Consider the following 54,842-nt stretch of genomic DNA (forward strand, 5'->3'; position numbering starts at 1 on the left):
CCCACAAGAGGAGAAGGAATTTACGTCCCAATCCAGCGCCATATCCCCGCCGGCATGCCCGCCAGCGGCAAATGCGCCCAGGTCGCGGCGAGCCACAACGCTATCCCGCCAAGCGCCGGCACGACACCGGCGGGCGTGAACTTGACGCGTCCGCTGAGGATCGCGCCGAGCGGCCAGTAGCTGGTATGCGCTTCCCACGCCCGCCAGGTGTCGGGCTGGAGCTTTTCCTTCTTCCTGTCCTGCAGCGCGGCGCCGACCAAAGCGAGGATGATGATCGTCTTGGCTAGGACAATGTTGGCAGGCGTCGGCGCGACCAGGATATGCGCCACGCCCCAGAGCGCGAAGCTCCACATCATCGGGTGCCGCGTCACGCTGAACACGCCGCGCGGCTCGGGCGGAGCGCTCGAAGCGCGCGGTGGGCCAGGCAAAGCCGGATTGCCGAGCAGCGACCCCACGAACATGATGCTCGCGAAGAACATGATGACGGTCGCGGTGATCCACAGCCCGTCGCCCACCGCCCAGAACGGCGCCTCCGCCGGCACCGCGCGGAATGCCAATGCCAGCCAGCCGAACGTCGCCAGCGCGACCAGCGAATAGACGCCCTGGAAGGGCAATTCGCCGATCGCGCGGACGATCGGGGCACGCAGCGGATGCGACAGCAGGAAATGCGACCCGACGAACGCGGCCGCGGCGGCGATTTCCCAGCATAACGGACTCATGACGACCTCTCCCCGACCGTTTCGGGGAGAGATTACATCACTGCACCCCGTGCATCCACTTCTTGAGCGGCCAGGACAGCAGCAACAACAACACGCCGAGCCCGATCGCCACCAGCGCGATCATCGTGAAGGTGTGCGTATAGGTGTCGAGGCTGACCTTGAGATTGGTGACCTGGCCGCCGACCGTATCGACGCTGGCGAATTGCGCGACGACGCCGGCGACATATTGCGCGACCGAGATCGACAGGAACCACACCCCCATCATCAGCCCGACGACCCGCGCGATCGACAATTTGGTGATCATCGAGAGGCCGACCGGCGAGATGCAGAGCTCGGCGATCGAGTGGATCACATAGAGCCCGGCGAGCCACCACAGACCGACCTTGAAGCTGCTGTCGGCGAAGGTCGAACCCCAGACCAGGAACAGGAACCCGGCGCCGACCCCCATCAGCGCGGCGGCGAACTTGATCGGGATCGACGGCTCCCAGCCGCGCCGCGCAAGCCAGCCCCACAACATGCTCATGAATGGCGCCAGCAGCACGATGGCGATCGGGTTGAAATTCTGCGTCTGGGGCGCCGAGAGCGAAAACCATCCGAACACGCTGCGGTCGGTATTGCGATCGGCGAACAGGGTCAGGCTCGATCCCGCCTGTTCGAACAGGGTCCAGAACACGACGTTGAAGATGATCAGTACCATCGCCGCGACCATCATCTCGCCTTCCTTGCGGCTGCCCTTGATGAATGACCAGATCAGGATGCCGGGGACCGAGACGATGAAGGTGCCGAACAGCAATTTGCCCATCAGCGGGAGCGACGCGAGATAGCCGATGAAGCCCGATCCCGCGGCGGGTTCCTCGGCCTGCATCAAATTGACGAACAGGAAATAGACCACCGGCACGGCGACGATCGCAAGCACGTAGATCAGCATCGCGCGGTCGGGCCCGTCGCGCGTCGGCGGATTGCCATAGGCGTCGAGCCGGCCGCCATGATAGCTGATCATGAAGAACGAGATCACCATCGCCACGCCGGCGAGTCCTAGCCCGAGCGGCCAGCCGAAGCTGTCGGCGAAGATCGCGCAGAGGAACTGGCCAAGGATGGAGCCGGTGTTGATCCCCATGTAGAAGATGGTGAAGCCGGCATCGCGGCGACGGTCGCCTTGCTCGTAAAGCTCGCCGACCATGGTCGAGATATTGGGCTTGAAGAAGCCGTTGCCGACCGAGATCAGCGACAGCGCCATCAGCAGGATCATCGTCAACAGCGGATTGCGCTCGGCGCCTTCGGAAAAGCTGTCCTTGGCGAGGTGGCGGACTTCCTTGCCGTCGGCGGCGAGCAGCGACATGCTGCCATCGTCATTGCCGCGCATGGTCAGCTTCTGGCCGCCATCGACCAGATAGCGGGCTTCCTTGGGATCACTGGTCGGCGTGTCGCGGAAATTGTCGACCACCACCTCGTAGCGCTTGCCGTCGATCACCTGATAGGGCTTGGCCGGCTGGCCGCCGAAGGCGAGCGTGAAATAGCCAACCGCCATCATCAGCGCGCCGAACCGCACCGCGCGTTTCGAGCCGAGATATTGGTCGGCAAGCAGGCCGCCGACCAGCGGCGTGAGGTAGACCAAGGCGGTATAGCCGCCATAAAGACCGGTCGAGGCGCGGTCGCCGAGGATGAAATGCTTGGTGAGATAGAGCGTGAGCAACGCCCGCATGCCGTAATAGCCGAACCGCTCCCACATCTCGGTGCCGAACAGCCAGAATAGCGGCTTGGGATGGCCGAACCACGTTCCCTCCGCCGCTGGATTGGTGTGGGTGATGTCCGGCTCGCGCGGATTGTCCGCGGTCGGGGTGTCCACCATGCATTCGCTCCCTGAATTCTTGCTCCCGCCGTCGAAGAACGCGGCGAGTGGATGAACGGAGAGTAGCGGCAAAGCGAGGCGAGTAAATATACCGAGGGCGGACCACCGACGCCGTTGCCGGTGGCCATGCGTGACCCTAGATGGCGGCCATGTTCAACGACCGTTCCACGCCGCTTTCGCTGCTGTCGACCCGCCGCTCGGGCAAGCCGCGCGACCTGATCGCGCCCGGACCCGACGATGCGCAGCTCGAACAGATCCTGGAGATCGCGGCGCGCACCCCGGACCATGGCAAGCTCGCGCCATGGCGCTTCGTGATCGTGCCCGCCGACAAGCGTGCCCGGCTCGCCGAGGTGATCACCGCCGCCTATCGCGCCGAGCGGCCGCAAGCGGCGCGGCTGGAGATCGAAGCGCTCGAGCAATTCGCGACCCAGGCGCCGACACTGGTCGTGGTGCTGTCGTCGCCCAAGGTCGACAGCCATATCCCGCTTTGGGAACAGCAATTGTCGGCGGGCGCGGCGGGGATGAACCTGCTCCACGCCGCGCATGCTCTGGGATTTGCGGGCGGCTGGCTGACCGGCTGGGCGGCCTATTCGGACGCGGTGCGCGATGCGTTCGGCGCGGAACCCGAACGGGTGGCCGGGTTCATCTTCCTCGGCACGCCGGTCAAGCAACTAGAGGAAAGACCACGCCCCGACCTGCAAAAGATTATTTCAAATTGGCAAGGGTAATTGACTGGACTCTTTTCACCATTGCTGTATTAATGCAGCATGGCACTTAGCAATGACGACAGCCCGGTTTACATCCGGCTGAGGGGCACGATCTCGGCGGCGATCCTGCGCGGTGAATTTCGTGCGGGCGACCAATTGCCGTCGGTGCGCGCGCTCGCGGCCGAACACGGCGCCAACCCGCTGACGGTGGCCAAGGCCTATCAGAGTTTCCAGGACGATGGTTATGTCGAGGTCCGGCGCGGGGTCGGCATGTTCGTCCTGCCGGGCGCGGCGGAAAAGCTCCGCATCGCCGAGCGCGACCGCTTCGTGACCCAGCAATGGCCGCGCATCGCCGATTATATCGAGCTGCTCGGGCTCGACGCCGCCGACCTGATCGAGCGCGAACGCGCCTGAATTTAGGGCCGGATTTCCGGCCCTTGCCATCGATCGCCGCGGCGCACATGCTGGTCCTCTCTCGAGGAGATGGTCATGGTCAGATCGACGCTCGCCTTCTTTACCCTGCCGCTCGTCCTGCTCGCCGGCTGCGCGCCGCCGACCGCTACCGTGACCAATAACGTCACGGTGGAAACGACGACGACCGACACCGACATCATCGCCGCGCCCGCCAACACCGCGACCGCGATGCCCGACAATGCCGTCGCGCCGCCCGCCGGGGCGCCGTCGCTGGCCGCTTATGCCGGCAAGTCGCCCTACGACAAGGTCGCGGGCAAGACGTTCACCGAGACCGATGCGGTCAAGGCGGCGATCGCCGCGTCGGGCGCGAGCGCCGAGGCGCGCAAATGGCTGGCCAATACAAACGGACCAGCGAGCCCGATCGTGCTGCAGAACGGCAAGCTGGTGATGAACGAATGCCAGGAGCACAATTGCGGCGACCATAATTGGACGATCGCGATCGCCCCCGACGGCACCGGACCCGAAATCTGCTATTACGACATGAAGCTGGGGCCCAAGCCGCAATGGTTCGTCGACGGCAAGGCGGTCGACCGTGCTGCGGCCGGGGACGAGGGGTGTATCCAGTCGGAGCATTGAGCGGCGTCGTTCGGGACGAAAGCTGATCGCGCTCCCGCGATAACAAGGCACCTCGGCCTGCGCGCACCGCCATTGCCATGCTAAGTCGTGAATGATGAGCGGGGATAACTGCTAAGCGCCCAATTCCAGCCGTTCTCGCCGATGTTGACCGACCCGATAGCTGTCGTTCGTTCAAGTGCCACGCAAGCTGCAGGAGTTGGGTGCGAAGCCGCCACACGCGGAAAGCGGATTCGACACCCGCAATCGGTCTCGATCAGCAGAGATGCCGGTATGCAACCCAGCATCTCTGCGGGCCTTTCGAACGGCTTACCGCAGCCGGTGTCCCTCGGGGTCCCACACCTCAACCGGGCCCAGGTTCAGCGCCTTCACCTTGGCCTCGATCTTCGACAAGTCGCCAACGACGACCCAGGTCAGCGTGTCAGGATGCAGCAGCTGGGCGATGTCGGTGACGGCGGCGGGGCGCAGGTTGGTATATTTGGCCGGCAGCGTCGTGATCCAATCATAGGGCCGGCCGAACCGGTTCACATATTGGAGATAACCGACCATCGCCTGATTGGTTTCGAACTGACCGGGCAGCGCTAATACCTGGCCTTTGCCGATCAGGTCGATCTCAGCCTGCGTCGCGGGCCTATCCTTCCGGATCGCGCGGAGTTCCTTGTCGATCTCGCTCAGCGCTTCGGCGGTCTTGTCGGTCTGGATGCTGGTCGTGACACCGAACGCTTCCGGCCCGCGGGCTTCGTCGATGTAACTGCTCGCGCCATAGGTCCAGCCCTTGTCCTCGCGCAGGTTCATGTTGAGGCGCGCGGTGAAATTGCCGCCGATCACGTCGTTCATCGCCTCGATGTCGAACTCCCGAGGGTCGCCGCCTTGCGCGATGATCTGGCCGACGCGGATGACCGACTGGATCGCGCCGGGCTTGTCGATCAGGACGATGCGCGGAGCCTTGGTCTCCGCGATCGTGCCGAGCGTCTTGGTGCCCTTCGGCGCGGCAGGCGCCGTCCAGGTGCCGAACGATTTTTCAAGCGCGGCCTTCAGCGTCGCCAGATCGGTGCCGCCCGATGCGTAAATCGTCGCATTGTCCGGTCGGATCCAGTGCGAATAATAGTCGAGCACATCGGCACGAGTGATCGACTTCAGCGCGTCGGCGCGGCCGCCGAGCGGCACCGCATAGGCATGATCAGGCCCGTAAAGCAGGTTGGCGAAGGCGCGGCCGGCAATGTCGTTGGGATCGGCTAGCGACTGCGAGAGTGCGGAGAGCCGCATCGACCGCTGCCGCTCGAGATCGGCCGCACGGAAGCCGGGATTGCGAATCTCGTCCGCCCAAAGGGCGACGCTGTCGACCAGCGCTCGTGGCATTGCGGACAGCGCGAAGCTGGTCGTGTCGACGTCGCCGGTCGCGTAGATGCGTGCGCCGAGCATTGCCTGGCGATCGGCGAATTGCTGGGCGGTCAGCGTCCCGGTGCCTTCGTCCATCGCGCCGAGGGTAAAGCCGTTGATGCCCCGCTTCGCGCCCTGCTCGGACGCGCGGCCGGCGTCGAACACCATGGCTAGTTCAACGGTCGGTGCCTGCGGCCGTTCGGCGAGCACGACGCGAATGCCGTTCGAAAGCCGGGTCTCGCGCACCTCCGGCAGCTTGAGCGCGGGGGAGGGGCCGAGCGGCGGCAGCTTGGTGCGATCGGCGGTATCAGCGACCGCCTTGTTGGCGCCGAACGGCAGGACGGTCAGCGTGTAGGATGGACGCTTCAGCCAGTCACTGGCGGTAGCCTTCACGGCGGCTGCGCTCAGGGCCTGCGTCTTGCGCTGATCGACGGCATAGTTGGCGGGGTTGCCGGTGAACACCTCACCGTCGGCCAGGGCCATGGCCCGCACATAGATCGACTCCATCGCGCGGGCATTGTCGGCATAGGCGCTGGCCTTGACCCGCTCCAGTTCGGCCGGCGTCGGTCCGGTGGCGAGGAAGTCGGCCAGTACCTGGCGCGCGGCCGCCTCGGCGACGGCGCGGTCGACGCCGGGCTTCAGCCGAAGGTCGATCGAGAAGATGCCGGCGACGGCATAGGCCGCATAGCTGGCCGATGCCGAGGTCGCGAGCTGCTTTTCCTGGACGAGAATGCGGTAGAGCCGCGAGCTCTTGCCGCGGCCGAGCATCTGGCCAGCCAGTTCCAGTGCCGGCGCCTCCGGCGTGCCGCGGCCCGGCACTGCCCAGTTGAACGCGATCGCCGTCTGCGGGACGTCGTCAGTCATCACTTCGGACTGGTCGCGGGCGAGCGCGGGGACCCAGGCGGTGGTGCGGCTGATCGGCTGGCCGGTGGGCACGCTGCCGAAATATTTCAGCATCAGCGTCTTGGCCTGATCGACCGTCACGTCTCCCGACAGCGAGACGACCGCGTTGGTGGCGCCGTAATATTGCGCGAACCAGCCCTTCACGTCGTCCAGCGACGCGGCGTTGAGGTCCTCCATCGAGCCGATCGTCGGATGGTGATAGGGGTGGCCGATGGGGAACAGCGCCGCGGCCTCGTGCTGATCCATCAGGGCATAAGGCGTGTTCTCGCGCGTGCGCTTCTCGTTCTGGACGACCTTGCGCTGCTCATCGAGCTTGGCCTGGCTGATCGCCCCGGACAAATATCCCATGCGATCGGATTCCAGCCACAGCGCGCGCTCCAGACCACCGGTCGGCACGATCTCGTAATAATAGGTCTGATCGAGCGACGTCGCGCCGTTCACGCCGGACACGCCGATCTCCTGCAGCGGCGGCATATATTCCTTGTCGTAATGCTGCGACCCGTTGAACATCAGGTGTTCGAACAGATGGGCGAAGCCCGACTTGCCCTGAGGTTCGTTCATGGACCCGACGTGATACCAGACCGCGACCGCGACCTTGGGGGTCGTGTGATCCTCATGCACCACGACGCGCAGGCCGTTGGGCAGCGCGAATTCCGCATAGGGGACTACTTCCTGCGCGCGGGCGGGAACCATTGCCGTGGACGAGGCCAGCGCCGCGGCAAGGGCAATCAACGTGAAGGCTTTCATCGAAGGATTCCTGAAGCATGGTGCCCGGCCATGCGCGCGCACGGCCGGGTGTGGTTGGGGAAGGTTCAGAAGCTGAGGGAGGTGCCGATCTTGAACTTGCGGCCGCCCAGATACGTGGCGCGGGTATAGTATCCGGCCTGAAGCTGTTGGACGTCGGGCGTGCCCACGCCCTTCAGGAGGTCCGATGCCTCAACATAGATGCGGTAGCGCCGGCGCTTGTCGAGATAATATTCCCCACGGAAGTCGAGGGTGTGGACGCCCTTGTCGTAGACGCTCAGCCCACGCGGAATGAAGTTATCGAGCACCGACGACTGAAAGCTGTAAGCGAGTGTCGCGTCGATTCCATATTTGTTATAGGTCAGCGAAACCGTTCCGGAATGCTTGGGCTGCTGGTTGAACGGCAGGTTCGAGAATTGGTAGATGTTGTTCTGCCCGGTCGGGGCATAGGCCCAGCTATATTGCTGCCACCGGCTCGACTTGGTGTAGGTATAGTTGGCGAAGATGCCGAATCCGCTCAGTGCGCCGGGCAGGAAATCGAACCGGCGTTCGATCTGCCCCTCGATCCCCCAGATCTCGGCGATGTGATCGCTGTTGATCGGCGAGCCGCCGTTGATGAAGTAGTTCTCCGGATGGGCGGGATCGAAATAGGGCGCGCCCTGGAAATATGGGCTGTCGGGCAGCGTGATGTTGGCGAGGTTGGCCGGACCGTTGGTCTGGTTAGCCTGGAGCAGGTTCTTGATCCGCTTGTAGAACAAGCCGAGCTTGATGATGCCGATCTTGTCATAATATTCGGCGTTCAGGTCGAAATTGTTCGTGATAGCAGGCTTCAGGTTCGGATTGCCCGAGCTGATCTGCAGCACCGGCTTGACTCCGTCCGGCCCCGGAATCGGGATGTTGATGAAGGTGATCCGGGTCTGGGTCGACAGCTGTCCAATCTGCGGCCGGGCGACCGACATGAAATAGCCGCCACGAAAGATCAGTTTGTCGCTCTGCCGATAGTTGAACAGGACGCGCGGCAGGAAATCGGCGGCCGTCGTCCGTTCGGTCACCAGCTTGCTGAACTTGTTCTGGAACGCCAGGTCGACACCGAAACCGCCACCATCCTCCGGCAGGATCGGGCCGATATAGGTGGGGAAGATCAGGTTGGTCGCGCTGAGATCGGTGCGATTGTAGCGGACACCGCCGATGATCTCGAGCTTGCCGAACTGAAACCGGGTCTGGATGTAGGCGGCGTAATTGTCTTCCTCGGTCGATTGCTTGTCCTGGCCAGCAGCGGGCGCGATTGGCATCAGCGTCAGGTTCGGGTCACGCGCGATGAACTGGTCGATAGTGTCGAGGAAATTGACCAGTGTGCCTTCGCTCATCGCAGTGAAGTTCGCGCCGTTGACGCCGATCCGGCCGAGGTCGGTCGGCGTGAAGGCGAGCCCCAGGTCGGCCACCGATGCGCCGCCGCCAAATTGCGTTCGGACGAGGTTGCTCTTGAAGGTCGTCCGCTCGTACCGTCCGCCGATCTCGATATATTTGAGCGGCCCGAGGTCGATGCTCCACCGCGCGCTCAGATTGGCGGTATAGCGATCGTTACTGCCGGTAGTGGTGTCGATCTGGCCGGTGCCGTCGTCGATCGTATAGAGCGACGGATTGTTGATCAGCGCCCATCCCGTGCTGCTGAGAAGCGGGATCGGGATGCCCGAGCCGCTGCGCTGCCCGAAGGGGGTGACGATGTAACCAAGCTTGGGATCGGTCGCGGCCGGCAAGAAATCGCTCGCTTGCGCGTCGGTGTCCGGCATGCGCAGGTCGAGCACCGTGCTGCGCCCATGATCCTCGCTGCCATGCGCATAACCGAGCAGGTAGGTCAGCCCGATCTTGCCGAAGGTCGATTTGCCATTGAAGCTGTAGGTGTCGGTGACGATCCGCGCATCAGGATCGTAAGAATATTGCTGCTCGCGCTGGAGGCCAGCATTGCCGGGCGTCAGATCGAGGTGCAGAGCGGAGATCGCTTGGCCGCCCGGTATATCGGAATATTCGCTGAGGCCGCCAAAGATGTCGGTCAGCGAATAGCTCGTGCGCGTGACTTGCGAATGCTGGTAGTCGAATTTCAAGTTGGTGCCCGCGCTAACCTGCCATTCGGCCGACAGCGTCGCCGCGAGTGTAGACTGCTTCACATGGTTGAAGCTCGTCTGCAACTGCGTGACATAGGCACCCGTGTCGCCCGGCACGAACGGAAAGGTGCTGCGCGGGTCCAGGGCGTCGTTAGTCTCCAGCGTCGGCTGGCCATCCGGGGCATCGGGCAGGAAAGCGCCGAACTTCGTGACCGTGCCATAGCCGATGTTGCGCACCGAGTTGCGGCGGTACTGGACCGACGCGCTCAGGCCGAAATTGTCTTTGCTGCCGAACCGGCCCGCCACCGTGCCCGATACGAGGAAGTCGCGGCTGAAGTCACTGCCGCTGCCGCCACCCTCGACCTGCAGGTTGGCATAGCGATGCGGGCGGTTGAGCGGCGAGAGCGTCTCGATCTCTACGAGGCCGCCGGTACCGGCGCTGTCCTGGCTGGGGAGAAGGCTCTTGCTGATCGTGATCTTGCTGACCGAGTCTGCGAGCAGGTTGCTGAGATCGGCGGAACGGCCTGTGCCGTTGCCGACGGGCAACTGAAGCCCGTTCAGCTTCACATTGTTCATGTCGGGGTCGAGACCGCGGACGATCACGTTGGTACCGTCGCCGGTCACGCTATCGCGCTGGAACGAAACACCCGGCGCGCGGCGGAGCGCATCCGAAAAGGTGGTGCCAGTGAAGTTGCCGAGGTCGTCGGCCGAAATCACGTCGGAGTTGTTCTCGGCCGCGCGCTGCAGGTTCAGCGCGTTCGCGCGAGCGCTGCGGGTGCCATAGATCACGATGGTGGCGTCGTCCTCTTTGCCTTCGGCAAGGGACAGGTTGAGGTTGACCGATTTGCCGGAACCGACGCGGACGCGCTCATAGAGCGTCTCGAAGCCCAGGAACGAGATTTCCAGCGTGTATTCGCCGGCTGGCAATTCAGCGAAACGGAAATTGCCGTTATTGTCGGCGGTGGTGCTCTGATTGGTCTCCACGATCCGCACCAGCGCACCGGCAAGAGCGCGGCTGCCATCGGCTCGCGCCAGATGCCCGCTGATGCCGGAATTGCCGCGGGCGGCTCGTCCCGGACCGCCCGGAGCGGACACGACGTACGAGCCGCCTTTCGTGACGCTCAGGGTCAAGCCGCTGCCGCGGAGCAGCGCCTCATAGGCGTCGCGTGGCGAGAAGGAGCCGTGCAGCGCCGGCGACGTCTTGCCGCGCACCGCCTGCATATCGAACACGATGTTGGTACCGGTCAACGACGCGACCCGGCTCAACGCGGCATCGAGCGACTGCGCCGGAACGTCGAGCGAAAAACGTGCCTGCGCATAAGCGGCCGGCACGTATCCAGCCACGCTGCAACTCGCGGCAAGCGCCGCCAAGATCAATTTCGATCGCATTGATTCCCCCGAAGGCGCGTGCCCATCGGCGCCTCATTGGGATAGACGATTCCGCATCGCGAAACCGACATGGCCTCGAAATAAAAATGTAATTGGGAAGTGATCAGCGCACTAAATGCAACGTATCGCCCGACTTTTCGACGCGAAGATTGTGCAGCGCAGCAACGGCCTGAGCGAATTCCTGCGGGTCGTTGGTGGCGAACACGCCGGACACGCGAAGCGCCCCTACCTCCGGGTCGTCGATCACCAGCGGCGGTCCGCCGTACCGATTCAAGTCGGCGGCTGCCGCGGCAAGCGGCATGTCGGAGAACATTGCCTGGCCACGCCGCCACGCCGTCGCGACATCGGCGGGCTGCTCATCCAGCTTGGCCGGGGCGTCGCCGGTCGAGGTCAGGCGATCTCCGGGAAGCATCACGGTCGGCGAGGCAGGGCGGCCGGAAACGGCGCGCGTGTCCGTGACCTGGATCTTCCCCTGGATCAGCGTGACGACCACGTCGTCGCCGGTCCGTCGCACGATGAAGCTGGTGCCGACCGCACGCACCAGCTTGGTCCCCGCGTGGACGATAAACGGCCGTGCGGTGTTGTGCGCCACCTCGAACATCGCTTCGCCATAATCCAGATCAACGCGTCGTTCGTCGGGCTGATAGCGAACCCGCACGCTGCTGTCGGTATTGAGGGCAATGCGGCTGCCGTCGGTCAGGGTGGTGACCTTCTGCTCACCAACGGCGGTGGTGTAGGTCGGCGCACGCGAGAGCCACACAGTCACGCCGACCACAAAAACGAGCAGCAGCGACGCGGCAAGGGCGAGCTGGCGCCCACCGAACGCGGGAGGACGGGCGATGCGTGGGCGTGCTGCAACCTTCGGCCGGTCGTCGGCGGTCAGCATCGCGCCCGGAATGATCGACCAGATATCGGTGGCGCGTTCGAATGCTTCCTCGTGCGACGGGTCGCTGCGCAGCCAATCCTGAAACGCCGCGTCAGTCTGCGCGACGCGAGCGTCGCCCTGCAATCTGGCGACCCAGGCGGCGGCTTCGGCGGCAGCACGAGTGGATGCTTCCGTGTTCACCACCCATCCATCCACTGAACCAGTTGCAGTGTCGCGCGCGCTATCTGCTTTTCGACCGCGGCGACGGTCATTCCCTCGTCGGCGGCGATTTCCGCATAGGTCGCGCCTTCTAGCCGTCGGCGAAGCAGGATTCGACGCGTCCGTTCGGGCAGCGCGTCGATACCGACCTTGGCGTGGCGCAACCGTGCACGCTGCTCGATCACATGCGCGGGATCCGGCCGCGTGTCTGCGATCGTCCCCGGATCCTCGACATGAGCGAACGGCGAACGCCCCTCGCGACGATTGCGATCGATCGACAGGTTGACGGCAGTTGTCACCAACAATGCCTCGCGCGATCGTGCCCCGTGCTGGCGTTCGAAATGCTCGATCTTCAGAAATGCTTCCTGCACAAGCTCTTCAGCGTCCTGCTCGGGGACACCCCGCCGGATCAGCACACGCCGCGCTTTCGATAGCATCGCGGTGAGCGCCGACATCGTACCCTCAGCCTCTTAGACGACCGAAGGGCCAAAGCCCGACAAAGCGGGCTGAAAAACACTGCAGCGGCGATTCATGACATCTTTGTGCGTCAAAACTTTCCCGGCTTGCAAGGCTGGATGGCTGGCCAGTGCTCGTTTTGGAAGTCACGCGCTCAAATGACGCTCTTGCGTATTCTCGACAGTTCAACGTTGTCTAGGTCATCGGCTCATTCAAGCGATGCCGATGATGCTGATCGTCGTGCCATCGCGTTTGCCGCCCATCTATCTTCCAGCGGCGACTGCTACATCAATCGCGACGCGAGCCATATGGGCACGATCCATGATCCGACTAGCATGCGCTTGGATATATACAGCGCCGCCTCATCGGCCGGCAGCAGCTTGACTACGTGATAGAGGCTACGCGTACAGCGCTCGGCTCAATCGATCATATCCGCCACTGCCGGGCAGCAATCGGGCCCGCCCCGGAACATGAATGGTCGACCGGTTCGACAGGAGGCGAGTGATTTCCGAATGTCGCAGGGTGGGCGTTTCTAGCTGGAGCGGCCCGCTTGAGAATGTCCGTTCCTCATGCTTGGCACCTAAAGCCGTTGGCCAGCGAGTGGCCCAACTCAAGCCGTTCCGACAGCCGATCATCAACGCCTGTTTCTGCCGGTCGTCCGTAAGCGGCCGCGTCGCAATCCATGACTATCGGAACGGCCGCCACCGACCGCCATACGCCCTCAGAATAGCCCCAGCCGCGCGACCTCTTCGTCGCTCAGGTCGATCCCGAACAACATGCTCAGCCGCAGGCGATAGACGCGCGGGTCGTCGATCACGCCGCTCGTATCCTCGCCCGCCGAGTGACGCCGGTAATCGCGGTCGGTCAGCGCGGCGAAGCCGTGGGGGAGGACGATGCTGACCACGACGAGGTCGGTGAAGCGCGTGTTTGGCGCGGTCGCGGTCCAGTGGTTGGACATGACGAGGTCGATCTGCGGCACCTCGTCGAGCGTAAAGCTGAATTGCTCGACCCAGCCCTCGCCGCTCTCGCGCCCATCGGTGGTCGCGGGATTGCCGTCGCGCGACAGCACCCAGCCGCGCGCATCGTGGATCAGGCGGAACAGCGCGCCGTCGGGGGCCGTCGCTTCCGCTCCTTCGATCAGCGGCATGATCGGCGAATAACTGCCGCCGAACCCGGCATCGGCGAGCCAATGCTGCCCGTCGATCGTCACCAGCAACACCATGTGCGTGCGCCCAGGCGTCACGGTAGCGCCGAACCAGACGCGGGCGAGCAGCGGCCGGACGGTGAAGCCCAATGCCGTCAGCGCGTCGCAGAACAGCCGGTTCTGTTCGAAACAATAGCCGCCGCGCCGCCGCGTCACGAGCTTGGCGAACACCGACTCGCTGTCGATCGCGATGCCGCGGCCGAGCCGGATGTCGAGATTCTCGAACGGGATCGCCAGCCGATGCGCGCGCTGGAGCGTGGCCAGCCCGTCGAGGTCGCAGGCCGGGCGCTCGGCGAGGCGGATGCGCTCGAAATAGGCGTCGAGGTCGAAGCTCATGCCGCGAACAGCTCGGCGGGCAATTGGTAGAGCCCGGCCGCCGGCGCGGTTGCGGCGGCGTGCAGCCCCAAGGCCTCGGGCACGATCTGCTCGACATAGAAAGCGCAGACCGCGCGCTTCATGCGCAGGAAGTCGTCATCGCCATCGGCCGCCGCGCGCCCCTGCCGCTCCATCAGCCAGCCGCACACCGCGACCGACAGCATCGTGAGGAACGGATAGCTTGCGGCGAGGCGATCGTCGGCATCGGCCGTCGCCAGCCGCCGGCCGACCTCGTCACAGGCATCGATCAGCATGCGCAGCGCCGACTCCTCTGCCTCGGCGCGCATGTCGGCGATCAGCGTCGCGAAGGCGGCGCCGTTCGACAGGCCGAGCTTGCGCCCGACCAGGTCGGCGGCCTGGATGCCGTTGGTGCCTTCGTAGATCGGCGTGATGCGGGCATCGCGGAAGAACTGCGCCGCGCCGGTCTCCTCGATATAGCCCATACCGCCATGGACCTGGACGCCGAGGCTCGCGACCTCGTTGCCGAGATCGGTACCGTGCGCCTTCGCCAGCGGCGTCAGGATTTCGAGCCGGTCCTTCGCGGCCTCGTCGCCCATCCCGGCACGGTCGACCTGCGCCGAGGCAAGATAGACGAGCGCGCGCGCGGCCTGGGTTTGCGCCTTCATCCGCATCAGCATGCGGCGGACATCGGGATGCTCGATGATCGCGACCGGAGTCTTGTCGGCCGATCCCGCGCGGGCCGACTGAATGCGCTCGCGCGCATAATCGACCGCTTTCTGCGTTGCGGCTTCCGCCACCTGCACGCCCTGCAGCCCGACATTGAGGCGAGCATTGTTCATCATCGTGAACATCGCGCGCATGCCGCCATTCTCCGGGCCGATCAGCTCGCCGATGCAATCCCCATTGTCGCCGAACGACAGGACGCAGGTGGGGGAGGCGTGCAGCCCCATTTTGTGCTCGATCGAGACGACGCGGACGTCGTTGAACGCGCCCGGCTTGCCGTCGCGGTCGAGCCGATATTTCGGCACCAGGAACAGCGAGATACCGCGCGTACCCTCGGGCGCGCCGGGCGTGCGCGCCAGGACGAGGTGGACGATATTGTCGGCCATGTCGTGATCGCCGAACGAGATGAAGATCTTGGTGCCCGAGATCTTCCACGTGCCGTCGCCGACGGGCTCGGCGCGGCTGCGCAGCGCGCCGACATCCGACCCGGCCTGCGGCTCGGTCAGGTTCATCGTGCCGGTCCATTCGCCGGTCGCGAGGTGCGGGAGGTAGGCTGCCTGCTGTTCGGGGGTGCCGTGATGGAGCAGGGCCTCGATCGCGCCGACGGTCAGGGTCGGGGCGAGCGCGAAGCCCATATTGGCGGCGCCCAACGTCTCGAGCACCGCGCTCGCCAGCACGAAGGGCAGGCCCTGTCCGCCGAAATCGCCGGGCGCGCCGATCGTGCCCCAGCCGCCCTCGACATAGGCTTTATAAGCTTCGGGATAGCCCGCCGGCATCCTGACGCCATCGGGAGTCCATTTGGGGCCGTCGGTATCGCCTGCGCGCGCCAGCGGCGCCCATTCGCCCGCGGCGAACGCGCCGGCGCCTTCGAGTACCGCGTCGAGCAGGTCGGGGGTCGCGTCGGCGAAACGTTCGGTCGCGGCGAGGTCGGCGATCCTCGCGATATGATCGAGCACGAAACGCTGCTCACGAACGGCTGGATTGAAGGGCATTCGGCTTCCTCTCCTGATCCGACGCGCTATAGCCCCGGGCGATGGACGCGCAACTCACCCGCACTTTACCTTATGGAGCCGATTCTGTCGCCGAAGCGGCGGCGCTGATCCGGCAAGGCGCCTGCGTCGCGGTACCGACCGAGACGGTCTATGGCCTGGCCGCGGATGCGACCAATGCCGCCGCGGTCACAGCGGTCTATGCGGCCAAGGGGCGGCCGAGCTTCAACCCGTTGATCGTCCATGTCCCCGATCTCGCCGAGGCGAAACGGATCGCCGCGTTCGACCGCCGCGCCGACGCACTGGCCGAGGCGTTCTGGCCGGGGCCGTTGACCCTGGTGCTGCCGCTCAAGCCATCGGCGCAGATCGCGTCGCTGGTGACGGCGGGGCTCGAGACGATCGCGATCCGCGTGCCGCGCCATCGCGCGATGCGCGCCTTGCTCGAAGCAAGCGGGCGGCCGCTCGCGGCGCCGTCGGCCAATGCCTCGGGGTCGATCAGCCCGACGCGGGCCGAACATGTGCTTGCCAGCCTGGGGGGGCGCATCCCGCTGATCCTCGACGACGGGCCAACCAGTCAGGGAATCGAATCGACCATCGTGCGCGAAGTGTTCGGAATGACGCGCATCCTGCGCCACGGGCCGGTGACGACCGACGAGGTGCGCGCCGCGATCACCCGGCCAGGCGTGAAGCTCGATCGTTTCGACGCCGGAGAGGATGAGGCCCAGCCCGAGCAGATCGAATCCCCCGGCCAGCTGCTCGCGCATTATGCGCCGCGCAAACCCTTGCGGATCGATGCGCCCCGCGCGGCGGAAGACGAATGGATGATCGGGTTCGCCGCGACCGGGGGCGACGACAATCTCTCACCGAGCGGGGATCTGGCCGAGGCGGCGGCCAATCTGTTCGACGCGCTGCACCGCGCCGACGCCTCAGCGCGGCCGAAAATCGCGATCGCCCCCGTCCCCAACGAAGGGATCGGCGTCGCGATCAACGACCGGCTGCGCCGCGCATCGCATCGGGAATGACTGCAAAACAAGCCGTTACGTCTTTACACAGCCGAAACGAGGCCTAGTCTCTCGCCATCGGGCCGTCCCGGCACTCGTTCCGTAAGGCGGCACGACCAAGGAGAGGGGCGTATGACGAACATCCAACGCGGGCTCGCCGAGCTTATCGGCACGTTCTGGCTCGTTTTCGGCGGCTGCGGTGCCGCGGTCCTGGCCTGTAATTTCCCCGCCGCGGGCATCGGCTTTGCCGGGGTCGCCCTGGCGTTCGGCCTGACCGTGCTGACCATGGCCTATACGATCGGGCATATTTCGGGATGCCATCTCAATCCCGCCGTGACGCTCGGCCTGTGGGCAGGCGGGCGCTTTTCGGGCAAGGACATCCCGCTCTATGTCATCGCCCAGGTGCTGGGCGCGGTGATCGCCGCCTATCTGCTCTATTTCATCGCATCGGGGCAGTCGGGCTGGGAGATGGGCGCGTTTGCCGCCAACGGATTCGGTGAGCATTCGCCCGGCAAATATTCGCTGGTCGCCGGCGTGACGATGGAGGTCGTGATGACCTTCATGTTCCTGATCGTGATCATGGGCGCGACCGATAAGCGCGCGCCGGCCGGCTTCGCACCGATCGCGATCGGACTCGCGCTGACGCTGATCCACCTCGTCTCGATCCCGGTGACCAATACCTCGGTCAATCCGGCGCGCTCGACCGGCCAGGCTTTGGTCGTCGGCGGCTGGGCGATCGAGCAGCTCTGGGTATTCTGGGTCGCGCCGCTGATCGGCGGGATCCTGGGCGGCGTCGTCTACAAGGCGCTCGGCGCCGACGCGACGGTCAGGCCGCCGGTCGAAGGCGAGGCGCTGTAACCAATTGCCCTAACCAATCACCGTCACCCCGGCGAAAGAGCATCGGGTTGAGCATGCCCCGCATGCTCAAGGATCGTCCGGGGGACGATCCGACCCGATGCTGGTCTCTGGCAGTATTTCCCCGCCTGAGATCCCAGCTTGCGCTGGGATGACGGTTGATCGTCAGGCCGCCGCCGTCTCGGCCTTGGACCGCGCGGCGAAGCTCTTGCGCAGTTTCTTGAGCTTGGGCGGGATCACCGCTAGGCAGTACGGATTCCGCTGGCCTTCGCCGTCCCAATATTCCTGGTGATAATCCTCAGCCGGATACCAGGTGCCGAGCGGCTCGATCGTCGTCACGATCGGATTGGGCCATTCGGCCTGCGCCCGGACGATCGCCGCCTTGGCTTCTGCCTCCTGCGCCGCATCGTGCGGGAAGATCGCCGAGCGATATTGCGTGCCGACGTCGTTGCCCTGGCGATTGAGCGTAGTCGGGTCGTGCGTCGCGAAGAAGATGTCGAGCAGCTCGGCATAGGAAATCCGCTCGGGATCGAAGCCGACGCGGATCGCCTCGGCATGGCCGGTATCGCCGCCGCACACCTGTTTGTAGGTCGGGTTGGCGACATGGCCGCCGATATAGCCGCTTTCGACGCTCTCGACGCCGATCACATCGTTATACACCGCCTCGGTGCACCAGAAGCAGCCGCCGGCAAGCGTCGCAAATTCGAGGGACATTCGTCTCACTCCCTTTTCAAGTTGGCCTAAAGATAGGTACGGCGCGCGCAGCGGCAAAGGGCTGGACAAGAAGGATGCGCGAATGAGCAAGGGCAAGGTGCTGGTCACGGGCGGCGCGGGCTATATCGGCAGCCACGCGGTGCTGGCCTTGCTCGATGCCGGCTGGGACGTGGTGGTGGTCGACAATCTGGTGACCGGGTTCGACTGGGCGGTCGATCCGCGCGCCACATTGGTCGTCGCCAATATCGAGGATGACGACAAGGTCCGCGCCGCGATGCGCGAGCACGACATCCTGGCCGTCATGCATTTCGCCGGGTCGGTGGTGGTGCCCGAATCGGTCGAGAACCCGCTCAAATATTATCGCAACAACACCGTCGCGAGCCGCGCGCTGATCGAGAGCGCCGTCGTCAGCGGCGTGAAGCATTTCATCTTCAGCTCGACCGCGGCGACCTATGGCACACCCGAGCGCGTGCCGGTGGCCGAGGACGATCCCAAGCTGCCGATCAATCCCTATGGCATGTCAAAGCTGATGACCGAGGCGATGCTGAAGGACGTCGCGGCGGCGCATCCGATCAATTATTGCGCGCTGCGCTATTTCAACGTCGCCGGCGCCGACCCGCAGGGGCGGTCGGGCCAGTCGACCGCGGGCGCGACGCATCTGATCAAGGTCGCGGTCGAGGCGGCGACCGGTAAGCGCGACCATGTCGGCGTGTTCGGCACCGATTTCGCTACCGCCGACGGCACCGGGGTGCGCGATTATATCCATGTCAGCGACCTGGCCGCCGCGCACGTCCACGCGCTCGACCGGCTGATCGCCGAGCCTGGCGATAACCTGACGATGAACGCGGGTTACGGCCATGGCTATTCGGTGTTGCAAGTGCTCGACGCGGTCGACCGCGTGACCAATCACGAGGTCAAGCGCGTGTTCCAGGGCCGACGCGCGGGCGACCCGGCCGAATTGGTGTCGGACAATCGCCGCATCCTGGCGACCTTGCCGTGGCGCCCGCAATATGACGATCTCGACCGCATCGTCCGCGACGCGCTGGCATGGGAGCGCGTGTTGGCCGAGCGGCAAGGGTAAGCGACCAACCCCTCTCCCCTTGGGGGAGTCAGAACCCTAGTCGCAGTTGGGTGAGGGATAAGTGGTCCGCAGGACCACGCGGAGCTTTGCTCCGCATCACCCTCTCCAACCTTCGCTAGGCAGCAAGCTGCCAAGCTGCGGTATCCTCTCCCCTCAAGGGAGAGGAAGCCTCGGGCCGCAGGAAAGGGTGGTGGGCTCGCCGGGATTCGAACCCGGGACCTACAGATTAAAAGTCCGTTGCTCTACCGACTGAGCTACGAGCCCCAAGGTGGCGGCGCTTAGGGGGCGAGGCACGCCGGGTCAACCATTGCGCCGCTTGGCATCGGACGCCGCCGCCGCTAGCCATGCCGAATTGCAGCGATAAGGGGCATCATGGCCAGCGATCCCGATCCGATGCGCCCGTCGGTGCGCCCGGTTCCTTATTATCCCGAACCCTCGTCCTCCGAAGGCTCCGGCGCGGCAACCGCGTCGCTGGTCCTCGGCATCCTGGGGCTGATCTGTTCGATCATTCCGATCATCGGGCTGATCTCGTGGCTGCTCGCCCCCGCCGCGCTCATCACCGGCGGGATCGGATTAAGGAGCCCGACCAGCAAGGGACTGGCGATCGGCGGGCTGGTGACCGGCGGGCTCGCGTTGGTCGTCTGCCTGTTGTGGCTGGTCTTGTTCAGCGCAGCGATCGCCTCGGTGGGAAGCGCGCGCAGCTTCTAGAGCGGAGTGCCTGATTTTTGAATCAGGCACTCCGCTCTAGGTATTTGTTGTCGCGTCGCTTTTTACGGAAAACCGGTACCCACTTTTCCGCGCGACGCTCTAGCGGATACGCGCCGCCAACTGGCGCATCGTCAGCCCGGTCATCGGGTCGCGCCAATCCGGCACGATCGCCGCGACCGGCCGGAGCACGAAGGCACGGCGGCGGAAGTCGGGATGCGGCACGGTCAGCCCGTCGCTCGCCCAGGCGCCGCCGGACCACAGGATGATGTCGAGATCGATCACGCGGTCGGTCCAGCGCTGCCCGCGCCGCCGCCCGAACGCACTCTCGATCGCCTTCAGCCGCGCGAGCAGTTCGGGCGGGCTGTCGTCGCTCTCGATCAGCGCCGCCGTATTGACGAAGCGCCGCCGCGCCGGGCCGAGCGGCGCGGTGGCGACCAGGGGTGACATCATGACGACACCGCCGATCGCCGCCAGCGCCGCGCGCACCTCGTCGGCGGGCGCGCCGTGGCGGCCGCGGCGATTGGAACCCAAAGCGATGACATAGCTGGACGGCATGACGTCGCCCGGCCTACCGCAAGCGCATGGACTTTGCACCCGGCCCGATCCCCGACACCGAACCGCCGCACGATTGCCCGCGCTGTCCGCGGCTGGTGGCGTTTCGCGAGCAATTGCGCGCCGAGCATCCCGATTGGTGGAACGCCCCGGTGCCGGTGTTCGGCGATCCCAATGCCTGGCTGTGCATTGTCGGGCTCGCGCCGGGCAAGAACGGCGCCAATCGCACCGGCCGGCCGTTCACCGGCGATTACGCCGGCGACCTGTTGTTCGCGACGCTGGCCAAGTTCGGCTTCACCCGCGGCACCTATCAATCGCGGCCCGATGACGGGCTGGCGCTCGACGGCGTGATCATCTGCAATTCGGTCAAATGCCTGCCGCCCGAGAACAAGCCGACGCCTGGGGAAATCCATAGCTGCCGCCCGTTCCTGGCCGGCCAGGTCGACGTGCTGCCCAATGCGCGCGTATTCGTCGCGCTTGGCCAGATCGCCCACCAATCGGCGGTCAAGATACTCGGCGGCAAGCTCCCGAAATGCCGCTTCGCGCATCTCGCCGAGCATCGTGTGCCCGACGGCCGGATGCTGATCGATAGCTATCATTGCTCGCGCTACAACCAGAATACCGGCCGCCTGACCGCGGAGATGTTCGAGGCGGTGTTCGCCCGCGCGCTGGAGTTACGTGGCGCGTAGCTGGGCGATCACGCCTTGCGCGCCATGAACACCGATCCGGTTTCGATCAACGATTTCAGGTTCGACAGGATCAGCGGCCATCCGCCCGATACCGCGGCGATCAGCTTGGAGTCGGCGCGTTCGATACTGTGCGTGACGGTCAGCTTGACGCCCTCGCCCACCGGCTCGAGCTCCATCGTGCAGATCGAATAGCCCTCGGCATTGAGTTCGGGCTTCCATTCGTTGAGCCAGCGGATGCCGAGCCGCTCGCCGGGCTCGAACGCGACGATTTCGCCGCGGTCGGCGACACGGCCGTCCGGGAACAGAATCTTCCAGCTGCCGCCCACTTTCCACTCCGCCTCGATCCGGTTGCCGAGCCAATATTGCTCGACGAAATCGGGATCGATCAGCGCGTCCCACAGGCGGTCGGGAGTCGTCTTGACGAAGGTCACGTAAACGAAGCTGCTCTTGTCGGCATCAGTCATGGTTTTCTCCTTCCAGGCTCCGCTTGAGGGCCGACAGCGCGCTCAGGCGTGGTTGATCGAATTTGCTGATCCAGCGTTCGGCGATTTCGTGGATCGGGATCGGGTTGATGAAATGGAGCTTTTCCCGGCCCTTGCGCTTGGAGACGACGAGGTTGGCCGCCTCCAGGATCGCCAGGTGTTTGGCGACCGCCTGACGCGTCATGGTCAGGCCGGCGCACAGATCGCCGAGCGACTGACCGTCGGTCGCGTGCAGGCGATCGAGCAGGCGACGGCGGCTGGGATCGGCCAGCGCCTTGAAGACATCGTCACTCGCATCGGCCTGCATAATAGGTAACCATTTGGTTGCTTGTTGCCATATAGGCAACCTTATGGTTGCATGTCAAGGAGTGTGGGGTTCGGCTGGCGATGCCCGATCCGCCCTGGCGACGGTGGCCTTGTCGGATTGCGCGGTTGAACTTCATCCGCGCCCGTCGGTTGTTTCGGCCATGACCCACGAACCGCCCGTTCCGCCCGACAACCAGTCGCCTTATCCGATCGCCGAGCCGCCGCACGAACACCACGCGCCGCCCGCTCCCGAACCCGAGGAGCCGTCCAGCCCGCCGCGCAAGTTGCTGGTCGGCGGCGCCATCGCGGCCGCGGGGGTCGCCGCGATCGGCGGGCTGGCCGCGTTCCTGCTCCGCCGCGGCAAATCGCGGTCCAAGGCTGCACCGAGGCCCAAGCGGAAGCGCTGAGAGGCCGGCCGCCCTCTTGAGCGTACTTTACGCCGGCGGCGAGATCACCGCGTCGCGGAGCACGTAGCGCGCGTGGTAGAAGTCGCGCAGCCGGACGATCCGGCCGTCAGCCCAATCGATCACGATCAGCCCGGTCGGCGGCCCCGTCGGATCGGCGGGGTCGTGGACGATCGCCGCGGCACGGCCTTCGATCACGCCGACCGACAAGCGCCATGACGTCATTTCGGTATAACGCGTGAAATAGGTTTCGAATGCCGCGCGCCCGCGCGTCATTCGCGCCACCAGTTCGAAGCGCACATCGTCGGCGAGCATCGCGCGGACGGCGTCGAAGTCCCGCGCATTGAAGCGGTCGACATAGGCCTGCAGCCGGATCACGTCGCCGTGATCGGCGGGCGGCAAGGGTGACGGCGCATCGGCCAGGATACGCAGGCGGGCGCGGCCGCGATGCAGCGCCGCCTTGGTCGCCGCCAGGGTCGTGTCGAGAATCCCCGCTGCTTCCTCGTTCGAATAGCCCAACACGTCCTTCAGGATGACCGTCCCGCGCTGCAGTGGCGGCAGCTGCATGAAGACCGCCAGCGCGGCGCCGGCGGCACACCGGCGCGCGGCCTCGTCGCCATCCGAGATCATATCCTCCTCCTGGATCTCTTGTTCGCCGCCCCGGCGGGCACGCGCCCGCAAATGGTCGATCGCGGCATTGTGCGCGATGCGGAACGACCAGGCGGTCGCGTCGCCCTCGGGCGGCGCCCGGTCGAGCGCCGCCATGGCGCGCGCGATCGCATCCTGCACCACGTCCTCGCCGTCGAGCACCGAGCCCACCATCCGCGCGGCATAGCGATGCAGCGCGGGCCGCAGCTCGACCAGCAGCGCCTCGATCCGGGCCCGATCCTTCTCGTCCGTCATGTCCCTCGCCATCCGCCATTCTTCTACCGGGAGAGACGGTGGCGGCGCGGAAAAAGATTCGGCCCCGCGAATCCTTTTTCGCCGAGCCCCCGTCCTTGGCGATAGCGGGCGGCGCTGGGTCGCCCCGTTCGACGGAGACTGACATGAAGCTCTATGCGCTGACCAAATCGCTGAATTCCCGCAAGGTTTTGGCGCTCATCCACCATCTCGACCTGCCGGTGGAGATCGACGCCATGACCGTCGAGCAGGTCCAGTCCGACGCTTATGCCGCGATCAATCCCAATCGCCTGGCGCCGACATTGGTGGACGGCGATGTCGTGCTGTGGGAATCGAACGCGATCGGTCTCTATCTCGCCGAGGGTAGCGCGATGATCCCGACCGGGCACCGCCAGCGCGCCGACATGATGCGCTGGCTGTTGTGGGAAGGCGTCCATTACAACAAGGCGCTCGGCACGATCTTCTTCGAATCGGTCGTGCGTCCGCAGCTGGGATGGGGCGAAACCAAGCAGCCGCTGGTCGACGATGCGCTGGTGCAGGCGGCGCGCCTGCTGCCGGTGCTCGATGCTCACCTCGCGACGCGCGAGTTCATGTTGGGGGATCGGCTGAGCTTCGCCGATTTCGCGATCGCGTCGGCCGAGCCGTATCGCGACGCGATGCCGATCGACTTCGACGCCTATCCCAATCTGCAGCGCTTCTACGACACGATCGCGTTGCTGCCGGCGTGGCAAAAGGCACTGGGCCAGCCGCGGATGGCCGTCGCCGCGTGACGCTGGCCGGGCGCCGTCGTCGTGCGGCGCCCGGCTATCGTTCGCGCGTCAAATGTCCTGCACCAACCGCCCGTACAGCTCGGGCCGGCGGTCGCGGAAGAAGCCGAACGCGGCGCGGTGGCGCTTGACCCGGTCGAGGTCGAGCGTCGCGGTGATCACGCCCTCTTCCTCGCGGTCGAGTTCGGCCAGGATGTCGCCGCGCTCGTCGGTGATGAAGCTGGTGCCGTAAAAGGTCTGGCCATGCTCGGTCCCGACGCGATTGGCGGCGACCACCGGCACGACGTTCGACACCGCATGCCCGACCATGGCGCGCCGCCATAGCCGCGCGGTGTCGAGCCCCTCGTCATGCGGTTCGCTGCCGATCGCGGTCGGGTAGAACAATATCTCCGCACCCATCAGCATCATCGCGCGCGCGGTTTCCGGATACCATTGGTCCCAGCACACCCCGACGCCGAGCTTGGCCGACGGGCCGTCCCACACCTTGAAGCCGGTGTTGCCGGGGCGGAAATAGAATTTCTCTTCATAGCCGGGGCCGTCGGGAATGTGGCTCTTGCGATAGACGCCGGCGACCTTGCCGTCGGGATTGACCATGGCCAGGCTGTTATAATGATGCGGACCATCGGCTTCGAAGAAGCTGGTCGGGATCCACACCTTGAGCTCGGCGGCGAGCGCCTGCATCGCCTGCACCGCGCGATGCTCGGCGGTCGGACGCGCATTGGCGAACAGCCCCTCGTCCTCGACGCGGCAGAAATATTCGCCCTCGAACAATTCGGGCGGCAGGATGACTTGCGCACCCTTGGTCGCCGCTTCGCGGACGAGGCGCGAGACGTTGGCGATATTCGCCTCGATATCATTGGAGAACGCGAGCTGGAGCGCGGCGACACTGATCTGGGTCATGACCTCTGCCATAGCGGGGAAGGGTCGAAAGTGGCAGTCCCCGTCGCAGGTTCAAGAGGAGCGGCGAATGGAACGTATTTTCGAGACGGTTGCGGCCAAGGTCGCGAGCTGGACCGGACGTCCCCCGGCCTTCGTTCTGGCGCTGACGGTGATCATCATCTGGGGCGTGACCGGGCCAGTCTTCCATTATTCCGACACGTGGCAGCTGATCATCAACACCGGCACCACGATCGTCACCTTCCTGATGGTGTTCCTGATCCAGAATGCGCAGAATCGCGACGGATCGGCGATCCAGGCCAAGCTCGACGAGCTGATCCGCGCGCTGCAGGGGCCGCGCGACGAGTTCGTCGGGATCGAGAATCTGACCCAGGACGAGTTGGCGCAGATCAAGAAGAAGCTCGAAGAAGAGTGCTCGGGCGACGCGGGCAGCAGCCATGCGTCGTTTATGGCGTTCCTGGATCGGTTGTAGGTTCTAACCTCCCTCTCCCCTTGGGGGAGAGGGTTGCGCAGACTTAGGCTCGTCAGAGCCTTAGTCGGAGCTGGGTGAGGGGTAAGCGATTGCGGAGCAATCGCGCGGAGCTACGCTCCGCATCACCCTCACCAACCTTCGCTAGGCAGCACGCTGCCAAGCTCCGGTATCCTCTCCCCTCCAGGGAGAGGAATGAATGCATCACACCACCATCCCCGCCAACAGCTTCGGCAGCGCGCCCGATTCGCCCCGCGCCTCGGCGATGAAGCGATCCTTGAGCATCGGCGCGTGCTGCACGGCCGAAAGCCCGAACCGTCGCACCGCGCTGGCGGTCTTGCCTGGGATGCCGAACAATCGCGTCAACCCGTCGGTCGCCGCCGCGACCATGAACGTGTCGAGGCTGCGCCAGCGTTCGTAGCGCGTCAGCAGCGCGCGATCGCCGACGTCGAGTCCGATCCGCTTGCCGTCGACCAGCACCTCGACCAGCGCCGCGACGTCGCGGAAACCGACATTGACCCCTTGTCCGGCGATCGGATGGATGCCGTGCGCGGCGTCGCCGACAAGCGCCAGCCGCTCGGCGGTGATCGTCGCGGCGTGGTGAAAGCCGAGCGGATGCGCGAAGCGCGGACCGAGCCAGGTGATCTCGCCCAGGAACCCGCCCATCTTGCGCTCGAGCTCGGCCATATAGCCACGGTCGCCCAGTTTCTGCATTCCCGGGCCCTGAGCGCCGCGCACCGACCAGACGATCGCCGAGCGATGTCCACGATCGTCGTCGTTCAAGGGCAGGATCGCGAACGGTCCCTCGGGATAGAATATCTCGTAGGCGACATTATCGTGGCTGTGCTCGTGCCCGATCGAGGTGACCAGTGCGACATGGTCGTAGGTCCAGCGCGCGACGTTGAGCCCTGCCGCCTCGCGAGTCGGCGACGTGCGCCCCTCCGCTCCGATCAGCAACGACGCACGCACCTGACTGCCGTCGCTCAACGTGGCGCGAACGCCCGCCGCGTCGCGCTCGATATGGACGGCGCGCGTCTGCATCCGAAGGTCGACGCCCGGCGCCGCGCTGGCGGCATCGAGCAACGCGGTGCGAAGATCGCGATTCTCGAACATCGTGCCGAGCGCGGTCTCGCCGTCCTGCGGCACGAAATCGAGCGCGCCGGGTTCGAGCCCGTCCGACACGCGGATGCCTTCGATCGGACAGCCCTTGCCGGCCAGCCGGTCGGCCACCCCGATTGCCCGCAGCATGTTCATCGGCGCGCTGGCGATAGCCGAGGCGCGGCCGTCGAACCCCGCCGCGGTGACCACCGCCGGATCGGCGGGATCGACCACGATGCTGGTGATGCCATGCGCGTCGGCCGCGACCGCAAGCGCGCTGCCGACCAGCCCGCCGCCGAGGATGAGGAGATTAGCCTGAGACATGCGGAATGCCCTACGACTTGAGGTTCGGAGCGGCAATGGGGGGTCAGTCGCCTAACGCGCAAATCCCCCCCATCGCAGATGGGGAGGGGGACCATTTGCGCGAGCAAATGGTGGAGGGGAAATGGCCCCTCCTCGCCGCTACGCGGCTGCGGCCCCTCCACCATTGCTGCGCAATGGTCCCCCTCCCCACGCTTCGCGCAGGGAGGATTTGCCGCATCCCGAGCGCCGCGCATCCATGCTGCCTTGACGTCGGACTCCGGTAGCGCGAGAATCCATCGTGAACGCACGGCGTACATTTCGGGGGATTCGACCATGGCCAGCCGCGCGCAGACGCCGCTCTGGCGCGAAACGGTGAAGGCGGGCGCTGCCCGATCGGGCGCGATGATCGTCGCGGTGGCGGTCGCCGCAGTGTCGCTGCTGCTCGTCCTTTCGCTCGCCAGCTATCATTCGGGCGACCCGTCGCTCAGCACTGCGGCGGGCGGCCCGGCGCAGAACCTGGTCGGCTATCCCGGCGCGGTGATCGCCGACCTCGCTTATACGATGCTGGGCTGGCCGGCCTGGGGCATGCTTGCGGTTGGGCCGGTGATCGCCTGGCGGTTGTGGCGCGGCGAGGGTGCCGGCGGCTGGGGACGGATGGCGTTGTCCGCCGCGATCGGTCTGACTCTGGTCGCGACCGCGCAGGGATTCGTGTCGAGCGGGGCCAGCCTCGACTGGCCAGCGGGCAAGAGCGGGCTGGTCGGCATGTTGATCGCCGATGGCCTCAAATGGCTGATCGCGCTGATCGGCAATCCCGTCGCCGTGCTGTGGACCGACCGTGTGGTAGGGGCGCTGGCCGGCCTGTCGGGCGCGGTGATCTGGTTCATGAGCCTGGAAGTCGGAATCCCGCGCGTGCCCGTAATGCCGCGAATCGGCCGCTCGGCGGAGGTGCAGCGGCTGACCGACCAGCGACCGGGCGATCGCGTGATCGACATGGAGGCGGAACAGTCGATTCGCCAGCCGCGCGCCGTTGCCTTGCCCGACAATCGCCCGGCGCCGGTCATCGCCGAACGCAACGCCGCCCCTGCTCCCGCGAAGCCGGTCAAACCCAAACAGGGCAGTTTCGACCTGCGCGACAATTATCCGCTGCCGCCGCTCGACCTACTCAAGGCGGCGCCGCCATCGACCGGCGGGCCGATCGACAAGGCCGCGCTCGAACGCAACGCGCGGCTGCTCGAGACCGTGCTCGACGATTTCCACGTCAAGGGCCAGATCACCGCGGTCCATCCCGGCCCGGTCGTCACGATCTACGAGCTCGAGCCGGCCGCCGGCACCAAGGCGAGCCGCGTGGTCCAGCTCGCCGACGACATCGCGCGCAACATGTCGGCGATCTCGGCGCGCATCGCCCCGATCCCCGGGCGCACCGTGATCGGCATCGAATTGCCCAACGCGCGGCGCGAGACGGTCAATCTGCACGAACTGATGGCGTCGGACGCGTTCGAGGACCAGTCGGCCTCGCTGCCGATCGTGCTGGGCAAGAACACCGCGGGCGATCCCGTCATCGTCGACCTGGCGCCGATGCCGCATCTCCTCGTCGCCGGCACCACCGGATCGGGCAAGTCGGTCGGACTCAACTGCATGATCCTGTCGCTGCTCTACAAGCTCGACCCCAAGCAGTGCCGGATGATCATGATCGATCCGAAGATGCTCGAACTGAGCATGTACGACGATATCCCGCACCTGCTCTCCCCGGTGGTCACCGACCCGTCCAAAGCCGTGCGCGCGCTCAAATGGGCGGTCGAGCAGATGGAGGACCGCTATCGCATGATGGCTTCGGTCAACGTGCGCGGGCTCGCCAGCTTCAACGACAAGGTCCGGGCCGCCAAGGTCAAGGGCCAGCCGCTCGGGCGCAAGGTCCAGATCGGCTACGAAGACGGCAAGCCGGTTTACGAGGAAGAGCAGCTCGAATTCGAGCCGCTGCCGCAGATCGTCGTCATCGTCGACGAGCTCGCCGACCTGATGATGACCGCGGGCAAGGAAGTCGAGTTCCTGATCCAGCGGCTGGCGCAAAAGGCGCGCGCCGCGGGCATCCACCTGATCATGGCGACGCAGCGTCCGTCGGTCGACGTCATCACCGGCGTGATCAAGGCCAATCTGCCAACGCGCATCTCGTTCAATGTCACCAGCAAGATCGATTCGCGCACCATCCTGGGCGAACAGGGCGCCGAACAGCTGCTCGGCAAGGGCGACATGCTCTACATGGCGTATGGCAAGCAGATCAGCCGCGTCCACGGCCCGTTCGTCAGCGACGACGAGGTCCGCGCGGTCGCCGATCACTGGCGCGCGCAGGGCCAGCCCGATTACATCCAGTCGGTCACCGAAGAGAATGAGGACGGCTTCGCGCTCGACGGCGCGCCGCTGGGCGAGGATTCGGCCGAGGACCAGCAATATCGCGGCGCGATCCAGCTGGTGGTCGAGAGCCAGAAGGCATCGACCTCCTGGCTGCAACGTCAGATGCGGATCGGCTACAATTCGGCCGCGCGGCTCATCGAGCGGATGGAGAAGGACGGCATCGTCGGCCGTCCCGACCATGTCGGCAGGCGCGAAGTACTGCGCGATCGCGAGGGCAACCCGCTCTGATATGAAGTCAGCTTCGCTGACCGGCACCGGCGAAGCTGAACCGGACCAAGATTTACGCGTTCAGAGGGGGTTCAAGCCCATGGCGCCACCCTGGTCGCCTGTTTCAGGAGAATATTCGTGACGTCTCGCGCCCTAGCGCTGCTGTTCGTGCCCGCTTTCGTCGCCACCGCTGCCATCGCCGCGCCGGCGGCGACTTCCCCCGACCTTGCCAAGGTCCAGGAACATCTGCGCGCGGTCCAGTCGATGACCGCGGCGTTCAGCCAATATGATCGCAACGGCAAGACGCTGACCGGCACCCTGTCGCTGAAACAACCGGGCAAGATGCGGTTCCAATATCAGAAGGGCGTGCCGATCCTGATCGTCGCCGACGGCAAGTCGTTATGGTTCCTCGACTATCAGGTCGGACAGAAGCAGCGCTGGCCGATCGGCGGATCGCCGCTGGGCGTTCTGCTCGATCCCAGCAAGGACATCAGCCGCTTCGCCAAGGTGATGCCGACGGCCGATCCTTCGGTCATCTCGGTCGACGCCAGCGATCCCAAACATCCCGAATATGGCCGCATCACTTTGGTGTTCGAGCGCAACGCGGCGGGCCCGGCCGGCCTGATCCTGCGCGGCTGGGTGGCGCTCGACGCGCAGAACAATCGCACGACGATTCGACTGTCCGACCCCAAGTTCAACGTGCCGATTTCCGACGGAACGTTCCGCTTCAACGATCCAGTGCGCGGCGGCCCAAGAAAATAACGGACCGTTCATCTGGGCGACAGCTTCGCCCGCTTAATACAGTTCTCGCGGATGTGGGGCGGTTCAGGATTTTCCCCCTGTTGCCTGAAACGGACCACTTCCCGCCTGCGTGACGAACGCTAGGTCGGCCCCTGTTCCATGCCCCCGGAACAGGGGCCTTTCCATGCGCGGAGCGGAAAGCGGCGGGTCGCCGCCGATCTCGCTCAAGCACGGCCGGCGCCGCAACGCGGCGTTCGACGTCCACGACACGGCTTTGCCGCGGCGTACAGGTGACGAACCGTTATGAACTCCCTAAGTGCGCTCCCGTGAAGATCGTCTCCTGGAACATCAACTCGGTGCGGTTCCGCATCGAGATCGTCGAGAAATTCCTGCGCGAGGTCGCGCCCGACATCCTGTGCCTGCAGGAAACCAAGGTGATCGACGCCGATTTTCCCGAAAGCGCGTTCCGTGCGCTCGGCTACGACACGATCTTCCTCCACGGTCAGCGCATGCATCACGGCGTCGCGATCATCAGCCGCGTGCCCCTGGTCGAAGACGACCGATTCGACTGGCAGGCGAATCGCGAAGCGCGCCATGTCGGCGTGCGGTTGCCGAACGGTGTGCGGCTGGAGAATGTCTATGTCCCGGCGGGCGGCGATATCCCCGACCGCGAGGTCAATCCCAAGTTCGGCCAGAAGCTCGATTTCGTCGAGCGGATGACCGCGTGGTCCGCGACGCTCGATTGCCCGACGATCCTGACCGGCGACTTCAACATCGCGCCGCTCGAATCGGACGTGTGGAGCCACAAGCAGCTGATCAAGGTCGTCAGCCACACGCCGATCGAGGTCGACGCGCTCAACCGGTTGAAGAACTCGAACAGCTGGGTCGATCTCGGCCGCCATTTCTATCCGGCGCCGGCGCGCCTCCACACCTGGTGGAGCTATCGCTCGCCGGACTGGACGGTCAACGACCGCGGCCGGCGGCTCGATCATATGTGGGCGACCGCCGACGTCGCCGCCACGGCGCGGTCGCATCATGTGTTCGAGGAATGCCGCAACTGGCTGAAGCCCTCTGACCATGTCCCGATCATGACCGAGTTCGACCTGTGAAGGCGCCGCGATGAGCGCGCGCGACGTCGCTCGCGCGATCGATGCGCTGCGCCGCGGCTGGCCAATCGCCATCCAGGGCGCCGGCGCGCCAATCGGGCTGCTCGCGATCGAGACCGCCGATGCGGGGCGGATGAAGGCGTTCGACCCTGAGGGCGAGTCGCCGATCCTGCTGTCGGCCGGCAGAGCGGCGACACTCAAGCTCGCTAACCAGCTCGAGGCGGCGATCCCCGATTCGCCGGTGCTGGTCGAACGCACCTTCTGGATCGATTTCGACTGCGCGGTCGCGCTCGCCGATCCCCAGCTCGACATGGCGACCCCGATGAAGGGCCCGTTCCGCGCGATCCATGTCGACGATCGTGACGTCATGGCGGCGGCCTTGGCGCTCGCACGCACCGCGGGCGTCCTTCCCGCCTTCTTCGTCGGCCAGGCGCCCGACGAGGTCATCACCATCGCCGATATCGAGGCGTTCGAGGACCCGATCACGCTCGCCATCGCGGCGCGCGCAAAATTGCCGGTCGCCGGTTCGGAGAATTCGGAGATCGTCGCGTTCCGATCGCCCGATTCGCCCGGCGAGCATGTCGCGCTGATCATCGGCCAGCCCGACGGCCGCCCGCCGCTGGTGCGGCTGCATAGCGAATGCCTGACCGGCGACGTGCTCGGCAGTCTCAAATGCGATTGCGGGCCGCAGCTCCACGCCGCGATCCATGCGATGGAGGATACCGGCTGGGGCATCCTGCTCTATCTGCGGCAGGAAGGGCGCGGGATCGGGCTGGTCAACAAATTGCGCGCTTATGCACTGCAGGATCAGGGGTACGACACGGTCGACGCCAATACGCGGCTGGGGTTCGCGGTCGACGCACGCGATTTCCGCGTCGCCGCGCGAATGCTCGATTTGCTCGGTCAGACCAATATCCGGCTGCTGACCAACAATCCCGAAAAGGTCCGCGTGCTCGAGGCGGCGGGAATCACGGTCGCCGAACGCGTGCCGATTGCGCTGCCGCCCAATCCGTTCAACGAGAAGTATCTGGCGACCAAACGCGACCGCACGGGGCATCAGCTGTAACTTGCGCCGTCACCCCGGACTCGTTCCGGGGTCCAAAGGGAGGCGACGGAATAGCTTGAGGCTCTATGGAGTCCGGCTCGGCACGTTGGATGCCGGAACAAGTCCGGCATGACGATGCGGGTTTGAGTCGTGCTGCTCGTCAGATGATTTGGGCGAGGGTCCCAGCTCTCGCCCGGAAGACGTCAGCCCAACAGCCCCGCCACCTCATCGAAGCTCGACGCCACCGCCGCTACCCCGATCGCGCGGAGCCGGTCGGCATGGTCGGGCGCGCAGTGATTGCCCGCGCACAGGCCGATAACGTGCCCACCCGAGGCGACCGCGCCGGTCGCGCCAACCGGCGAATCCTCGATGATCGCGCAGTCGCCGATCGCTACGCCGAGCTTGTCGGCGCCATAAAGGTAAAGGTCCGGCGCCGGCTTGCCGCGCTCGACATGCTCGCGGCCCGAATAGAGATGGTCGCCAAACACGTCGGACAGGCCGATATGCTCGAGATGGCGGCGGATCCAGCGCGTCGAGCTCGACGACACCACCGCCTTGGGCAGGTCCGCGGGCAGCGAGCGGACGAAGGCGACCGCACCGGCGACCTCGCCGACTCCTTCCGCCATCACCCGGGCATCCTCGGCCTCGCGCGCGACGAAGAAATCCTCCGGCAGCGCGCGGCCGATCCACGCTTCGACGCGGTCGAGAAAGTCCTTCCCCGCATAGCCCATGAAATTGGCCATCGATTGTTCGGGCGTGGTCGGATGCCCGATCGAGGTCAAATAGTCGGCAATATGCTTGTTGCCGATGGATTCGCTCTCGATCAGCACGCCGTCGAAATCGAATAGCAACGCCGCAAACCGGACCGGGATCACGTCACCGCCGCTCAAGCGCGCGCTCCGAACAATGCGGAGCCGACACGGACATGCGTGGCGCCAAGCGTCACCGCGGTCGGATAGTCGCTCGACATCCCCATGCTGAGCCCCGCCAGGCCGTTGTCGCGCGCCAGCTTGGCCAGCAGTGCGAAATAGGGCGCCGGCTCGACCTCGAGCGGCGGCACCGCCATCAGCCCGACGATCGGCAGCTCGGCGGCGCGCGCTTCGCGCAACAGACCGGGCAGATCGGCGATTGTGCAGCCGCCTTTTTGCGGCTCCTCGCCGATATTGACCTGGATGAAGCAATCGGGCCGGCGCCCGGTTTCCATCGCCTTGGCCAGGGCAGTAATCAGCGAGGGGCGATCGAGCGAGTGGATTTCGTCGAACAACGCGACCGCGTCAGCCGCCTTGTTCGACTGCAGCTGTCCGACCAGCGCGAGACGGAGGTCGGCATGGCGTTCACGCAAAGCGGGCCATTTACCCTGCGCTTCCTGCACGCGATTCTCGCCGAACGCGCGCTGTCCCGCCGCGATCAGCGGCTCGACCGCCTCGGCCGGGTGCGTCTTGGAGATGGCGATCAGCTCGATCGGATCGCTGCGCCCGGCGAGCTTCGCCGCCCGGGCAATCGCATCGCGGACGCCGGCGAGCCGCGCGGCGGGGTCGTCGGTCGTCATGCCGCGCGCTATAGGCAGGGTCGTGCCGCATCGCCAGTCCCCGATCCCAACTTTGTGGCTGATGACCGACGAGCGGCTCGGCGAGGGGCTATGGGCGGCGCTGCGGCGGCTGCCACGGGGAAGCGGCGTGGTGTTCCGGCATTATGCGACGGCGGCGCGGGAGCGGCGGGCGGTGTTTCGGCGCGTCGCGCGCGTCGCGCGAGCGCGCGGGCTGGTGGTGGTGCGGGCCGGGGAGCGGGCTGGATTCGGCGAGGATGGGGTGCATGGCGCGGCCGGGGGGAGTGGGCTGCGAACAGCGCCGGCGCATGATCGGCGGGAAGCGGTAGCGGCGGTACGGCGCGGGGCGGAGGTGCTGTTCGTGTCGCCGGTGTTCGCGACTCGGTCGCATCCTGGGGCTGAGGTGCTGGGGGGGCGGAAGGCGCGGCGGATTGCTCAAGGCTTGCCGGTGGTGGTGATTGCGCTTGGCGGGATGGATGCGCGGAGGTTTCGGAAGCTCGCCGGGTTCGAGGGGTGGGCGGCGATCGATGCGTGGGGCTCGCGGGGTAGCGGCGCGAAGTGAATTCGCGCCGCCGTCGATCCTCGCTACGCGAGGTCGGCCGAGCCCGTTTCGGGGCGCGATTTAACTGCGTTAAATCCCTGAAACGGGCTTAGAACCTGAACGCGGTTCCGACGTACACCGCCTGGCTGTCGCGCTGCGCGTCGGGCAGCGGGGCGAGGCGATCGCGATCCTGCGACTTGTAGCGGACACCCGCGGTCACATCGAGATTGCGGCTGAGCGAGTAGGACCCACCGACATCGATCGAATCCTTGGGCAGATAGCCCGCCAGGCGCGCATCGCCGATCGTCGTGCGCTCGCTGGTCGCTTTCAGCTTGGTGCTGCGGCGGACCGAGAAGCTGGTGCCGATATCGATCGGCTTGCGGCCGACCGGGCTCGCGGCCAGCTCGATCTTGAGATCGCTCGGCGTCACCACATGCTTGACCGGCGCGTTGCGGCCGAGATCATAAGCGATCGGCGCCAGGCCGACCGAGTCGGTATCGAGCGACGGCGCGCCGCGCAGCGTCACGACACCGGTCTTGACTGCCGGCGGCGGCGTCACGCGGCGTTGCGTGCCACGCGATTCGGCCGGCGTGAATCGGAACGGAGTCGCGTCGAGCCCGTTGCGCGCGATCAGCGCGGCAAGCTTGGGATCGGCCGACGCCGGCGTGAAGAAGGACGCGACAGGGCGCGAAATCAGCCGCTTGGCGGTATCGGGCGCGCCGATCGCGGGCACGGCAAACGCGGCGGTGACAGCCAGTGCCCCCACAACGGTTCCGAAAATTGCCCGCTTCCCAACCACGATTGGTTCCCTGCGACTCCAATAGTCATACGAGCCCTAACACGGTTCGATCCCGACTCGCCACAGGTGATCGCGTTTTTCCGCCAAGTGTTGCATCGCGTCCACAGACTCGTTCTCGCCTCTCGGCGCTTGCGGCGGGCGGCCCTGTGTCTATAGATGCGCGATAATCTCCCCCTTTCGTATCAGGGAACGACCGATGACCCTTCTGCGCCGTGCCGCGTATCTGGCCCTCCCGCTCTCGCTGATGGCGTGCGCACACCACCGGGGAGGTCCCGCCAAGGCCGACATCGCCGCGTCGAAGGTAACGACGATCGGCGTCAACGCCTATCTGTGGCGCGCGACCCTCGACACGCTGAGCTTCATGCCGCTGCTGCAGACCGATTCCAACGGCGGCGTCATCGTCACCGACTGGTACGTCAACCCGCGCTCGCCCGGCGAGCGGATGAAGGTCACGGTGTCGATCCTCGACCAGGATCTGCGCGCCGATGCTGTCCGCGTCGCGGCGCTGCGCGAAGTCAGCACCAACGGCCAGTGGGTTGCGGCCCCGGTCCAGGCGGCGACGGTGCAGAAGCTCGAGGACGTGATCCTTACGCGCGCCCGCGACCTTCGTCGCCAGGCCATCGCACCCAAATAAGCAAGAACCCGGCGGGCGGGTAATGCCCGCCCAGCAGGATAGACCCTAATGTCGCGCTTCAACCCGCTGAAAGCGGATGCCCACTGGCAAAGGATCTGGGACGAGTCCCAGACTTTTGCCGCGCGAGACGATTCGCCCAAGCCCAAAAGCTATGTGCTCGAGATGTTTCCCTACCCCTCGGGGCGGATTCACATGGGCCATGTCCGCAACTACACGATGGGCGACGTGCTCGCGCGCTATCGGCGGATGAAGGGGATGGAAGTGCTCCACCCGATGGGGTGGGACGCGTTCGGCATGCCGGCCGAAAATGCCGCGATGGAAAAGCACGTCCATCCCGGCGGCTGGACCCGCCAGAATATCGCGACGATGAAGGCGCAGCTGAAACGGTTGGGCTTCGCGCTCGACTGGTCGCGCGAGATCGCGACGTGCGAGCCCGATTATTACGGCCAGGAACAGGCGCTGTTCCTCGACATGCTCGCCGCCGGCCTGGTCTATCGTCGCGAATCGGCGGTCAATTGGGATCCGGTCGACATGACCGTGCTGGCCAATGAGCAAGTGATCGACGGCCGCGGCTGGCGGTCGGGCGCGCTGGTCGAGAAGCGCAAGCTCAACCAGTGGTTCCTCAAGATCACCCAATTCGCCGACGAATTGCTCGAGGGACTGAAGGGGCTCGATCACTGGCCCGACAAGGTCCGGGTGATGCAGGAGAATTGGATCGGCAAGAGCCAGGGGCTGCAATTCGCCTGGTCCCTGTCCGACGGCGGCTCGGTCGAGGTATTCTCGACGCGCCCCGACACGATCTTCGGCGCGAGCTTCATCGCGGTCGCCGCCGACCATCCGATCGCGCAGGCCGCCGCTGCTCGCGATCCCGACGCCGTCAAGTTCATCGAGTTGTGCAAGCAGGGCGGGACCACCGCCGCCGAGCTCGAGACGCAGGAGAAGCTCGGCTACGACACCGGCATCACCGCGACGCATCCCTTTGATCCGGCGTGGAAAATCCCGGTCTATATCGCAAATTTCGTGCTGATGGAGTACGGCACCGGCGCGGTGTTCGGCGTGCCCGCGCACGACCAGCGCGATTTCGAATTCGCGACCAAATACCATCTGCCGATCCGTCGCGTCGTGTCGGACGGCGACAAGACCGATCCCGATTTCGTCGATGCCGAGGCCTATTCGGGTCCGGGCACGATCGTGAACTCGCACTTCCTCGATGGCATGGACGTCGAGGACGCCAAGCGCGAGGTGATCATCCGTGCCGAAGCGGGCGGCTGGGGCAAGGGCACTACCGTCTATCGCCTGCGCGACTGGGGAGTCAGCCGCCAGCGTTACTGGGGCACGCCGATCCCGATCGTGCATTGCGACCAATGCGGCGCGGTGCCGGTGCCACGCGACCAGCTGCCGGTGGTGCTGCCCGAGGATGTCGCCTTCGACATTCCCGGCAATCCGCTCGACCGCCATCCGACCTGGAAGCATGTCGATTGCCCGTCCTGCGGCGGCAAGGCCGTGCGCGAGACCGACACGCTCGACACGTTCGCCGATTCGTCGTGGTATTTCATCCGCTTCGCCAGCCAGCCCAAGGACAAGCCGTTCGACCGCGCAATGGCCGAGCAATGGCTGCCGGTCGGGCAATATATCGGCGGGGTCGAGCACGCGATCCTGCACTTGCTCTACGCCCGCTTCTGGACGCGCGCGCTCAAGCATATCGGCATGCTCGACATCGCCGAGCCGTTCGCCGGGCTGTTCACCCAGGGGATGGTCACGCACGAGACCTACAAGTCGGTCGAGGGCAAATGGCTCAGCCCCGACGACGTGCGCGACGGCAAGGAAATCGCCACGGGACAGCCGATCACGGTCGGCCGCACCGAGAAGATGTCCAAGTCGAAGAAGAACACGATCGATCCCGAGCCGATCGTCGATCAATATGGCGCCGACGCGACGCGCTGGTTCATGCTGTCCGATTCGCCGCCCGAGCGCGACCTCGCCTGGTCCGAGGCCGGGATCGAGGGCTCGTGGCGCTTCGTCCAGCGGCTGTGGCGCCTGGTCGACGGCATCGAGGAGGGCGAGGGCAATGACGTCGCGCTCGACCGCAAGCTGGCCCAGACGATCGCCGGCGTCGCCGTCGATATCGAGGCGCTGCAGTTCAACAAGGCAGTCGCCAAGCTCTACGAACTGGTCAACGCGATCGAAAAGGCCAAGCCCTCCGCGTCGCGCAGCAACGCCATCCGGACATTGGTCCGCCTGGTCTCGCCGATGACCCCGCATCTCGCCGAGGAAGCCTGGGCAGCGATGGGGGAATCTGGCCTGGTCGCCAATGCCGATTGGCCGTCCTATGATCCGGCATTGCTGGTCGAGGACGAGGTGACGATCGCGGTGCAGGTCAACGGCAAGCTGCGCGATACGCTCGTGATGCCCAAGGGCAGCGACAAAGCGGTGGTCGAGGCTGCGGCGCGCGCCAATCCCAACGTGCTTCGCATCCTGGACGGCGCCGAACCGAAGAAGGTGATTGTCGTGCCCGATCGTCTGGTCAATCTGGTCGCATGAAGCGACTCGCGCTCCTCCTCGCGCTGGCGACCGCCGGCTGTGGCCTCCATCCGCTCTATGAAGGCGGCGCCTCGGGCCCGGTCGCGTCCAGCCTGGCGCGAGTCGAGGTCGCGCCGATTTCCGGGAAGAACGGCTATCTGCTGTCGACCGCGTTGCGCGATCGCCTGCCGTCACGCAGCGGCGAGCCGGCGCTGTACCGGCTCGAGGTCAAGCTCGACGATTCGATCACCGGCCTGGGCGTGAAGCGCGACGACACCATCACGCGCGAGCGCCGGTCGCTGCGCGCGCGGTATCAATTGGTCAACGCCTCGAGCGGCGAAGTGCTGGTCGATGCGACCGCGGGGTCGGATGCCGGCATCGACGTGGTCAATTCGGAATATGCCACGATCGCGGCCGAAAACACCGCGCTCGAAAATCTGTCGCAGATCGTCGCCGATCAGATCGTCACGCGGATCGCCGTCTATCAGCGCCGCGCCGCCGCTTCGGCGAAGTGAAAGCGTCAGAAAATCAATTAGTTAACTCGCTGGATTCGGCCGCGCCGGCGATCCGGCTATACCTGCTCCACGGCCCCGACGAAGCGGGTGCGGCGGACTATGCCACGCGGCTCGGCCGTGCGCTCGGCGCCGATGCCGAAAAGGTCGCGATGGAAGGGCCAGCGCTGCGCGGCGATCCGGGAAAGCTCGTCGACGAGGCGCGGTCGCTCGCTTTGTTCGGCGGCCGGCGCTGGATCCTGGTCGCCAATGCCGGCGACGAATCGCTCGAAGCGGCGCAATTGCTGCTCGCCGAGCCCCAGGTCGAGCATCCGGTAGTGATGATCGGGCCAGGGCTGCGCACCACCTCGAAGCTCGTCCAGTTCGCGATCGCGCAACCGGCGGCGATGAGCTTCGCCTGTTACATTCCCGACGGCGCCAATGCCGAGCGGATGGTGGTCGGAATCGCGCGCGAATACGGCCTGCGCCCGACTCCTACCGCGATCCGGCGGTTGATGGCGGCATCGGGCGGCGACCGCAGCGTGATCGCGCGCGAAGTGGAGAAGCTCGCGCTCTATCTCGACGCAGCGACCGACCGGCCGCGCGAGCTCGACGACGACGCGCTCGACGCGCTCGGCGCCGATCTCGGCGAATCGCAAATGTCCGACGTGGTCGACGCCGCCCTCGAGGGGCGCGTCCACGATATCGCGCGCGAGCTCGCCCGATTCGCCGATTCGGGCGGCGCGGCGATCCCGTTGCTGCGCCAGATCGTCCGCAAACTGATGACGCTGGCGGCGATGCGCGCCGAGGTCGATGCGGGCAAGCAGCCGTCGGTCGTGGTCAAGGCGCGGCGAGTCCATTTTCGCGAAGAGCCGGGGATGATCCGCCAGGTGCAGAAATGGAAATCGCCCGATATCGCCGCCGCGATCGACCGACTGCGGCGTGCCGAACGCCAGCTGATGGCCCCAGGCGGGGCAGGGGAATTGCTCTCCGACGTCGCCATCACCGAAACGACGCGCGCTGCGGCGCGGATGCGGTAGTTATTTGGACTCGCACAAAGACACGAAGACGCAAAGAAGGTTCGCGCAGAGGCGCAGAGAACGTGGTGATTTTTAAAGAGCCTCGCTTTGCGAGGCTCATGGTTGAATCGTCGCGTTGAATCTCGCCATCGCGCAGAGTGAAAACACCTCTGCGCCCTCCGCGCCTCTGCGCGAACCCAATCAAACCTTCTTCTTTGTGCCTTTGCGTCTTTGTGCGCGAAAATCTTAAAGCGGCTCGCCAGTCAGCCGCTGGCAGACCATGTCGAGTTGATCGAGCGTCGAATAGGTGACCGTCAGCGTCCCGCCCTTGGGGCTGTAGGTGATCTTCACGCCCAGCCCGATGACGTCGGTCAATTGGCGTTCGAGCGCGGCGATATCGGCGTTGCGCCCGTGACTGCCACCCCCGCCGCCGCCATGGCCGCCAGACATCCCGTCGTCCTTCGCCGCCTTGGCCAGCCGCTCGGTCTCGCGCACCGACAGGCCGCGGGCGACCACGTCGGCCGCGAGGCGCTCGACATCGGGCACGCCGATCAGCGCGCGGGCATGCCCCATGTCGATCCTGCCGTCGGTCAGCAGCGACAGGACAGATTCGGGAAGATCAAGCAATCTCAACAAGTTAGCTACATGACTGCGCGACTTGTGGACCAGCTTCGCCAGCGCTTCCTGGGTATGGCCGAATTCGTTGATCAGGCGCTTGTACGCATCGGCCTCTTCGACCGCATTGAGATCGCGCCGCTGAATATTTTCGAGCAGCGCGATTTCGAACGTGTCCGCATCGTCGAGCTCGCGGACGATCACCGGGACTTCGTGCAATCGCGCGCGCTGGGCCGCGCGCCAGCGGCGCTCGCCGGCGACGATCTGGTAGTTGCGGCCATGCGGGCGGACCAGAATCGGCTGGAGCACGCCGCGCGCCGCGATCGACTGCGCCAGTTCCTCCAGCGCGGCTTCGTCGAACACGCGGCGCGGCTGGCCCGGCTGCGGCGTCAGCGCGCCCACCGGGAGCATGCGGATGCCCGCAGGCGTTTCGCCGCCGCCCACCGTCGGTACGGCCTCGGGCGCGATGTCGCCGAGCAAGGCATTGAGCCCGCGGCCGAGGCTGGGGCGAGGTTTGCGGGGTGCTTCGGTCGTCATGCCGCGATCGCCGGGGCCGCAGGGGGCAGGCGCCCGATCAACTCGCGCGCCAGCGCCATATAGGCTTCGGAACCCGAACAGCGATAATCGTAGATCAGGGCGGGCAGCCCATGGCTGGGCGCCTCCGACAAGCGAACGTTGCGCGGGATCACCGTGTCGAACACCACCTTGCCCAGCACCGCCCGGACGTCGGCCGAGACCTGGTCGGTCAGCCGGTTGCGGCGGTCGTACATGGTGAGCGCGACGCCCAGGATCGCTAGGCCGGGATTGAATCGCGAGCGGATGCGTTCGACCGTCGACAGCAACTGGCTCAGCCCTTCGAGCGCGAAGAATTCGCATTGCAACGGCACGAGCAGCGAATCGGCCGCGACCATCGCGTTGATCGTCAGCAAGCCAAGCGAGGGGGGACAGTCGATCAACACGACATCCCAGCGATCGCTGGCCACTTCGAGCGCATGGTCGAGCCGGTGCGTGCGCTCCTCATAGTCGACCAATTCGATTTCGGCGCCCGACAGGTCGACCGTCGCCGGCACGATGTCCAGATGTGGCACCACGGTCGCCATCACCGCCTCAACCACCGAGGCTTCGCCGACCAGGACGTCGTAGCTCGATTTCTTGCGGTCGGCGCGGTGAATGCCGAGCCCGGTCGAGGCATTGCCTTGCGGGTCGAGGTCGATGATGAGGACGCGCTTGTCGGTCGCCGCCAGCGCGGTTCCGAGGTTGATCGCCGTCGTGGTCTTGCCCACGCCGCCCTTCTGGTTGGCCACGGCAATGACGGTCATCGCGCCCGTACTCCGCGCGCGATCACGATGCTCGATTCAGGATCGGTGATGCTCTGTTCCACGTGGAACATTCCATGCCATCTTTGCTTGGCGCGCGCCACCTCTTCGCGCGCCGCTCGTCCCTTGGGTAGCAGCCAAAGTGTCTCATTGCTGGCGCATTGCGCTGCCGACGCGATTATCTGTGCCACCTGCGCGACCGCCCGCGCCGAGATCACCGCGACGCGCTCATGCACGTTTTCGACTTTGCCGGTGATCACCTCGACCTGGGGGAGGGCAAGTGCCGCGGCGGTTTCGCGCAGGAAATCGGCGCGCAACCGGCGCGGCTCGACCAGGATGAAGCGGCGTTGGGGCTGCACCGCAGCCAGCGCGAGGCCGGGAAAGCCGGCGCCGGTGCCAATATCGAGCCAGTCACCGTCGTCAGGCGCCAGCGGTGCGAGTTGTAGTGAATCGACGATGTGCCGCGACCAGATCGTCGCCAGGGTCGAGCGCGCGATCAGATTCTGCTGGTCGCTTTCCACTGTGACGATCGCCGCCAGATGGTCGAGCCGCCCGATCGCCTCGGCATCGAACCGCGCCGTCGCCCAATTTCGCGCCTCCTCCTCGGTCATGCCGCCGCTCGCGTCGCGTGGAGCATGATGGCGGTGAGCGCCGCCGGCGTGATCCCCCGGATACGTCCTGCTGCCGCCAGGGTAGCGGGACGGGCAGCGGTCAGCCGCTCGACCATTTCGTTGGACAGCCCGGGGATCGCCGCGAAATCCATATCCGCCCGCAACGCGATGCGTTCGCCCGCGCGCAGTTCGGACACTTCTGCCTCCTGACGCTCGACATAAGGAGCGTAGCGCGCATCCTCGATTGCTTCCTCGATCACCGGAGTCGGCGCTCCGGAGAGGGCGGGGGAGACGTGCGCCAGCTCGACCCCGGGGAAGCGCAGCCATTCGCCGGCCGACCGTCTCGCGCCGTCCTGCGCGACTTGCGCCCCACGGCCCGCCAGCGCGCTCGCGGTGAGCGGTTCGGCGAGGTGCGCATCGACCGAGGCGCGCTCGGCCTCGCGTGTACGGACGTGGCGCAACCGCTCCTCGCCAAGCAGCCCCGCCGCCTCGGCGACTGCACTCAATCGAGTCTCGGCATTGTCGGCGCGCAGCCGCAACCGGAACTCCGCGCGCGCGGTGAGCATGCGATAGGGCTCGGTAACACCTTGCAGGACCAAATCATCGATCATCACACCGAGATAGGATTGCGCGCGGTCGGGCACGAAATCGGCGATGCCCAGCGCCACGGCCGCGGCATTGGCGCCGGCGACAAGGCCCTGCGCCGCCGCTTCCTCGTATCCCGTCGTGCCATTGATCTGTCCGGCACAGAACAGGCCGGGCAATGCAGCGACCGCAAGCCGGTGATCGAGCGCGCGCGGATCGATATGGTCGTATTCGACCGCATAGCCGAATGCGGTGATCCGGGTCCGCTCGAGCCCCGGAATCGAGGCGATCAACGCCTGCTGCACGTCGGCAGGCAGCGACGTCGAGATGCCGTTGGGATAGACGGTAGCGTCGTCGAGCCCCTCGGGTTCGAGAAAGATCTGGTGCCCATCGCGATCGCCAAAGCGGTGGACCTTGTCCTCGATCGACGGGCAGTAGCGCGGTCCCACGCCTTCGATATCGCCCGAAAAGAGCGGCGAGCGGTCGAGCCCCGCACGGATGATCGCGTGGGTGGCGTCGGTCGTCCGCGTGATGGCGCACCACAATTGGGGGAGGGGGCGGCCTGGCGACAGCGCCGACATGGTCCAACTATCCGCCTCGGACGGCTGCACTTCGGTCCGCGCCCAGTCGATCGTCCGCCCGTCGAGGCGGGGCGGGGTGCCGGTCTTGAGCCGCATCATCGGCAGGCCGAGATCGCGCAATTGCCTGGCCATCACCGTCGCGGCGCGCTCGCCCAGCCGACCGCCCGCGTCGCGCTCGTCGCCGCGAAACATCCGGGCGCCCAGGAAGGTCCCGGTCGCCAGCACCACCGCCGGGGCGGCGAGGCGTGCGCCGTCAGCCATCTCGACGCCGGCGATCCGCCCGCCATCGATCACCAGCGCCGTCGCTTCGTTCGCGACCAGGTGCACGCCTGTGTGTCGCGCGAGCAGTTCGCGCACAGCAGCACCGAACCGGCGCCGATCCGCCTGCACGCGTGGACCACGAACCGCAGCACCCTTGGAGCGATTGAGCAGGCGATAGTGGATCGCGCCGGCATCGGCGGCGCGGGCGATGATGCCGTCGCAGGCGTCGACCTCGCGAACGAGATGGCCCTTGCCGAGCCCGCCGATGCTTGGGTTGCACGACATCGTCCCGATATTGCGCGCGTCGAACGTCACCAACGCGACCGACGCGCCGCGTCGCGAGGCCGCCGCAGCGGCCTCGACACCGGCATGGCCGCCGCCGATCACGATGACATCGAAGCTGTTCATGGCGGCGCGATTAGCAGGGATGTTCCACGTGGAACACTCACTTTCCGATGCAGAACCTCGAGAACAGGGCATCGAGCATCGCTTCGATCCCGACATCGCCGGTGATCCGGGCCAAGGCCATATTGGCTCGCCGCAACGCGTCGGCAACGACGAGCTCGTCGGGCGCGCCTAAGTCGCCGAGCGCCTCAAGAGCTTCCTGGCAGTGGGCTCGCTGGCGCTGGTTGAGCGCCATGTCGGTCGCGCCCGGGATCAGCGCCGACGAGCGGCTGACCAGCAACTCCCACAATTGCTCGACTCCGAACCCTGTTTCCGCCGACACGGCGAGCGCCGCACCGCCCGGCATATTCTCACGCCCAGCCAGATCGGCACGGGCATGGAGCCATAGCATTCGGTCCTCCGGCGGACGCTCGTCACCGAGCCACAACACCAGGTCGGCCCCGGCGATCGCCTGTCCAGCGCGATCGATCCCGATCGCCTCGATCGCATCGCCCGTCGACTCGCGCAGCCCGGCGGTATCGGTCAGCACGAAAGGGATGCCAGCGCGGGATACCGGCACCTCGATCCGGTCGCGCGTCGTGCCGGCGATCGGCGAGACGATCGCCGCCTCGCGCCGCGCCAAGGCGTTAAGCAGAGTCGACTTCCCGCTATTGGGCGGACCCGCCAGCACCACCCGGATGCCGTCGCGCAAGCGGTCGACCGCGGGAACATCGAGCGCCGCCGCGATTGCCGACGCCACCGCTCGCGCTTCGGTGCGGATTCCCTCGAGCAGCACCGAATCGACGTCGGCCTCATCGGCAAAATCGAGCGATGCCTCGAGCCGTGCCGCCAACCCAAGCAACGCCCGGCGCCAGCCTGCGATCTGCCGCGACAGCGTACCGTCGGCCATCGCCAGCGCCGCGCGCCGTTGCAGCTCGGTCTCGGCCGACAGCAGATCGCCGAGTCCCTCGGCTTCGGCGAGATCGATGCGGCCATTGGTCAATGCCCGCCGGGTGAATTCGCCGGGCTCGGCGCGGCGCAATCCGGGCTGCCGGGCCAGCGTCGCCTCAACCGCGGCAATGACGGCGCGCCCGCCATGGACGTGCAACTCGACCAGATCCTCGCCCGTCGCGGTGTTGGGGGCAGGGAAGACCAGCACCAGCGCGCTATCGAGGTGGCCGCCGCTCGCCGGGTCGCGCAACGTCCGCAGCCGTGCTTCACGTGGAACAGGCAAATCTCCGGCCAGCGCCCGCGCGGCCGCGAACGCCTGCGGTCCGCTGATCCGGATGACCGCGATCGCCGCCGGCGGCAGACCGGACGAAGGGGCAAAGATCGTGCTCATGGAAAATACCGGTCGAGCGGCAATTACTCGCTCTTACCGCCCTCGAACATCTTGCGCCAGAATTGCATGCCGGCATCGCCCATCGGCATCCAGCTCTTCATCATCGTCTCGAGCAATTCGGGCTTGACCATATTGCCGTCCATCGCGCCCATCAGCGCCTGAACATATTTGTCGTGGATCGGCGTCAGATCGGGCAGGCCGATCGCGCGGCGCGCCTCTTCGGGCGTGCAATCCACCTCGACATTGATCTTCATCGCCGAAACTCCGCTTGAGCGCGCGCCGGCCGCGCTGCTACCTGTTTGAACCACCTGTATGCGCGCGACGGACCATCAACCGCAACCGCCCCATTCGGAGAGAGCCATGACCGCGACGATCAAGATCGAGACGCTCGAGAAAGATGCCAGCTTCGACGCCTATATCGCCGAACCAGCGGGCGGCAACGCAACGGCAGCGATCATCGTCATTCAGGAGATTTTCGGGGTCAATGCCGGCATCCGCCGCAAGTGCGACCAACTCGCCGAAGCAGGTTATCTGGCGATCGCGCCCGATCTGTTCTGGCGGCTCGAGCCGGGCATCGAACTCGATCCCGATATCCCCGATCAGTTCAAGGCGGCGCTAGACTATATGGGCAAGTTCAACCAGGATCAGGGCATTCGAGATATCGAGGCGGCGATCCACGCGGCCCGCGATCGCGTCGGCGGCGGCAAAGTCGGCGCGGTCGGCTACTGTCTGGGCGGACGACTGGCCTATATGACCGCGGCGCGCACCGATATCGACGCGACGGTCGGCTATTACGCGGTCGGGATCGACGGCCTGCTGCGCGAGAAGCATGCGATTGCGCGGCCGCTGATGCTGCATATCGCCGGTGCCGACGGCTTCGTCGGCCCCGAAGTGCAGAAGGCAATGCACGAGGGGTTGGACGACCATCCCAGAGTCACGCTGCACGACTATCCCGGAGTCGACCATGGGTTTGCGACCGAATTCGGCAACCGCCGAAGGGAGGAGGCCGCGAACCAGGCAGACGAACGGACGATGGCCTTCTTCGCCGAGAACCTAGCCTGATTTCCCTGTTATATCAGGCAATTGTAAGAATTTGACGTCCACGCCCAGCGCCGGCAGCACGCCGACGCGCCGGTCGGTGAGTCCGTCGTAAATCATCGAGCACGCCACCCACAGGATCACCGCCAGCCCGACATAGGCGATCCAGCGGTGGCGATCGATCACGCGCGCGATCAGATTGGCGGCGAGCCCCATGACCGCGACCGAAAAGACCAGGCCGAACACCAGAATGGCGGGGTGGTCGCGCGCGGCACCGGCGACGCCGAGGACGTTGTCCAGACTCATGCTGACATCGGCGAGCGCGACGGCGAGGACCGCGCCGCCAAAAGTCTTGGCGCGCCCTCCCTGTGTTTCGTCATGGGCGGCATGATGGCGCAACTCGCGCCACATCTTCCACGCCACCCACAGCAGCAGCAACCCGCCAGCGGTCAAAATACCAACGAAATTAAGCAGATAGGTAGCGACTAGCGCGAACAGGATACGCAGCACCAACGCGGCCAGCGTCCCGAACAGGATGACCTTGCGCTGCTTGTCATGGGGCAGGCCGGCGGCAAGCGCACCGACCACCACGGCATTGTCCCCCGCCAACGCCAGGTCGATCACCACGACCTCGCCCAGCACGGCAAGCGATTCAGCGGAGAAGAAATCGGCGATGGTCATCGGCGGACTCTACAAGTCCGCCAACGTGACGGATGTTCCCGGGCTGGTCAAAGCCAGCCGAAAAGCCGGCCGAGCCCGATCGACGGATCGACGATCCCTTCGTGAATCATCGATCCGGCGACATAGAGGATCACGACCAGCCCGATATAAGCGATCCAGTGATGGCGCTCGATCAGCCGCGCGATGTAATTGGCGGCGATCGCCATCAACGTGACCGACAGCGCCAGACCGAACAGTAGGACCGTAGGATGGTCGCGCGCCGCACCGGCCACGGCGAGCACGTTGTCGAGGCTCATCGACAGATCGGCGAGCGCGACCTGGAACGCCGCCTTGGCGAAACTCTTGGGCGCGCGGGCTGGCGTCGCGGCATCAGCCGCGACCGCCTGGTTGTGACGCCGCGTGTGCTGCAGCTCGCGGAACAGTTTCCACGCCACCCATAGCAGCAGCACGCCACCGGCAAACAGCAGGCCGACCACGTGGAGGAGCTGCGTCGCGACGAACGCGAAGACGACGAGGCAGGCGAGCGCGACCCCGACGCCGATCGACAGGACGCGCTTGCGGTCCTTCTCCGGCAGCCCGGCGGCGAGCGTGCCGAGCACGACGACGTTATCGCCGGCCAGCATCAGGTCGATCATGATGACCTGGCCAAGCGCCGCGAGGCCCGCGGTGGTGAAGACGTCGGCGATGTCGATGACTGGCATGGGGAGGCGTTAGCAGCGAGGGGAGGGGGTGCAAATGAAAACGGCGCGGGGTGAGCCGCGCCGTTTGTCGGTTCGGGATAGCGGCGCGAAGTGAATTCGCGCCGTCGGCCGGGCCTTGCGACCCGCCGGCCGATCAGGAGCGAGTCCGGGATTAGCTCTCGCTAATCCTGGCCGCTCACTGATTCATACTGTCGAAGAAGTCCTCGTTGGTCTTCGAGTCCTTCATCTTGTCGAGCAGGAATTCCATCGCGTCGGTGGTGCCCATCTGCATGAGGATGCGGCGCAGCACCCACATCTTGGACAGCTTGCTCTTCTCGACCAGCAGTTCTTCCTTGCGGGTGCCGGACTTGCCGACGTCCATCGCCGGGAAGATGCGCTTGTCGGCGACCTTGCGATCGAGGACGATTTCCGAGTTGCCGGTGCCCTTGAACTCTTCGAAGATGACTTCGTCCATGCGACTGCCGGTATCGATCAGCGCGGTGGCGATGATCGACAGCGACCCGCCTTCCTCGATGTTGCGCGCGGCGCCGAAGAAGCGCTTCGGGCGCTGCAGCGCGTTGGCGTCGACACCGCCGGTCAGCACCTTGCCCGACGACGGCACGACCGTGTTGTAGGCGCGGCCGAGGCGGGTGATCGAGTCGAGCAGGATCACGACGTCCTTCTTGTGCTCGACCAGGCGCTTGGCCTTTTCGATCACCATTTCGGCGACCTGGACGTGGCGCTGCGCGGGCTCGTCGAAGGTCGACGACACGACCTCACCCTTCACGCTGCGCTGCATGTCGGTGACTTCCTCGGGGCGCTCGTCGATGAGGAGCACGATCAGGAAGACTTCGGGATGGTTGTCGGTGATCGCCTTGGCGATGTTCTGCAGCATCACCGTCTTGCCGACGCGCGGCGGGGCGACGATCAGCGTACGCTGGCCCTTGCCCTGCGGGCTGACGATGTCGATGACCCGCGCCGACTTGTCCTTGATCGTCGGATCGAGTTGGTCGAGCGTCAGCTTCTGTTCGGGATAGAGCGGCGTGAGGTTGTCGAAATTGACGCGATGGCGGACCGCATCGGGATCGTCGAAATTGACACTGGTGAGCCGCGTCAGGGCGAAATAGCGCTCGCCGTCCTTGGGCGCGCGGATCTCGCCTTCGACCGTGTCGCCGGTGCGCAGGCCGAATTTGCGGACCTGGTTAGGCGAGATGTAGATGTCGTCGGGGCCGGCGAGATAATTCGCCTCGGGGCTGCGCAGGAAGCCGAAACCGTCGGGCAGCACTTCGATCGTGCCCAGGCCCATGATCAGCTCGCCATTTTCGGCCTGTTCCTTGAGGATCGCGAACAGCAGATCCTGCTTGCGCAGAGTCGACGCGCTCTCGACCCCCAGCTCTTCGGCCATCGCGACCAGCTCGGCGGGGGGTTTCTTCTTGAGGTCTTTAAGATGCATTTCGGGTGTATTCCGGGTGACTTGGGGGAGATTTTTCGAGCTTCTGTCGGCGAGGACCGCGACGATGCTGGAGGAAGGAGGAGAGCGAGCGTCCCGAAGGGCACCGCTCGTCTCCACGATCTATGGGCGCGATTCCCTCAAGTCAAGGCGATCAGAAGGGTTTCACCACCACCAGGATGACGATGAGCGCGACAAACAGGGCAGGAAGTTCGTTGACCAGGCGGAGCTGCTTCGACGTCAGCGTCGCTTTGCCGCCGGCGAGCTTCTTCGCATAGGCCGTCATCCAGCCGTGATACCCGCTCATCACGATGACGAGCAGCAACTTGGCGTGGAGCCAGCCCTCATTCCAATGCTGGCCGACCGTGGCGATGGTCAGGCCGAACACCCAGACCAGGATCATCGACGGGGTCATGATGATCTTGCGCAGCTTCGTCTCGCGCTCGACCCACTTCGCTGCCTCGGGCGTGCCGAGCGAATCCTGATGGTGGACCAGATAGCGCGGCAGCATGAACAGCCCTGCCATCCAGAAGATCACGAAGATGACATGCGCAGCCTTGAGCCAAAGATAGATCGAGGCGAGGAAATCCATCAGCGGTTCCTTACGAAATCGAGCAGCTGCTCGACATGCGCGATCGGCGCGTCGGGCAGGATGCCATGGCCAAGATTGAAGATATGCGGGCGATCTTCGAACGCCGCCAGAATGCGCCGGGCGGCTGACGTCATGGCATCGCCACCGGTGATCAATGCCAGCGGATCGAGATTGCCCTGGACCGGCAACCCTTTCGGCAGCACGTCGTTCGCCCAGACGGGATCGATCGTCTCGTCGAGACCGACCGCGCCGACCCCGGTTTCGCGGGCATAAGCGGCCAGCTTCGCGCCCGCGCCCTTGGGGAAGCCGATCACCGGCGTCTCGGGATGGCGCTCGGCCAGCGCCGCGACGATCCGCGCATTGGGGGCGATCACCCAGCGTTCGAATTCGCTCGGCGCCAGGCTGCCTGCCCAGCTGTCGAACAATTGCACCGCCTCGGCGCCCGCGTCGATCTGCTTCGACAGATAGTCGATCGTCACCGCCTCGATCGCATCGATGATTGCCTGGAACGCCTGGGGATCGCGATAGGCCAACCGCCGCGTCTCGCCCTGGTCGCGGCTGCCTTGTCCGGCGACCATGTACGTGGCGACGGTCCACGGGCTGCCGGCAAATCCCAGCATCGTCGTTTGCGGGGATAATTGGGCGACCACGCGGCGCACCGTCTCGTACACCGGTTCGAGCCGCTCAGGCGCCGCCTGAAGCTCGCTAAGCGCATTGTCCACCAGTCTGGGGGCCAGGCGGGGTCCTTCGCCTTCCTCGAACCACAGACGCTGTCCCAGCGCCCAGGGCACCATCAGGATGTCGGAGAACAGGATCGCGCCGTCCATGCCGAAGCGGCGGACTGGCTGCAGAGTGATTTCGCACGCCGCTTCGCTGTCGGTGGCGAGATCGAGGAACCCGCCTTTTTGTGAACGCAGTGCGCGATATTCGGGAAGATAACGTCCAGCCTGGCGCATCAGCCAGATCGGAGGCACGTCCCGGCGCTCGCCGAGCAATGTTGCGAGTAAGGGTTTTTCCGGAATCGGGGCCGTCCCAAGAGTCATATAGATATATAGATAAGAGGGTTGTTGTAGTTGTTGGCGCGTGGATGCCGGGGCTTATGCGTTCGTCCCGTAAATGCCAACAGCTTGACGGTAGCGGACTCACGCAACCGCGCCGATTCCATTCTTTCGTCCCCACAATCCACAGCCTGTGCGGGGAAACGTCCCCTGTCGATGAGGTTGTGGATGACCGATGGCTTTATCCACCGCCGAGCATCGCTTGGCCGGGAGGATGACTTGCGCTAGCGGTTTTCCCGATGTTGCCCACAGGCTTTCCGACGCGCTGAAAAATGCGGCTCCATTTGCACCTCCTGTCCGATTCCACCGGCGAGACGCTGGAGAACATCGCCAAGGCGGCGCTGGCGCAATATGACGATGTCGAGACGATCCGTCATTTCTGGCCGATGGTCCGGAGCGAGGCGCATCTCGAGCGCATCCTTCAGGAGATCGCGCACAATCCCGGGCTGGTGCTGTTCACCCTGGTGTCCGGCGAGATGCGGCGGGCATTGGAGACGCGCTGCCGCGCGCTTGGCCTGCCCGCGGTAGCGCCGCTCGATCCGGTCAACGACGCTTTGTCCAATTTGCTCGGCCAGCAGGCCAAGGCGCGCCCCGGCCGCCAGCACGTGCTCGACGCCGCCTATTTCGCGCGCGTCGACGCGATCCAGTTCACCATCGCGCATGACGACGGCATCGGCTGGGAGAATTGGGAAGAGGCGGACATCGTCCTCGCTGGCGTATCGCGTACGTCGAAGACCCCGACCTCGATCTATCTCGCCAATCGCGGATACAAGACGGCCAATATCCCGATCGTGCCCGAAAGCCCGCCGCCGGCGAAATTGTTCGAGCTCCAGCATCCGATCGTCGTCGGGCTGACGACCAGCGCGGATCGCCTGATCCAGGTGCGGCGCAATCGCTTGTTGTCGCTCAACCAGTCCCCGGAAACCGCTTATGTCGACCAGGAAGCGGTGACTCGCGAAGTCGCCTTCGCCCGGCGGATGTTCGCCGACAATGGCTGGCCGGTGATCGATGTCACGCGGCGTTCGATCGAGGAAACCGCGGCGGCGATCGTCGCCTTGATCAATGACCAGGCGGGCGACGAATGACCTTGATCCTTGCTTCGCAAAGCGCGTCCCGGCGAGCGATGCTCGATGCCGCCGGCGTGACGTACATTGCCGAGCCCGCACGGGTCGACGAGGATGGCGTCAAGGCGGCAATGGCGGGTCAGCCGGCGCGCGACATTGCCGACGCACTGGCCGAACTCAAGGCGTTGAAGGTGTCGCAGACGCATCCCGGCGCGCTGGTGCTCGGCAGCGATTCGATCGTTGCGCTTGCCGACGGCAGGCTGCTCGATAAGCCGCTGACTCGCGACCAGGCCGGCGATCACCTGCGTGCAATGTCCAATGGCGAACATGCTTTGTGGAGCGCGGCGGTGATCGCCGAACAGGGCCGCCCCGTCTGGCGTCACGTCGATCGCGCGCGGCTGCACGTGCGCCCGTTGTCGGAAGCGTTCATCCAGGCCTATCTCGATCTCGAATGGCCGGCGATCGCTGGCTGCGTCGGCTGTTTCCGCATCGAAGGCCCTGGCGTGCAATTGTTCGGCCGGATCGAAGGCAGCCATTTCACCGTGCTCGGCATGCCGCTGCTCCCGGTGCTCGACTATCTGCGCACGCGGGGGGAAATGACGTCATGACCCATTCGACTTCGCTAAGGGCAGGCTATGCCGAGGTGATCGGCGACCCGATCAAGCATTCCAAGTCCCCGTTAATCCACGGCTTCTGGCTCAAGGCGCTTGGGATCGACGGCGAATATCGCGCCACCCATGTCACGCCAGAGGGACTGGCCGATTATTTCGCCGCGCGTACGGCCGATCCCGACTGGCTCGGCTGCAACATTACCATCCCGCACAAGGAAACCGCGCTCGCCTTTGTCGAGGATCGTGGCGGGGTGAAGGAGTCGATCGGCGCGATCAACCTGGCGTTCCGCTCGGAGGGCGCGTTGGTTGGGACCAATACCGACGCCGCCGGATTCTACGCGCCGGTTTCGGGGTTGGATCTCGCCGGCCAGCCGGTGGTGGTGATCGGGGCAGGCGGCGCGGCGCGCGCGATCCTGTTCGCACTGTCACGAGTCGGGGTCGGGCCGGTCACATTGCTCAACCGCAATCCGCTCAAGGGCGCCGCGTTGCTCGCCAGCTTCGGGCTCAAGGGCGATGCGCTCAAGCTTGATGCTCCGCTGCCGCCGGCCGCCTTGCTGGTCAACGCCACCTCGCTCGGTATGGCAGGGCAACCGCCGCTCGATCTCGATCTGTCGCCGTTGCCCGACGATGCGGTGGTCTACGACATCGTTTACGCGCCGCTCGAAACCGGGCTGCTCAAGGCGGCGCGGGCACGCGATCTCGATACGGTCGACGGTCTCGATATGCTGATCGGCCAGGCGGCGCTGGCGTTCGAACTGCTGTTCGGTGCCGAACCGCCGCGCGATCGCGACGACGAGCTCAGGGCGCTGCTGACGTCATGAAGACAATCGGCCTTACCGGATCGATCGGGATGGGCAAATCGGCGGTGGCGCAGATGTTCGCCGATGAGGGAATTGCGGTTTTCGATGCGGACGCCGCGGTGCGCCGGTTGCAGGGGCCTGGCGGTCGATTGCTGCCGGCGATCGAGGCGGCCTTCCCCGGCACCACCGGTCCCGACGGCGTCGATCGCGCCGAACTGGGCACCCGCGTGTTCGGCGACGAGGCGGCGATCAAGCGGCTGGAGGCGATCGTCCATCCCGCGGTCGGCGAGGAACGCGCCGCGTTTCTGGCACGGCATGGCGACGACGACATGGTGGTGTTCGACATTCCCTTGCTGTTCGAGACCGGCGGCGACCGCAATGTCGACGTTGTCGTGGTGGTGTCCGCCGACGCCGCAACCCAGCAAGCGCGCGTCCTGGCGCGTCCCGGCATGACTCGCGAACGACTCGCCGACATTCTCGCCCGCCAGACCCCCGACGCCGAAAAAAGAGCGCGCGCGGATCATGTTATCGCGACGGATTGTCCGATGGATCAAACCCGTGCCGCCGTGCGTAGGGTGATAGCTTGCGTCCGTGCCAACCAAGACCGATAAAAGGACAAATGCGCGAAATCGTCTTCGACACCGAAACCACCGGCCTCTCCTTCAGCGGGGGCGATCGTCTGGTCGAGATCGGCTGTATCGAAATGGTCAATCGCGTCGAGACCGGGCGCAGTTTCCACCTTTATTTCAATCCTGAACGCGCGATGCCGGTCGAGGCGTTCCGCATTCACGGGCTGTCCGACGTCTTTCTCTCGGACAAGCCGCGCTTCCACGAAAAGGTCGACGAGCTGCTCGAGTTTCTCGGCGATTCGCGGCTGGTCGCGCACAATGCCAGTTTCGACTTCGGGTTCTTGAACGGCGAGCTCGGCAAGATCGGCCGCGAGATCATCTCGCTCGACCGTATGATCGACACCGTGGCGATGGCGCGGCAGCGTCACCCCGGCGCCAAACATTCGCTCGATGCGCTCTGCACGCGCTACGGCATCGACCGCAGCCATCGCGTGCTCCACGGCGCTCTGCTCGACGCGCAATTGCTGTCGCAGGTCTATATCGAGCTGACCGGCGGTCGCCAGATCGGGCTGACCCTGGTCAGCGAGGTCGAGGAAAAGATCGAAATCTCCGTGATCGACACCGATCCGCGCGCCGCCCAGCCGCGGCCGATGCGCGTGTTCGAGCCGAGCGCGGAGGAACTGGCGCG

General features: G+C 65.6%; 56 protein-coding genes and 1 tRNA gene (1 of these 57 running past the window's edge). 27 read left to right on the plus strand and 30 right to left on the minus strand.

Annotation, left to right across the window (positions count from 1 at the left end; genetic code table 11):
- Window positions 1-20: 20 nt before the first annotated feature.
- Window positions 21-719, minus strand: coding sequence for an NnrU family protein (locus SMA01S_RS15115; protein WP_066824041.1), 699 nt, complete (start codon window positions 717-719; stop codon window positions 21-23).
- Window positions 720-756: 37 nt separating this feature from the next.
- Complete coding sequence (locus tag SMA01S_RS15120; RefSeq protein WP_066824044.1) at window positions 757-2,568, minus strand: peptide MFS transporter; 1,812 nt, start codon at window positions 2,566-2,568, stop codon at window positions 757-759.
- A gap of 149 nt (window positions 2,569-2,717) precedes the next feature.
- Here SMA01S_RS15120 and SMA01S_RS15125 point away from each other — a divergent pair, with 149 nt between their 5' ends.
- The 3 genes from SMA01S_RS15125 to SMA01S_RS15135 all read left to right on the plus strand — a co-directional run bounded on the left by SMA01S_RS15125 (window position 2,718) and on the right by SMA01S_RS15135 (window position 4,325).
- Complete coding sequence (locus SMA01S_RS15125; protein ID WP_066824245.1) at window positions 2,718-3,296, plus strand: nitroreductase family protein; 579 nt, start codon at window positions 2,718-2,720, stop codon at window positions 3,294-3,296.
- A gap of 39 nt (window positions 3,297-3,335) precedes the next feature.
- Window positions 3,336-3,689, plus strand: coding sequence for a GntR family transcriptional regulator (locus tag SMA01S_RS15130; protein ID WP_066824047.1), 354 nt, complete (start codon window positions 3,336-3,338; stop codon window positions 3,687-3,689).
- A gap of 75 nt (window positions 3,690-3,764) precedes the next feature.
- The gene (locus SMA01S_RS15135; RefSeq protein ID WP_157093970.1) at window positions 3,765-4,325 is read left to right on the plus strand and encodes an Ivy family c-type lysozyme inhibitor; all 561 of its coding nucleotides are present in this window, start codon (window positions 3,765-3,767) and stop codon (window positions 4,323-4,325) included.
- A 306-nt stretch (window positions 4,326-4,631) separates the two neighbouring features.
- Here the strand turns inward: SMA01S_RS15135 and SMA01S_RS15140 are convergent, their stop codons facing one another.
- The 6 genes from SMA01S_RS15140 to SMA01S_RS15165 all read right to left on the minus strand — a co-directional run bounded on the left by SMA01S_RS15140 (window position 4,632) and on the right by SMA01S_RS15165 (window position 15,635).
- The gene (locus SMA01S_RS15140; protein ID WP_084250342.1) at window positions 4,632-7,352 is read right to left on the minus strand and encodes a M16 family metallopeptidase; all 2,721 of its coding nucleotides are present in this window, start codon (window positions 7,350-7,352) and stop codon (window positions 4,632-4,634) included.
- A gap of 65 nt (window positions 7,353-7,417) precedes the next feature.
- A complete protein-coding gene (locus SMA01S_RS15145; RefSeq protein ID WP_066824055.1) occupies window positions 7,418-10,840 on the minus strand; it encodes a TonB-dependent receptor in 3,423 nt (1,140 codons plus the stop codon).
- 103 nt (window positions 10,841-10,943) lie between these two features.
- On the minus strand, window positions 10,944-11,906 hold the full coding sequence (locus tag SMA01S_RS15150) for a FecR family protein (protein ID WP_169804248.1): 963 nt from the start codon (window positions 11,904-11,906) through the stop codon (window positions 10,944-10,946).
- A complete protein-coding gene (locus tag SMA01S_RS15155) occupies window positions 11,903-12,379 on the minus strand; it encodes an RNA polymerase sigma factor (RefSeq protein WP_066824061.1) in 477 nt (158 codons plus the stop codon). The genes SMA01S_RS15150 and SMA01S_RS15155 overlap by 4 nt, the downstream gene beginning before the upstream one ends.
- Before the next feature lie 722 nt (window positions 12,380-13,101).
- Window positions 13,102-13,920 (minus strand): arylamine N-acetyltransferase family protein, encoded by an 819-nt coding sequence (locus tag SMA01S_RS15160; RefSeq protein WP_066824062.1) that lies wholly within the window; start codon window positions 13,918-13,920, stop codon window positions 13,102-13,104.
- Window positions 13,917-15,635, minus strand: a complete 1,719-nt coding sequence (locus SMA01S_RS15165; protein WP_066824064.1) for an acyl-CoA dehydrogenase — start codon at window positions 15,633-15,635, stop codon at window positions 13,917-13,919. Before SMA01S_RS15165 ends, SMA01S_RS15160 begins: the two co-directional genes overlap by 4 nt.
- A gap of 41 nt (window positions 15,636-15,676) precedes the next feature.
- Here SMA01S_RS15165 and SMA01S_RS15170 point away from each other — a divergent pair, with 41 nt between their 5' ends.
- Entirely contained in the window at window positions 15,677-16,654 is a 978-nt protein-coding gene (locus SMA01S_RS15170; protein ID WP_066824067.1) for an L-threonylcarbamoyladenylate synthase, read from the plus strand.
- A gap of 111 nt (window positions 16,655-16,765) precedes the next feature.
- A complete protein-coding gene (aqpZ, locus tag SMA01S_RS15175) occupies window positions 16,766-17,491 on the plus strand; it encodes an aquaporin Z (RefSeq protein ID WP_066824069.1) in 726 nt (241 codons plus the stop codon).
- 162 nt (window positions 17,492-17,653) lie between these two features.
- Here the strand turns inward: aqpZ and msrA are convergent, their stop codons facing one another.
- Entirely contained in the window at window positions 17,654-18,202 is a 549-nt protein-coding gene (msrA, locus tag SMA01S_RS15180) for a peptide-methionine (S)-S-oxide reductase MsrA (protein WP_066824074.1), read from the minus strand.
- Window positions 18,203-18,284: 82 nt separating this feature from the next.
- Between msrA and galE the strand changes: the two genes are divergently transcribed.
- The gene (gene galE / locus SMA01S_RS15185) at window positions 18,285-19,283 is read left to right on the plus strand and encodes a UDP-glucose 4-epimerase GalE (RefSeq protein ID WP_066824077.1); all 999 of its coding nucleotides are present in this window, start codon (window positions 18,285-18,287) and stop codon (window positions 19,281-19,283) included.
- A 188-nt stretch (window positions 19,284-19,471) separates the two neighbouring features.
- Here the strand turns inward: galE and SMA01S_RS15190 are convergent.
- Window positions 19,472-19,547, minus strand: a tRNA-Lys gene (locus SMA01S_RS15190).
- Window positions 19,548-19,655: 108 nt separating this feature from the next.
- Here SMA01S_RS15190 and SMA01S_RS15195 point away from each other — a divergent pair.
- Window positions 19,656-19,991, plus strand: a complete 336-nt coding sequence (locus SMA01S_RS15195; protein ID WP_066824079.1) for a hypothetical protein — start codon at window positions 19,656-19,658, stop codon at window positions 19,989-19,991.
- A gap of 99 nt (window positions 19,992-20,090) precedes the next feature.
- Here the strand turns inward: SMA01S_RS15195 and folK are convergent, their stop codons facing one another.
- Complete coding sequence (gene folK / locus SMA01S_RS15200) at window positions 20,091-20,546, minus strand: 2-amino-4-hydroxy-6-hydroxymethyldihydropteridine diphosphokinase (RefSeq protein WP_066824082.1); 456 nt, start codon at window positions 20,544-20,546, stop codon at window positions 20,091-20,093.
- A gap of 26 nt (window positions 20,547-20,572) precedes the next feature.
- On the opposite strand from folK, the gene SMA01S_RS15205 reads away from it, so the two are divergent.
- Window positions 20,573-21,232: a uracil-DNA glycosylase gene (locus SMA01S_RS15205; RefSeq protein WP_066824084.1), complete on the plus strand. Its 660-nt coding sequence runs from the start codon at window positions 20,573-20,575 to the stop codon at window positions 21,230-21,232.
- Between the two features lie 8 nt (window positions 21,233-21,240).
- Here SMA01S_RS15205 and SMA01S_RS15210 read toward each other — a convergent pair whose 3' ends face one another.
- Complete coding sequence (locus SMA01S_RS15210) at window positions 21,241-21,696, minus strand: SRPBCC family protein (RefSeq protein WP_066824086.1); 456 nt, start codon at window positions 21,694-21,696, stop codon at window positions 21,241-21,243.
- Window positions 21,689-22,021 carry an ArsR/SmtB family transcription factor gene (locus SMA01S_RS15215; RefSeq protein WP_066824088.1) on the minus strand — a complete coding sequence of 111 codons (333 nt, stop codon included), beginning with the start codon at window positions 22,019-22,021 and terminating at the stop codon, window positions 21,689-21,691. The genes SMA01S_RS15210 and SMA01S_RS15215 overlap by 8 nt, the downstream gene beginning before the upstream one ends.
- A gap of 160 nt (window positions 22,022-22,181) precedes the next feature.
- On the opposite strand from SMA01S_RS15215, the gene SMA01S_RS15220 reads away from it, so the two are divergent.
- Window positions 22,182-22,427, plus strand: coding sequence for a hypothetical protein (locus SMA01S_RS15220; RefSeq protein ID WP_066824090.1), 246 nt, complete (start codon window positions 22,182-22,184; stop codon window positions 22,425-22,427).
- Between the two features lie 27 nt (window positions 22,428-22,454).
- Here the strand turns inward: SMA01S_RS15220 and SMA01S_RS15225 are convergent, their stop codons facing one another.
- On the minus strand, window positions 22,455-23,327 hold the full coding sequence (locus SMA01S_RS15225) for a sigma-70 family RNA polymerase sigma factor (RefSeq protein WP_066824095.1): 873 nt from the start codon (window positions 23,325-23,327) through the stop codon (window positions 22,455-22,457).
- A gap of 143 nt (window positions 23,328-23,470) precedes the next feature.
- On the opposite strand from SMA01S_RS15225, the gene SMA01S_RS15230 reads away from it, so the two are divergent.
- Window positions 23,471-24,094, plus strand: a complete 624-nt coding sequence (locus tag SMA01S_RS15230) for a glutathione S-transferase family protein (RefSeq protein ID WP_066824105.1) — start codon at window positions 23,471-23,473, stop codon at window positions 24,092-24,094.
- A 48-nt stretch (window positions 24,095-24,142) separates the two neighbouring features.
- On the opposite strand, the gene aguB is transcribed toward SMA01S_RS15230, so the two are convergent.
- Window positions 24,143-24,991 carry an N-carbamoylputrescine amidase gene (aguB, locus tag SMA01S_RS15235; RefSeq protein ID WP_066824248.1) on the minus strand — a complete coding sequence of 283 codons (849 nt, stop codon included), beginning with the start codon at window positions 24,989-24,991 and terminating at the stop codon, window positions 24,143-24,145.
- 67 nt (window positions 24,992-25,058) lie between these two features.
- On the opposite strand from aguB, the gene SMA01S_RS15240 reads away from it, so the two are divergent.
- Complete coding sequence (locus SMA01S_RS15240) at window positions 25,059-25,460, plus strand: low affinity iron permease family protein (protein WP_066824107.1); 402 nt, start codon at window positions 25,059-25,061, stop codon at window positions 25,458-25,460.
- A 201-nt stretch (window positions 25,461-25,661) separates the two neighbouring features.
- Here SMA01S_RS15240 and SMA01S_RS15245 read toward each other — a convergent pair whose 3' ends face one another.
- On the minus strand, window positions 25,662-26,879 hold the full coding sequence (locus tag SMA01S_RS15245; protein ID WP_066824109.1) for an FAD-dependent monooxygenase: 1,218 nt from the start codon (window positions 26,877-26,879) through the stop codon (window positions 25,662-25,664).
- 312 nt (window positions 26,880-27,191) lie between these two features.
- On the opposite strand from SMA01S_RS15245, the gene SMA01S_RS15250 reads away from it, so the two are divergent.
- The 5 genes from SMA01S_RS15250 to ribA all read left to right on the plus strand — a co-directional run bounded on the left by SMA01S_RS15250 (window position 27,192) and on the right by ribA (window position 32,387).
- Window positions 27,192-29,495, plus strand: coding sequence for an FtsK/SpoIIIE family DNA translocase (locus SMA01S_RS15250; RefSeq protein ID WP_066824112.1), 2,304 nt, complete (start codon window positions 27,192-27,194; stop codon window positions 29,493-29,495).
- Window positions 29,496-29,612: 117 nt separating this feature from the next.
- Window positions 29,613-30,236, plus strand: coding sequence for a LolA family protein (locus tag SMA01S_RS15255; protein WP_066824113.1), 624 nt, complete (start codon window positions 29,613-29,615; stop codon window positions 30,234-30,236).
- Window positions 30,237-30,399: 163 nt separating this feature from the next.
- A complete protein-coding gene (locus SMA01S_RS25310) occupies window positions 30,400-30,522 on the plus strand; it encodes a hypothetical protein (RefSeq protein WP_281179190.1) in 123 nt (40 codons plus the stop codon).
- 19 nt (window positions 30,523-30,541) lie between these two features.
- Window positions 30,542-31,324 carry an exodeoxyribonuclease III gene (locus tag SMA01S_RS15260; RefSeq protein ID WP_066824115.1) on the plus strand — a complete coding sequence of 261 codons (783 nt, stop codon included), beginning with the start codon at window positions 30,542-30,544 and terminating at the stop codon, window positions 31,322-31,324.
- A 10-nt stretch (window positions 31,325-31,334) separates the two neighbouring features.
- Complete coding sequence (ribA, locus tag SMA01S_RS15265) at window positions 31,335-32,387, plus strand: GTP cyclohydrolase II (RefSeq protein ID WP_066824117.1); 1,053 nt, start codon at window positions 31,335-31,337, stop codon at window positions 32,385-32,387.
- A 182-nt stretch (window positions 32,388-32,569) separates the two neighbouring features.
- Here ribA and SMA01S_RS15270 read toward each other — a convergent pair whose 3' ends face one another.
- Together SMA01S_RS15270 and SMA01S_RS15275 are read right to left on the minus strand one after the other, a co-directional pair.
- Window positions 32,570-33,256 (minus strand): HAD family hydrolase, encoded by a 687-nt coding sequence (locus tag SMA01S_RS15270; protein WP_245649295.1) that lies wholly within the window; start codon window positions 33,254-33,256, stop codon window positions 32,570-32,572.
- Window positions 33,253-33,915 carry a YggS family pyridoxal phosphate-dependent enzyme gene (locus tag SMA01S_RS15275; RefSeq protein ID WP_066824120.1) on the minus strand — a complete coding sequence of 221 codons (663 nt, stop codon included), beginning with the start codon at window positions 33,913-33,915 and terminating at the stop codon, window positions 33,253-33,255. The genes SMA01S_RS15270 and SMA01S_RS15275 overlap by 4 nt, the downstream gene beginning before the upstream one ends.
- A gap of 22 nt (window positions 33,916-33,937) precedes the next feature.
- On the opposite strand from SMA01S_RS15275, the gene SMA01S_RS15280 reads away from it, so the two are divergent.
- Complete coding sequence (locus tag SMA01S_RS15280; protein ID WP_245649296.1) at window positions 33,938-34,474, plus strand: thiamine phosphate synthase; 537 nt, start codon at window positions 33,938-33,940, stop codon at window positions 34,472-34,474.
- A gap of 88 nt (window positions 34,475-34,562) precedes the next feature.
- On the opposite strand, the gene SMA01S_RS15285 is transcribed toward SMA01S_RS15280, so the two are convergent.
- Window positions 34,563-35,219 carry a hypothetical protein gene (locus SMA01S_RS15285; RefSeq protein WP_066824133.1) on the minus strand — a complete coding sequence of 219 codons (657 nt, stop codon included), beginning with the start codon at window positions 35,217-35,219 and terminating at the stop codon, window positions 34,563-34,565.
- A gap of 229 nt (window positions 35,220-35,448) precedes the next feature.
- On the opposite strand from SMA01S_RS15285, the gene SMA01S_RS15290 reads away from it, so the two are divergent.
- From SMA01S_RS15290 to holA, 4 genes are read left to right on the plus strand one after another with little or no spacing between them, the layout of a single operon-like run.
- Window positions 35,449-35,886 carry a DUF3576 domain-containing protein gene (locus SMA01S_RS15290; RefSeq protein ID WP_084250344.1) on the plus strand — a complete coding sequence of 146 codons (438 nt, stop codon included), beginning with the start codon at window positions 35,449-35,451 and terminating at the stop codon, window positions 35,884-35,886.
- A gap of 48 nt (window positions 35,887-35,934) precedes the next feature.
- Entirely contained in the window at window positions 35,935-38,427 is a 2,493-nt protein-coding gene (gene leuS / locus SMA01S_RS15295; RefSeq protein WP_066824137.1) for a leucine--tRNA ligase, read from the plus strand.
- Window positions 38,424-38,921: an LPS assembly lipoprotein LptE gene (gene lptE / locus SMA01S_RS15300; protein ID WP_066824139.1), complete on the plus strand. Its 498-nt coding sequence runs from the start codon at window positions 38,424-38,426 to the stop codon at window positions 38,919-38,921. Before leuS ends, lptE begins: the two co-directional genes overlap by 4 nt.
- Complete coding sequence (holA, locus tag SMA01S_RS15305) at window positions 38,918-39,937, plus strand: DNA polymerase III subunit delta (protein WP_066824141.1); 1,020 nt, start codon at window positions 38,918-38,920, stop codon at window positions 39,935-39,937. Before lptE ends, holA begins: the two co-directional genes overlap by 4 nt.
- A 225-nt stretch (window positions 39,938-40,162) precedes the next feature.
- Here holA and SMA01S_RS15310 read toward each other — a convergent pair whose 3' ends face one another.
- Genes SMA01S_RS15310 through SMA01S_RS15335 form a run of 6 tightly spaced genes read right to left on the minus strand, consistent with a single transcriptional unit; the run spans window position 40,163 to window position 45,865 of the window.
- Window positions 40,163-41,068 (minus strand): ParB/RepB/Spo0J family partition protein, encoded by a 906-nt coding sequence (locus SMA01S_RS15310; RefSeq protein ID WP_066824148.1) that lies wholly within the window; start codon window positions 41,066-41,068, stop codon window positions 40,163-40,165.
- Window positions 41,065-41,850: a ParA family protein gene (locus SMA01S_RS15315; RefSeq protein ID WP_066805176.1), complete on the minus strand. Its 786-nt coding sequence runs from the start codon at window positions 41,848-41,850 to the stop codon at window positions 41,065-41,067. Before SMA01S_RS15315 ends, SMA01S_RS15310 begins: the two co-directional genes overlap by 4 nt.
- Window positions 41,847-42,458, minus strand: coding sequence for a 16S rRNA (guanine(527)-N(7))-methyltransferase RsmG (gene rsmG, locus SMA01S_RS15320; RefSeq protein WP_066824151.1), 612 nt, complete (start codon window positions 42,456-42,458; stop codon window positions 41,847-41,849). The genes SMA01S_RS15315 and rsmG overlap by 4 nt, the downstream gene beginning before the upstream one ends.
- Window positions 42,455-44,293 carry a tRNA uridine-5-carboxymethylaminomethyl(34) synthesis enzyme MnmG gene (gene mnmG / locus SMA01S_RS15325; RefSeq protein WP_066824154.1) on the minus strand — a complete coding sequence of 613 codons (1,839 nt, stop codon included), beginning with the start codon at window positions 44,291-44,293 and terminating at the stop codon, window positions 42,455-42,457. The genes rsmG and mnmG overlap by 4 nt, the downstream gene beginning before the upstream one ends.
- A 37-nt stretch (window positions 44,294-44,330) precedes the next feature.
- Window positions 44,331-45,611 carry a tRNA uridine-5-carboxymethylaminomethyl(34) synthesis GTPase MnmE gene (mnmE, locus tag SMA01S_RS15330; RefSeq protein ID WP_066824157.1) on the minus strand — a complete coding sequence of 427 codons (1,281 nt, stop codon included), beginning with the start codon at window positions 45,609-45,611 and terminating at the stop codon, window positions 44,331-44,333.
- A 23-nt stretch (window positions 45,612-45,634) separates the two neighbouring features.
- The gene (locus SMA01S_RS15335; RefSeq protein WP_066824160.1) at window positions 45,635-45,865 is read right to left on the minus strand and encodes a DUF6489 family protein; all 231 of its coding nucleotides are present in this window, start codon (window positions 45,863-45,865) and stop codon (window positions 45,635-45,637) included.
- 106 nt (window positions 45,866-45,971) lie between these two features.
- On the opposite strand from SMA01S_RS15335, the gene SMA01S_RS15340 reads away from it, so the two are divergent.
- On the plus strand, window positions 45,972-46,673 hold the full coding sequence (locus tag SMA01S_RS15340; protein WP_066824163.1) for a dienelactone hydrolase family protein: 702 nt from the start codon (window positions 45,972-45,974) through the stop codon (window positions 46,671-46,673).
- Here the strand turns inward: SMA01S_RS15340 and SMA01S_RS15345 are convergent.
- The 5 genes from SMA01S_RS15345 to hemE all read right to left on the minus strand — a co-directional run bounded on the left by SMA01S_RS15345 (window position 46,665) and on the right by hemE (window position 51,095).
- Window positions 46,665-47,330 (minus strand): TerC family protein, encoded by a 666-nt coding sequence (locus SMA01S_RS15345; RefSeq protein ID WP_084250345.1) that lies wholly within the window; start codon window positions 47,328-47,330, stop codon window positions 46,665-46,667. The genes SMA01S_RS15340 and SMA01S_RS15345 overlap by 9 nt on opposite strands.
- Before the next feature lie 47 nt (window positions 47,331-47,377).
- The gene (locus tag SMA01S_RS15350; RefSeq protein WP_066824165.1) at window positions 47,378-48,031 is read right to left on the minus strand and encodes a YjbE family putative metal transport protein; all 654 of its coding nucleotides are present in this window, start codon (window positions 48,029-48,031) and stop codon (window positions 47,378-47,380) included.
- Between the two features lie 175 nt (window positions 48,032-48,206).
- A complete protein-coding gene (gene rho / locus SMA01S_RS15355) occupies window positions 48,207-49,463 on the minus strand; it encodes a transcription termination factor Rho (RefSeq protein WP_066805204.1) in 1,257 nt (418 codons plus the stop codon).
- Window positions 49,464-49,614: 151 nt separating this feature from the next.
- Entirely contained in the window at window positions 49,615-50,052 is a 438-nt protein-coding gene (locus SMA01S_RS15360) for a CopD family protein (protein ID WP_066824168.1), read from the minus strand.
- On the minus strand, window positions 50,052-51,095 hold the full coding sequence (hemE, locus tag SMA01S_RS15365) for a uroporphyrinogen decarboxylase (RefSeq protein WP_066824171.1): 1,044 nt from the start codon (window positions 51,093-51,095) through the stop codon (window positions 50,052-50,054). The genes SMA01S_RS15360 and hemE overlap by 1 nt, the downstream gene beginning before the upstream one ends.
- Before the next feature lie 287 nt (window positions 51,096-51,382).
- Here hemE and SMA01S_RS15370 point away from each other — a divergent pair, with 287 nt between their 5' ends.
- The 5 genes in view from SMA01S_RS15370 to dnaQ are tightly spaced (at most 8 nt apart) and all read left to right on the plus strand, a layout consistent with a single transcriptional unit that may run on beyond the window.
- Complete coding sequence (locus SMA01S_RS15370; protein ID WP_066812336.1) at window positions 51,383-52,195, plus strand: pyruvate, water dikinase regulatory protein; 813 nt, start codon at window positions 51,383-51,385, stop codon at window positions 52,193-52,195.
- Window positions 52,192-52,782, plus strand: coding sequence for a Maf family protein (locus tag SMA01S_RS15375; RefSeq protein WP_084250346.1), 591 nt, complete (start codon window positions 52,192-52,194; stop codon window positions 52,780-52,782). The genes SMA01S_RS15370 and SMA01S_RS15375 overlap by 4 nt, the downstream gene beginning before the upstream one ends.
- Window positions 52,779-53,606 carry a shikimate dehydrogenase family protein gene (locus SMA01S_RS15380; RefSeq protein ID WP_066824178.1) on the plus strand — a complete coding sequence of 276 codons (828 nt, stop codon included), beginning with the start codon at window positions 52,779-52,781 and terminating at the stop codon, window positions 53,604-53,606. Before SMA01S_RS15375 ends, SMA01S_RS15380 begins: the two co-directional genes overlap by 4 nt.
- Window positions 53,603-54,196, plus strand: a complete 594-nt coding sequence (coaE, locus tag SMA01S_RS15385; protein ID WP_066824180.1) for a dephospho-CoA kinase — start codon at window positions 53,603-53,605, stop codon at window positions 54,194-54,196. Before SMA01S_RS15380 ends, coaE begins: the two co-directional genes overlap by 4 nt.
- A gap of 8 nt (window positions 54,197-54,204) precedes the next feature.
- On the plus strand, window positions 54,205-54,842 hold the 5' portion of the coding sequence (gene dnaQ / locus SMA01S_RS15390; RefSeq protein WP_066824182.1) for a DNA polymerase III subunit epsilon. The gene runs 61 nt beyond the window's last position; only the first 638 of its 699 coding nucleotides appear in the window; the start codon lies at window positions 54,205-54,207; its stop codon lies off the right edge, out of view.

The organism is Sphingomonas mali NBRC 15500 (assembly GCF_001598415.1).
Classification (GTDB): Bacteria; Pseudomonadota; Alphaproteobacteria; order Sphingomonadales; family Sphingomonadaceae; genus Sphingomonas; species Sphingomonas mali.

Bases quoted from the DNA above. Each gene is read 5' to 3' on its own strand.
- SMA01S_RS15115 (WP_066824041.1), bottom strand. From the start codon at position 719: ATGAGTCCGTTATGCTGGGAAATCGCCGCCGCGGCCGCGTTCGTCGGG.
- SMA01S_RS15120 (WP_066824044.1), bottom strand. From the start codon at position 2,568: ATGGTGGACACCCCGACCGCGGACAATCCGCGCGAGCCGGACATCACC.
- SMA01S_RS15125 (WP_066824245.1), top strand. From the start codon at position 2,718: ATGTTCAACGACCGTTCCACGCCGCTTTCGCTGCTGTCGACCCGCCGC.
- SMA01S_RS15130 (WP_066824047.1), top strand. From the start codon at position 3,336: ATGGCACTTAGCAATGACGACAGCCCGGTTTACATCCGGCTGAGGGGC.
- SMA01S_RS15135 (WP_157093970.1), top strand. From the start codon at position 3,765: ATGGTCAGATCGACGCTCGCCTTCTTTACCCTGCCGCTCGTCCTGCTC.
- SMA01S_RS15140 (WP_084250342.1), bottom strand. From the start codon at position 7,352: ATGAAAGCCTTCACGTTGATTGCCCTTGCCGCGGCGCTGGCCTCGTCC.
- SMA01S_RS15145 (WP_066824055.1), bottom strand. From the start codon at position 10,840: ATGCGATCGAAATTGATCTTGGCGGCGCTTGCCGCGAGTTGCAGCGTG.
- SMA01S_RS15155 (WP_066824061.1), bottom strand. From the start codon at position 12,379: ATGTCGGCGCTCACCGCGATGCTATCGAAAGCGCGGCGTGTGCTGATC.
- SMA01S_RS15160 (WP_066824062.1), bottom strand. From the start codon at position 13,920: ATGAGCTTCGACCTCGACGCCTATTTCGAGCGCATCCGCCTCGCCGAG.
- SMA01S_RS15165 (WP_066824064.1), bottom strand. From the start codon at position 15,635: ATGCCCTTCAATCCAGCCGTTCGTGAGCAGCGTTTCGTGCTCGATCAT.
- SMA01S_RS15170 (WP_066824067.1), top strand. From the start codon at position 15,677: ATGGACGCGCAACTCACCCGCACTTTACCTTATGGAGCCGATTCTGTC.
- aqpZ (WP_066824069.1), top strand. From the start codon at position 16,766: ATGACGAACATCCAACGCGGGCTCGCCGAGCTTATCGGCACGTTCTGG.
- msrA (WP_066824074.1), bottom strand. From the start codon at position 18,202: ATGTCCCTCGAATTTGCGACGCTTGCCGGCGGCTGCTTCTGGTGCACC.
- galE (WP_066824077.1), top strand. From the start codon at position 18,285: ATGAGCAAGGGCAAGGTGCTGGTCACGGGCGGCGCGGGCTATATCGGC.
- SMA01S_RS15195 (WP_066824079.1), top strand. From the start codon at position 19,656: ATGGCCAGCGATCCCGATCCGATGCGCCCGTCGGTGCGCCCGGTTCCT.
- folK (WP_066824082.1), bottom strand. From the start codon at position 20,546: ATGCCGTCCAGCTATGTCATCGCTTTGGGTTCCAATCGCCGCGGCCGC.
- SMA01S_RS15205 (WP_066824084.1), top strand. From the start codon at position 20,573: ATGGACTTTGCACCCGGCCCGATCCCCGACACCGAACCGCCGCACGAT.
- SMA01S_RS15210 (WP_066824086.1), bottom strand. From the start codon at position 21,696: ATGACTGATGCCGACAAGAGCAGCTTCGTTTACGTGACCTTCGTCAAG.
- SMA01S_RS15215 (WP_066824088.1), bottom strand. From the start codon at position 22,021: ATGCAGGCCGATGCGAGTGACGATGTCTTCAAGGCGCTGGCCGATCCC.
- SMA01S_RS15220 (WP_066824090.1), top strand. From the start codon at position 22,182: ATGACCCACGAACCGCCCGTTCCGCCCGACAACCAGTCGCCTTATCCG.
- SMA01S_RS15225 (WP_066824095.1), bottom strand. From the start codon at position 23,327: ATGACGGACGAGAAGGATCGGGCCCGGATCGAGGCGCTGCTGGTCGAG.
- SMA01S_RS15230 (WP_066824105.1), top strand. From the start codon at position 23,471: ATGAAGCTCTATGCGCTGACCAAATCGCTGAATTCCCGCAAGGTTTTG.
- aguB (WP_066824248.1), bottom strand. From the start codon at position 24,991: ATGACCCAGATCAGTGTCGCCGCGCTCCAGCTCGCGTTCTCCAATGAT.
- SMA01S_RS15240 (WP_066824107.1), top strand. From the start codon at position 25,059: ATGGAACGTATTTTCGAGACGGTTGCGGCCAAGGTCGCGAGCTGGACC.
- SMA01S_RS15245 (WP_066824109.1), bottom strand. From the start codon at position 26,879: ATGTCTCAGGCTAATCTCCTCATCCTCGGCGGCGGGCTGGTCGGCAGC.
- SMA01S_RS15250 (WP_066824112.1), top strand. From the start codon at position 27,192: ATGGCCAGCCGCGCGCAGACGCCGCTCTGGCGCGAAACGGTGAAGGCG.
- SMA01S_RS25310 (WP_281179190.1), top strand. From the start codon at position 30,400: ATGCGCGGAGCGGAAAGCGGCGGGTCGCCGCCGATCTCGCTCAAGCAC.
- ribA (WP_066824117.1), top strand. From the start codon at position 31,335: ATGAGCGCGCGCGACGTCGCTCGCGCGATCGATGCGCTGCGCCGCGGC.
- SMA01S_RS15275 (WP_066824120.1), bottom strand. From the start codon at position 33,915: ATGACGACCGACGACCCCGCCGCGCGGCTCGCCGGCGTCCGCGATGCG.
- SMA01S_RS15290 (WP_084250344.1), top strand. From the start codon at position 35,449: ATGACCCTTCTGCGCCGTGCCGCGTATCTGGCCCTCCCGCTCTCGCTG.
- leuS (WP_066824137.1), top strand. From the start codon at position 35,935: ATGTCGCGCTTCAACCCGCTGAAAGCGGATGCCCACTGGCAAAGGATC.
- lptE (WP_066824139.1), top strand. From the start codon at position 38,424: ATGAAGCGACTCGCGCTCCTCCTCGCGCTGGCGACCGCCGGCTGTGGC.
- SMA01S_RS15310 (WP_066824148.1), bottom strand. From the start codon at position 41,068: ATGACGACCGAAGCACCCCGCAAACCTCGCCCCAGCCTCGGCCGCGGG.
- SMA01S_RS15315 (WP_066805176.1), bottom strand. From the start codon at position 41,850: ATGACCGTCATTGCCGTGGCCAACCAGAAGGGCGGCGTGGGCAAGACC.
- rsmG (WP_066824151.1), bottom strand. From the start codon at position 42,458: ATGACCGAGGAGGAGGCGCGAAATTGGGCGACGGCGCGGTTCGATGCC.
- mnmG (WP_066824154.1), bottom strand. From the start codon at position 44,293: ATGAACAGCTTCGATGTCATCGTGATCGGCGGCGGCCATGCCGGTGTC.
- mnmE (WP_066824157.1), bottom strand. From the start codon at position 45,611: ATGAGCACGATCTTTGCCCCTTCGTCCGGTCTGCCGCCGGCGGCGATC.
- SMA01S_RS15335 (WP_066824160.1), bottom strand. From the start codon at position 45,865: ATGAAGATCAATGTCGAGGTGGATTGCACGCCCGAAGAGGCGCGCCGC.
- SMA01S_RS15340 (WP_066824163.1), top strand. From the start codon at position 45,972: ATGACCGCGACGATCAAGATCGAGACGCTCGAGAAAGATGCCAGCTTC.
- SMA01S_RS15345 (WP_084250345.1), bottom strand. From the start codon at position 47,330: ATGACCATCGCCGATTTCTTCTCCGCTGAATCGCTTGCCGTGCTGGGC.
- SMA01S_RS15350 (WP_066824165.1), bottom strand. From the start codon at position 48,031: ATGCCAGTCATCGACATCGCCGACGTCTTCACCACCGCGGGCCTCGCG.
- rho (WP_066805204.1), bottom strand. From the start codon at position 49,463: ATGCATCTTAAAGACCTCAAGAAGAAACCCCCCGCCGAGCTGGTCGCG.
- SMA01S_RS15360 (WP_066824168.1), bottom strand. From the start codon at position 50,052: ATGGATTTCCTCGCCTCGATCTATCTTTGGCTCAAGGCTGCGCATGTC.
- hemE (WP_066824171.1), bottom strand. From the start codon at position 51,095: ATGACTCTTGGGACGGCCCCGATTCCGGAAAAACCCTTACTCGCAACA.
- SMA01S_RS15370 (WP_066812336.1), top strand. From the start codon at position 51,383: ATGCGGCTCCATTTGCACCTCCTGTCCGATTCCACCGGCGAGACGCTG.
- SMA01S_RS15375 (WP_084250346.1), top strand. From the start codon at position 52,192: ATGACCTTGATCCTTGCTTCGCAAAGCGCGTCCCGGCGAGCGATGCTC.
- SMA01S_RS15380 (WP_066824178.1), top strand. From the start codon at position 52,779: ATGACCCATTCGACTTCGCTAAGGGCAGGCTATGCCGAGGTGATCGGC.
- coaE (WP_066824180.1), top strand. From the start codon at position 53,603: ATGAAGACAATCGGCCTTACCGGATCGATCGGGATGGGCAAATCGGCG.